Raw genomic sequence first — 42,252 nt, 5'->3', positions numbered from 1 at the left:
TACCACTATTCGGGTTCACTTCAATTTGGATCGGTGTTTTATTTTTAAAAGATATTAAATACAGCGTTTAATTGAAGTAAGCTAATAACAGCTAAGAAGATTAAACTGTATTTCATTGCTGTTTTAAATAGAGCAGATTCTTTACCAACTAGTCCAACTGCGGCACAAGCAACTGCTACAGATTGTGGTGAAACCATTTTTGCCATTGTACCACCTACTACGTTTAAGGCAACGAGTGTAGAAGGAACGATGTTTAACTGGTCTGCTGTTACTGCTTGAAGTGGTGCGAATAAAGAACCACTTGAAACTACTGAACCTGTAATGAATACGCCAATCCATCCTAAGATTGGAGAAAGAACTGGGAATGCATTACCAGTAGAAGAGAATGCAAGTCCAAGTGTAGATGACATACCAGAGTAGTTCTCTACGTAAGCTAAAGCGATAACGCTACAAATTGTATATACTGGAGCTTTTAATTCTTTCATTGTTTCAATCATTAATTCTTTAACCATTTTACCTTTTACGCGGTAAACGATAAGTGAAACGATAATTGCTAGTACAATCGCAGTAGTTGTAGAAGAGAATACATCAAATTTGAAAACAGCTGCGAAAGGTGTATCAGCTTTTGTAATTGGTGTAGTTTTCATAACAGCATTATGAAGACCAGGGAACTGAATGTTAAATACTAAGTTTGCTAAAGCACCATCTGGAGCAAATAAAGCTTTAATCGGTTTTAAGTTAAAGATTGTTACAAATGCAGTTAAGAATACGAATGGAGACCAAGCATATAAAATTTGATTGAATGTATGTGATACTTTAGTTTCTTGTTTTTCTTCTTTAGTAGAAGATTTTGGTTGCCAAACACGTAAGAATAATGCAAGAGCAATCATACTTACAACGGCTGCGAAAATGTTAGTAAGTTCTGCACCTAAGAAGTAAGTTACAAGGAACTGAGTAATTGCGAAAGAAACACCACTTACAAGAATACCTTGCCAAGTTTCTTTAATACCTTTAATTCCATCGACCATTGAAACAAGTAAGAAAGGTAAGATAATACTAATGAAAGGTAAAATAAGAACAGTTTGACGACCAATAGTTAATGCGTCAAGTTCAGTTAATTGTGCTGGTACTGTAACTGGAATACCCATAGCACCCATAGCACCACCAGCAATATTAGCTACTAAACAAATACCTGCTGCTTTTAATGGATTAAAGCCCATACCGACAAGTAGTGCAGCTGTAATAGCAACTGGAACCCCTAGACCAGCTGCGCCTTCTAAGAAAGCACCGAAAGAATAAGCGATTAATAATACTTGTAAACGTTGATCATTTGTAATGCTTGAAATACTATCGCGAATAATATTGAATTGCTCTGTTTTAACAGTTAATTTGTAAAGGAAAATTGCGGCAATAACGATAGTACAAATTGGATAAAATCCAGATAAAACACCGAATCCGGCAGATGCTACAGCTACTGTTGCTGGCATTTTATAAACAAATATTGCAAGGATAATAGCGACAATCACACTATAAAGACCAGCCATGTAGCTTTTCATTTTGAATCCCATTAAACAAATGATGAAACAAAAGATTGGAAGTGCTGCGATTAGTGCAGATAACCAAATATTGTTTAATGGGTCATAAATTTGTGTCCAAGTACTCATAATAATGACAACTCCTATCTATTATATGTGAAGAAATTCACATTATTTGTGAAACTATTCACAATCAACTTACATGCTTAGTATATTCTCCTTCAACACTATTGTCAACGTAAAAAAGTATAATTATTCCATAATAGTGTTAAAAGAAAAGCTTTGTTCATAAAGTAGACAAAAAGCACACTTAAATGAATTTAAGTGTGCTGTATAAATTATTTGCATATTATTTTGCTTATTCAGATGGCATGTTTCCTATAGGTGTATATTAGATGCCGTATTTTATATAGAGTATAAAGTTTGATATATGCCACTTATCTGTCCTGTTTGATCTAGTGAGGGAGGAACGGTGAGTGGATTTAATAGGAAGTCTTTCACAACAATCCAACCGCTTGCAATACGAATAAAAAATAAGAAACAAATTTTTAATACCATATCATCTCTTTTTACTGAAAATTCCTTTTAGCGTAACAAAGAGGTTAAGTATAGTTCAACTACATTACGAAAGGTTATCAATTATAGACGATATTTTACAATACCGTTACTGTGCATTTCAATGAGGTGAAAATATAACAAAAAGCCTGATAAAACAACGTTTGCAAGCAAAGTATTCGTAGGCCATTATTTTGCTTTTTCGTTATATCATATAGTATAATATTCAAAATCAGCAAGGATTTTTTCCTGAATTTTTGCTGATGAAGATGGAAAAATTTTTCGGCTTTATAGGTTGATAAAGTTATGTCGTAACAGGAAATATAAGAACAGATATATAAATAAATAAAAAGAACATAAAAACGCAAATAAAAACGCAAATAAAAACGCAAATAAAAACGAAAATGAGGGGAACTTTATGAGCCAAAATCAATTCGAATGTCGTATTTCAGAAGAAGATGTACAAATGTTAAGAGCGTTAGCTCACCCACTTCGTCTACGTCTAGTAATGGAACTTATGCAAAGAGGAACATGTAATGTAACACAACTACAGGAAGTATTAGAAATTCCGCAATCAACGGTTTCACAACATTTAACGAAGTTAAAGCAAAATAAAGTAGTGCGCTTTGAAAGACGAGGCTTAGAAGTGTATTACCAAATCCATAATGATAAAGTAAGTGCGGTAGTAAAAACATTATTTTCTTAAAATTTGAATATTATGGAAAAAGACGTGTGGAATATACGTCTTTTTTTATTTGTCAGAAAGGTAGCGAGAGAGTAAATATTAGCATGTGAGGAAGAAATGACTATCAATCAACATGCTGCTTTACGGAATATATTCTAAAAGGAAAAGAAAAAATAGAAAGGAGTGTAGTAAGCAAAAGGAGGGATATTAGTATGGATGTGAAACGTGTGAAACAAATCTTATCTTCTTCAAGTAGAATTGACGTTACATATGAGGGCGTACCAGTATGGATTGAGAGCTGTGATGAGCAGAAGGGGAGTGCTCAAGTGTATGATATATCTAATCCTGGTGAGAGCGTTCATGTGGACGTGACAGCTTTAGAGGAGAAATAATAAAAAAGACGCTTCTAATTTTAGAAGCGTCTTTTTGTGTGTTATTCCATCATACTCGCAACTTTTTTAGAGAAGAGAAGGAGTACAAGTCCTAAGACGATAACGATAATACCGATACTTGCAAATACTTCAAGGTATCCTAATGATTGTGTAAAGGAAGCAAGTTTACCTGCTAACCAGTTAGCCATACCCGTACCAGCTAACCATACCCCCATTAGTAATGATGCTAATTTTACAGGAGCGATTGCACTTACCATTGATAGACCGATTGGTGATAAGAATAACTCACCAATTGTATGGAAGAGATAAGTGATAACGATGAATAATAAATTCGCTTTTACAGTTATATCTGCTTCACTACTTCCAGTTTTTAGAACTGCTAATGTTAAAACAAGATAACCTATACCTAGTAAAATCATACCAAATGCCATTTTTGTTGGCACGTTTAAATCACCGCGTTTTGTTTTAGAAAGTTTTAACCATAGCATAGATACAAATGGTGCAAGTAGTACGATGAATGCTGGATTAACGGATTGGAACCAAGATGTTGGAACTTCCCAACCGAAAATTGTACGATCTACAAATTTATTTGTATAAAGTGTTAAAGAACTACCAGCTTGTTCAAATCCTGCCCAGAAGAATACTACGAAACAAGTTAAAATTACAATTGCCCAAGTACGGTTTTTCTCTTGTTTTGTTAAAGGTTTCTTTTCGATTACAGGTTGATCTTTTGATTTTTTACCAACAACTGTTGTTCCTGCTTTACCAAGGTAACGAGGAGCTAATAAGTTGAAAACAATTTGTCCAATAATCATACCGATACAAGCTGCTAAGAATCCGTATTTATATCCCATTACAATAACGCCATTAGCGCTTGTTTTAAAGAAATCTTCTGCTAAAAATCCACAAATAAGTGGAGCAAAGAAAGCACCTACGTTAATACCCATATAGAAGATAGTAAATGCACTGTCACGACGTGAATCATTTTCGCCATACAATTCACCTAACAGTGTAGAAATATTTGGTTTGAAGAATCCATTACCAATAACTAATAGTATTAATCCAAGGAATAGTCCTGTTTTTGTATTCATTGAGAATAGTACAAAATTGCCGATTGCCATAATGATTCCGCCGAGAGTAATGGCATGACGTCTTGTGATATAATGATCCGTTAGCCATCCGCCTATAATTGGCATGAAATATACTGCCGCTGTAAAAGTACCATATAATTGCACTGCGACTGCCTTATCAAATCCTAACCCGCCACTAACAGCAGCAGTTGTTAAATAAAGAACTAAAAGGCCACGCATTCCATAATAACTAAATCTTTCCCACATTTCTGTTAAGAACAACAAGTACAACCCTGGTGGATGTTTTTTTTGTGATTGTTGCTCTCCAGCTTTGTCTAATTTTAAAGCTGCATCCATTTTTGTTTCCCCCTAATCCTGTATAACGGATATTTATGTAATCATTTTAATTTACAAAATATTTAGAAGTCAATAGAATTATATGGAAATAGAAAGAAAATTTCTAAAAAAGTTCTATTTTTCTTCAACCGTTACTGTATTTTGCCCTGAAAACGAGATGATAAGCGTTTTCAAATGTAATAATTGAATTCTAAAATAAAATAAAATAGTGATTAATCAGAAAATTTAGATTAAAACATCTATTCTGATATAGAGAAAATATATTCTATTTACTTTTATAATATAACATATTGGGAATAAAAATACAAAATGAAATAATGTGACACTTCAGTGAAATAGAAAATAGCCAGCACCATAGGAGGGTGCTGGCTAGAGATGTATTATTTAACAAAGCGCTTTTCGATGTCATCTAGTAATAGGTTAGCAGCCATTACACCGCCAGCTGTATTCCAAATAACATCGTCGACTTTGTATGCTTTACCATTTTTTACGGCATTTAAATTTTTAAATAGAGGATCGTTTATATATTCTTTTTCTAGTTCAGATCCTTTTTTCTCATTTCCTTTATCGAATGTGAAGTAGAATAATACGTCACCATCCATAGCAGAAATACGCTCTTTAGATACGTTACGCTCTGCAAAATCATCTTTGTTTTGATCTCCAGGACGTTTAAATCCAAGTTCTTTTAAAATAACACCAGAGAATGTATCGCCATGATAAATACGAACATCACCAGGCATGAAACGAACCATAGAGATTTCTTGATTTACTTTATCGCCAAGTTTGCCTTTTAAATCTTTCATACGTGATTCGTAATCAGCTACAACTTTTTGACCTTCTTTTTCTTTATTTAATGCTTTTGCATAAAATTTGAAGTTATCTTTCCATTCCCCACGTAATGTTTCTGAGAACACAGTAGGTGCAATTGCTTTTAGTTGTTCGTACACTTTTTCGTGACGCATTTTGTTACCGATAATTAAGTCTGGTTTTAAAGAAGCAATTGTTTCAACGTTAACTTGTCCTTCATCACCAACAACTTTTACATCTTTCATTTTATCCTTAATATGTGGATACCATGGGTCACCAGTCCAAGACTTTACAGCACCAACTGGTTTCACACCTAATTCAAGTAAAGCTTCAGTTCCTTCATTTGTTAAGATAACTACACGTTTTGGATTAGCAGGAACTTCTGTTTTACCCATTGCATGTTCTACAGTAACCACTTCTTTTTTATTATCTTCTTTTGTAGATTCTTCTTTGTTATTTGCTTTTCCACAAGCGCTTAAAAGCATTGAAAATGCTAGTAAAAATACAAATACTGTAAACGATTTTTTCCGCATGAAATTCATTATGTACCCCCTACATGTTGAGAATATTTTTCAATAGCAAGCATGATATTAAGCCTTTATCTTTTGATTGTCAATACATATGGTTGAAAATAATTCTCATTTCCGTTGACAATAAGAATTAAGTTGAAATACACTTACAACGTATCATTATACATTGAAGGGGAAACGCTGCATGTTATTAAAAACAAATCAAGCAAAATGGATTGGATTATTTGTTGGAATCATTGCAGTCGTTATTTGTATTTGGGGAAGTATTATTTTCGGATATACAAATACGAGCTGGAAATTAGCGCTAGATGCTTTTTTCCATTTTAATGGTTCTAATGAACATATTATTATTCAAAATGTGCGCCTTCCAAGGGCACTTATAGCAGCAAGTGTTGGTGCTAGTTTAGCCATCGCGGGTTGTCTTATGCAAACTTTAACTAAGAATCCACTTGCTTCTCCAGATTTTATTGGATTAAATTCAGGTGCTGCGTTCTTCATAGTTGTAGCAATTGTAATCTTTTCAGTAACATCATTATCAGCTTTCACATGGATTGCCTTTTTAGGAGCTGCGGTTGCAGCTGTACTTGTATTTGCTTCTAGTTCTTTAGGAAAAGAAGGGACTACTCCTCTTAAGTTAACGTTAGCAGGGGTCGCAATTAGTGCGTTATTTTCATCATTAACACAAGGATTACTTGTGTTAAATGAAAAAGCACTTGAAGAGGTATTATTTTGGCTTGCTGGATCTGTGCAAGGGAGAAAGTTAGAAATTTTACAATCTGTATTCCCATATTTATTAATAGGATGGATTGCATCTCTTATGATGGCAGGGAAAGTAAATACATTGATGATGGGAGAAGACGTCGCGAAAGGACTTGGACAACGAACAATTTTAATGAAATCATTCGTGTTACTTATTATTGTACTGTTGTCTGGTGGTTCAGTTGCGGTTGCTGGTCCAATTGGATTTATTGGAATTATTACTCCGCATTTTGCTAGATTTCTTGTTGGAGTTGACCACAGATGGAGAGTACCTTATAGCGGATTGTTAGGGGCAATACTACTAATATTGGCTGATATAGCAGCAAGATATGTCATTATGCCACAAGAAGTACCAGTAGGAGTTATGACAGCATTTATTGGAGCACCGTTCTTTATTTATATTGCACGTAAGAGAGGGCTTAGCAAATGAAGAAATATATTCCGTTTCGTATAGGAAAAGGCGAGCTCTCGTTTTTAATGTATAAACGAGCTTGTCTCGTCTTGTTAAGTTTACTAGTTGTTTTAATAGGATTATTCTTTGCGAGCGCAGGTATGGGAGACATGAAAATTGCTCCTTATGACGTATGGCAAGCAATTACCGGAAATGGCGATGCAATGTCAAATATGGTTGTAAATAAGTTTCGTATGCCACGTATTTTAATTGCTATCCTCGTAGGAATTGCGCTTGCGGTAGCGGGCTGTATTTTACAAGGGCTCGTTCGAAATCCGCTTGCTTCTCCTGATATCATCGGGATTACGGGCGGGGCAAGTGTCGCAGTTGTATTATTTTTAGCGTTATTTAGTGATAAAAATAATGCACTAACGGTAAGTATTCATTATATGCCGCTCGCAGCTTTTGCAGGAGCAACGATTGTAGCGGTTTTTGTATACTTATTTGCATGGCAAAATGATGGATTATCACCAATTAGTCTCGTTTTAATTGGTGTTGGATTTTGGGCATTAACGAAGGCGGCGACAACATTATTTATGTTGCTAGCACCAATTTATCAAGCGAGCCAAGCGAATGTATGGATTACGGGTACCGTTTACGGCTCTTCTTGGCAAAATGTTATGGTACTTGCGCCTTGGGTTCTCATTTTAACAGTAATATCATTTATCGCAGCTAGGCATTTAAATGCACAAGAGCTAGGGGATGATATAGCGGTAGGACTTGGGGTTCCTTTAACGAAGTCGCGTGTATTTATGTTATTACTTAGTACAGCTTTAATTGGTGGTGCGGTAGCTTTTGCCGGAGGGATTGGATTTGTCGGTTTAATGGCACCTCATATTTCACGAAGATTAGTTGGTTCTTTATACGGTGCATTACTCCCAGTTGCAGCTATTGTCGGTGCAATTCTAGTACTTGCTGCAGATTTAATAGGGCGTACAATTTTCACACCACTTGAAATTCCAGCAGGGGTATTTACATCAGCAATTGGTGCACCTTATTTCATTTATTTACTTTATAAAAGTCGGAATTCATAAAGGGAGATGAATATGCAAAAAGCATTGGAGACGAAACGCTTGACGTTGTCTTATGGTGAAACAATTATTATTGATGAGCTGAACTTAGAAATTCCAAAAGGAGAAATTACAATTTTTATCGGTTCTAACGGTTGCGGGAAATCAACTTTATTACGTTCACTAGCCAGATTATTAAAGCCAACAAATGGTGATATTTTGTTAGATAATCAAGCAATTCAAAGTATGCAAACGAAGCAAATTGCTCGTCAAATGGCGATTTTACCGCAAGGACCACAAGCACCAGAAGGACTTACAGTATTACAACTTGTAAAGCAAGGGCGTTATCCATACCAAACATGGCTGAAGCAATGGTCAGAAAAAGACGAGGAAATGGTACAGAAGGCACTTGCAGCAACAGGTATGACAGAATTTGCTGAGCGTGATGTGCATGCTCTTTCAGGTGGGCAGCGTCAACGTGCTTGGATCGCAATGACACTTGCACAAGATACAGAGATCATTTTACTGGATGAGCCAACTACATACTTAGATATGACTCACCAAATTGAAGTGCTAGATTTATTATTCGAATTAAATGAAACAGAACAAAGAACAATTGTTATGGTATTACATGATCTGAATTTAGCATGCCGCTATGCAGATAACATCGTAGCAATTCAAGATAAACAAATATATGCACAAGGTAAACCTGAAGAAGTGGTAGATGAGAAACTAGTACGTGATGTATTCCGAATGGAGTGTCAAATTAGTACGGATCCGTTGTTTGGAACACCGCTTTGTATCCCGCACGGAAGAGGAAGACGTGTAGTTAAAGAAGTTGCCCAGGCAATGAGATAAAAAAACGATGAGTGATTCATCGTTTTTTTATTTGGTACAAGAAAATAAGAGGAAGAGAGGAATTCGTAAGCGACGTTTATACTCTTCTTCATTTTGAAAATAGGTTGGATTTGGTGTAGCTTCTTTTAATGATGTAATGGTAAATCCAGCTTGCTGTAATAATGTAAAATACTCTTCCGTTGTACGATGATATTTAATAACTTCTTGGTCAATCCATGGTTCAACCCGTTTGCCTAGTTTAAAATAATCATCGACGAGCCAACTCGTTCTTTTACCACTTGTGTGTAAGCTTTCAAATGAAGAAGTAATAACGGGATGTTGAACGCTAAAGGTAAAGGTGCCATTTGTTTTTAAAGTTTGAAACACATTTTGAAAAATGGTATCAAGATGTTCAATATAATGTAAGGCGAGTCTAGAGGTTACTAAATCAAAAGTGGAAGAGGGATAGGTATAATCTTTGAGGTTTAAAAAATGAACAGATCCATTTTTATTTTCTAGTTGTTTTTTAGCTTTTTCATACATAAGCTCGGAGCCTTCAATGCCGGTGTAAGAGTAGCAACCCTTTTCTAATAATTCCACACCAAACTTAGCGTCACCACAGCCTAAATCGAGAATTTGTTTTCCTTTCACATTACCAATGAGTGGAAAGAATACTGGTTTTTCAATGGATTCATTTGGGCTATTTTCTCGGTATCTTCGTTTCATATATTGTTCGAAAAATGCTGTGTTATTGTATACATCAGATTCTGTAAATGCCACGTTTGAAGCCTCCCTAAATATTTTTTTAATTCTATCAAATATGAAAAGTAAATGATAGATTTATTGTAATGAATCATATATAATCTAGAATTGTAAGCGGTTACTTTAAGCTATTTTTCTATAATAAATTCTGAAAACGTGTTAAGCTAGTAGAGGGATTATTAGAACTATTAAGATAATAATCCGCTTACATGAACGATGGGAGGCTTCACAATGTCTAGTAAAACACTTGCGAAATTTTTAGAAGAAAATTTAGAGGATTTAAAATCAAAGGGGCTTTATAACGTAATTGATCCGCTTGAGAGTTCGAATGGACCGATCATTACAATAGGCGGAAAAGAATATATTAACTTATCTTCAAACAACTATCTTGGATTAGCAACAGATAGCCGTTTGCAAGAAGCAGCAATTGGTGCTATTCATAAGTACGGCGTTGGAGCAGGGGCTGTTCGTACAATTAACGGTACTTTAGATTTGCATATTAAGTTAGAAGAAACAATTGCAAAGTTTAAACATACAGAAGCAGCAATTGCTTATCAATCAGGATTTAACTGTAATATGGCAGCGATTTCAGCTGTTATGGATAAAAATGATGCGATTCTTTCAGACGAATTAAATCATGCATCTATTATTGACGGTAGTCGTCTATCAAAAGCAAAAATTATTGTTTATAAACATTCTGATATGGAAGATTTACGCCAAAAAGCAATCGCGGCGAAAGAATCAGGTCTTTACAATAAATTAATGATAATTACAGACGGTGTTTTCTCAATGGATGGAGATGTTGCAAAACTACCAGAAATTGTTGAGATTGCAGAAGAGTTAGATTTAATGACATACGTAGATGATGCACACGGTTCAGGTGTACTTGGAAAAGGTGCAGGGACTGTAAAGCACTTCGGTCTTTCTGATAAAGTTGATTTCCAAATTGGTACATTATCAAAAGCAATTGGGGTAATTGGTGGATATGTAGCAGGGAAACAAAACTTAATTGACTGGTTAAAAGTTCGTTCACGTCCATTCTTATTCTCTACAGCATTAACACCAGCTGATGCGGCAGCTTGCATGAGATCAATTGAAATCTTAATGGAAAGCACAGAGTTACATGATCGTCTATGGGAAAACGGTCGCTATTTAAAACAAGGGTTAAAAGAACTTGGCTTTAACATTGGAGAAAGTGAAACGCCAATTACACCTTGTATTATTGGTGACGAAGTATTAACACAAGAATTTAGTAAACGTCTAAATGAAGAAGGCGTATATGCAAAATCTATCGTGTTCCCAACTGTAGCAAAAGGAACAGGTCGTGTTCGTAATATGCCTACAGCAGCTCATACGAAAGAAATGTTAGATGAAGCAATTCGTAAGTATGAAAAAGTAGGGAAAGAAATGGGCATCATTTAAGTAACGACATCTTTTGAATAGCTTGCAAATGAGGAGTGGGGAAAATGAAAAAAATTCTAGTAACCGGTTCTTTAGGGCAAATTGGTTCTGAACTAGTAATGAAACTTCGTGATGTATACGGCGCATCAAATGTTATTGCAACAGATATTCGTGAAACAGACAGTGAAGTAGTAACGTCTGGTCCATTTGAAACGTTAGATGTAACAGATGGACAAAAACTACATGATATCGCAAAGCGTAATGAAGTAGATACAATTATTCATTTAGCAGCTTTACTTTCAGCAACAGCAGAAAAAAATCCGTTATTTGCATGGAATTTAAATATGGGTGGACTTGTAAATGCTCTAGAAGCAGCTCGTGAATTAAACTGTAAGTTCTTCACGCCAAGTTCTATCGGTGCATTCGGTCCATCGACGCCAAAAGATAATACACCGCAAGATACAATTCAGCGTCCTACTACGATGTATGGGGTAAACAAAGTAGCAGGAGAATTACTATGTGATTATTATTATCAAAAGTTTGGTGTAGATACGCGCGGTGTCCGTTTCCCAGGTTTAATTTCTTATGTAGCTCCTCCAGGAGGCGGAACGACTGATTATGCCGTTGAAATTTACTATGAGGCGATTAAAAAAGGTGTATACACCTCATACATTGCTGAAGGAACGTACATGGACATGATGTATATGCCTGATGCTTTACAAGCGATCATTTCATTAATGGAAGCTGATCCAAGTAAGCTAGTGCATAGAAATGCATTTAACATTACAGCAATGAGCTTCGAGCCAGAGCAAATTGCAGCGTCAATTCGTAAACACATTCCGACGTTTACAATGGATTATGCAGTAGATCCAGCTCGTCAAACAATCGCTGATAGCTGGCCAAACTCTATTGACGCAACAGCAGCAATGAAAGAGTGGGGCTTCAAAGCAGAATACGATTTAGATAAAATGACAACTGACATGCTGGCTAAGTTAAAAAAAAAGCTTGCAGCTGAGTTAGTGATGAATTAATAGGAAGGGTCGATTCTTAGGAATCGACTCTTTTTATTTGTATTTTGGGAATATGCAAATAATTACAAATGTGATAGAATGAGTTAATTTGTGTGTAAAGGGGAGACAAGGAATGGAGAAATGGGAGTTAGCAAAGGAAATTTACAATACGTCACGTTTAACGGGAACATTTAAACTTCGATCAGGACAAGTATCAAATCAATACTTTGATAAGTACTTATTTGAATCTAATCCAGTACTGTTATTAGAAATTACTAAACAGTTGAAAGAGCTCATTCCTCCTGATACAGAAGCACTCGCTGGTTTAGAGATGGGAGGAATTCCAGTAGCAACGGCATTATCTTTACAAACAGGTATACCAGTCGTACTTGTAAGAAAAGAAGCGAAGAAGTACGGCACATGTAAGTTGGCAGAGGGTGTTGATATTGCTGGGAAAAATGTTTGTGTTGTTGAAGATGTCATTACGACAGGCGGTCAAATATTATTAAGCACGAAAGATTTAAGAGAACTAGGTGCGAAAGTTAATCATGTTCTAGGTGTGATTGAACGAACAAAAGAAGGAAGAGATAACTTATTAGAAGATGGATTGCAGTTGCACTCCTTATTTACAATGGATGAGTTAATTGAAGGGGAAATGCAACATGCAAAGAGTTGATGTCGTATATGCACTAATACATGACGAAGAAACAGATAAAATATTAATGGTACATAATGTAGAACAAAACGTTTGGTCATTGCCAGGCGGGGCTGTAGAAAAAGGTGAAATATTAGAGGAAGCACTAATAAGAGAAGTGAAAGAAGAGACAGGTTTAACTGCTACGTTAGGTGGACTTGTTGCGATCAATGAAAAATTCTTTGAAGAATCAGGGAATCATGCGCTATTTTTTACATTCCGAGCGAATGTAGTAAAAGGTGAACTTATTGCGGAAGATGAAGGTGAAATTTCTGCAATAGAGTGGGTGGATCGAACAATTGCGAATGAGCGCTTCCCATACTATGACGGAGGATTTGAATCTTTGTTAGAAGTAGCCATTCCATACAAGTTTCAACCAGAAACAAAGTAATTGAACGAAAAAACAGGAGCCACAAGGCTCCTATTTTCTATTCAATCGTCTTCAGTAATAATTTTTTCAGTAATGGTTTAATCTTCAATCGTAAATCTTCAGCGTGATTTGCAACTAAGAAGTGATGGTTATAAATGTTTTTCATCAATTGATAAGTTGCTTCTTTCGCTTCGCCTTCTTCGATGAAGATACCGATTACTTCCATACCACTTTTACGCGCGAGTTTAACAGCTTCATGCGTATCTAAAATTCCGTCTTGTTGATAGTCTAGCGCAGAAGGCTCACCGTCTGTGAAGACTAGTAAGAATTTGTGTTTCTCAGGTCTTTTGGCAAGCTTTTCAGAAACGATACGAATAATATATCCGTCGCGGTTATCTTCTTCTTCACGAAGTTGCATAATTTCTGGACCAACGTTTGGTAACGTTGAGTTTTTATAATTTACAACTTCATGGATAACGTTCGGCTTATCTTCAGGTTTAGCGCTAGAGGCATCTTCCCAAAATCCGCTAATAGCGTGCGGGATTTTTAAAGATTTTAAAGCTTCATGGAATAGTACAACACTCTTCTTCGTCTCTTCCATTTTGTTATACATAGAACCAGAACAGTCAACTAACAGTTGGAATGCAACATCGAGTTCTTGTGACTCTTGTCCTTTTTTATAAAACATCCGCGGTTGTTTTTCGGTATAAATACGAAGGAATTTCTTACGAAGTCTTCCGTAATATTTATCACTATTCGCATTCGTTTTATTTTCAATCGTTTTTTCGATAATTTTCTTTAATTCTTTTACATCTTTATTGACGACTGATTTGATAGCTTGGTAATCTTTTTTCTCATCGATATTTGCTTTGCGAGCTTCTTTAAATGTATGAGAAGCACCTACATTATACTTACCATATGCACCGTCGTGCTGGCTAGAAGCGTGTGAAGCCCTTGCTTCTTCTGTATCAGCGCCATCAAAGTTGGATTGTGTACTTTTTTGAGAAGTACCTTGTACAGAACCAAGTGCCTGGTCGCCATCTTCTGATTCACGAGCAGTATCGCCCATCATGTTTGTTTTTGTTCCGCTTTCTAATTCAAAGCGTAAAAAGTTTTCGTTTTCGTTATTTTTATTTTCACGATGCCATGTGGAGAAACTTTCATCCATTTTGTTTTTATTTTCATCGTCATCTATGAGCTGCGTATCATCATTTGCTAAATCTTCGACGCGACAGTTCTTTTCGTCTGCAATGACAGATAAGTAAAGTGGAGCATGTCCGAAATAGTTGTTAAGCATATCACTTTCAAGAAGCGCCTCTAAGCGATAGCGAATTTTCTCAACGATATACATAATATCTTCTGTATTACGTGCTTGGAATGTTTCATGTAAAATCGCTTCAATTTGCTCAAAATATTCATTATTAAACATTTCATATTTATCGCTCGTTAATGAAAGATAGCATAGGCAAAATAGACGATCACCGTGATAATTACGAACGCGGTTTATTTCATTTTGAGAGCCGAAATAATTGCGGTACATTTCTTTTCGGCGTTTAAAAACATGTTTCGTGCCAGGACGTAAGTTCTTTACGATTTCCTCAACGCGTAAATCTTCTAATAGAACAAATAATTGTGTTAAAAACTTTTTTAGGGGCGATTCTTGCAATTCAATCGCATAAGAACGAATTAAAGTCATGTCCGAGTAATGTTTATTACCAAGTGCTTTTAAGAACACTTCGCTTTTTAATCCGATTACTGTATCTTCTTCTTTTCGATCATCCCAAAAGTGACTAATGACAACTTTCTTTTCAATTTCGTCGTAGTATGCTTTATAGCCGTATTCAAGATAGGCATCGTCTTCTTTTAGAAGGGCATACATTAAGTTTTCCATTTGTAGAAACAGCGACGCATCAATTTTTTTGTCACTAAAAATTTGTCTCATAAATTATCCCTCAAAGAAATAACTTTCTGCTAATTCACGGACAGTCATTTGTTCTGTTTCATCATTAAGTTTTGCAATTATGCTTCGTTCAATAGCTCGCATAACAGGAATATATACACCTAAATCACATGCATCGATAATACCACGAATACTTGCTGCTTCTTCACTTACACGTCCATCGCGAGCTAAAGGCATAAGGTCGCTTGCAAATGCAACAAACTTTTCAATTGTTGCAACATCATTTAATTTTGACTCTGCTAATAATAGTTCTTTTAATGTGTCACCTTGAATGTAAGGAACTTCAATAATAACGAAACGGTTTTTTAATGCTTCATTTAGTTCACTTGTTCCAACGTAACCTTCGTTAATCGCAGCAATTACACGGTATTCTTCATCACCGTATACAACCTCTTGTGTAAATGGGTTTGTGATCATTTTACGGTAATCTAATGCGCCGTGAAGTAGCGGTAAAGTTTCAGGTTTTGCCATATTGATTTCGTCAATATATAAGAAGTGACCGTTCTTCATTGCTTTCATAAGAGGACCGTTAACGAATGAAACTTCAGATGCACCATCTTTCGTTTGTAGTGTGTTGTATCCTAAAATACCTTCTACATCTAAGTCGACAGAGCAGTTAATGCTATGCATTGGTTTTTGGAATAAAGAAGAAAGTGTTTCCGCTAGTACTGTTTTACCACTACCAGTCGGTCCTTTTAATAGAATGTTCTTGCCAAGAAGAAGTGCTGTAATCGCATCTTCGATAATGCTATTATCAGATGCTTTATATATTTTAGTACCGATTAAATGAGCATTTTCACCAGCTTCTTGTTTATTCTTTTCATGAATCGTAGAAAGCTGTTGTTTTAAATCAGCATGTATATGAAATTGTTCTAACATGTATTTCCCACCTAACATTATTTTCATAAAGTAATACATCTTATGATAACTTGTTTTAATATGGTATGCAAAGAAAAGGAAGGAGGATAAAGGGAAAAGAAAAAGCAATCAAGATGAAGTTGATTGCCTACAGTAAAGGAGAAATGAGCCTCATGAAAGACTCCAATATGCGTTTTTTTATACTTCTTTTTTGGAAAGAGTTCCATTTAATTTCAGTTGAGTGTTTAAAATCTTCTTCAAAATCACGTTTAATATCGTGAACTGTTTTTGATTCATAAAGTACGCTAATAATTTCGTAATTCAATTCAAAGCTACGTACATCCATGTTCGCTGTTCCAATAGTTGCAATTGTATCATCAACGAGTACAATTTTTGCATGCATAAAACCATCTTTATAACTGTAAATAGAAGCACCAGCTTTTAAAAGCGGAGTGAAATAGGATTGAGATGCTTGATCACTAATGATACTATCACTTTTACCTGGATATAAAATCCGTACATCTATTCCGGCAATTGCACTTAAGCGTAATAATGTTAAAGTTTCTTGGTCTGGAATAAAGTAGGGTGTAGCGATCCAAATGGATTTTTTTGCAGAGCCCATAACAGCTAATAATGTATTACGAATACTTTTATCATCAGAGCTTGGTCCGCTTGCTACGATTTGAACAGCACCTTCTGCATTTGAAATCTCTTTACCTGGGAAGTATTGTCTATTCATGAATTGATCCCAGGAATAAGTATTTAAACCACTAGAGGCATAGAGCCAGTCTTCTAGAAAGATTGCTTGTAATTTATATAATGCTTTTCCTTCTATTTTTAAATGACTATCACGCCAAACGGGAAATTTCTTTGAACGGCCAAGATATTCATCACCGACATTGAGTCCTCCGGTAAAACCAATTTCTCCATCTACAATAACGATTTTTCGATGATTACGATAATTGACAGTTTCAAGTAACCAAGCTGAAAAAATAGGGTCAAATTCTACAATTTCAATCCCAGCTTCTTTCATAGGTTGCAAAAATCGTCTTCTTAACGTGTTACTTCCAAGACCATCATAAAGGAAGCGTATAATAACACCATCTTTTGCTTTTTGTATTAAAGCATCTCGAACTTTTGTACCAATTTCATCAGATTTATAAATGTAGTATTGAATATGTATATGATGTTTTGCCTGCTCTATAGCTCGCAAAATTTCTGAAAATGTTTGATCTCCGTTTGTTAAAAGTTTTGTAGTTGTTTTATCTGCGGCAGGACCGCCTCCAAATTTTTGTATGACTTCTGTTAAATGTATGGAACGTTCATTTAGTGGGACTGTGAGTAATAACTCTAGTCTTCTTCCTTCTAATATTTCACGGAATAATTTTCTTTGTTCTTCTGAACGATGGAGATGTTTTTTTCTTCTCCAGCGGCTGCGCCCGAAAATAGCGTATAAAAGCACACCTATAATAGGAAGAAGTGCTAATACTAAAAACCATGCCAATGTGCTTTGTGGAGATCTATTTTCTATAAAGATAACGAATGAAATTCCTACGATTGTGATGGACCATAGAGCACCGACAAATGTATATAACGAAATATACGATGTATTTAATAGGAACAGAACGATAGATACAATTGTAAATATTAATAGTAACTGAACGATAGGCTTCTTCATTTCTATATAATTCCCCTAATCTTTTTTCAATATAGACTTCCTAAATAGAAGATGTAATATGACATCTTTATTATAAGGTGTTTTGCTTTTTTTACAAAATATAGACATTTCACCTATACTTTCCGCATTTGTCCTACATACAGTGTACTATCACATTTTTATCCCACTCTTAATGCATATGAAAATGAAAAAATCGAAAAGGAGCGGAGAAACATGAATTATATAGAAAATAATGGATTGTACTATCGGAATCATCACCATGGAGGACACAATCATGGTGGGCACAATCATAACGGCGGACAGCATCACCATGGAGGACACAATCACTATGATCATCATCATCATCACGGAGGCGGCTGGGGCTGGGGTGGTAGTTCATGGGGAGGCGGATTTTTCCCTGGAAGCTTTGCAGGAGGAGTGTTAGGCGGACTGACAGCTGGTGCATTAACAGGTACAACAAGTGGAGGATATTATCCAGCTCCATATCCAGTAACTTATCCGTCACCATACCCTGTAGCGTATCCAATGCCATACCCAGGTTATCAGCAAATACCCTATTCATATTAAACTAAAAAAGAGGCTATCCTCTTTTTTAGTTTAATATGGTATTTATTTATAAAATACTTCCAAAATTAAGGTGAAAATATGTTAATATTTTGTTATTGTAATTCAAAAACATATACATTAATGTAGGTTTTCATATTATTATTCGTGAATAGTTATTTAGTATGGTCTAATTTCTATTTCGTTATTAAAAAACAAAGAAACCAGACATGAGTGGACTTATTTGGAAATAAGGATTGGATAGAGCCACTTAAAGGGATTGCAGTATAATAAGGCACGAGATAATTAGGGAGATGAGAAGCTACTAGTTATAATTGAAACAGTATAATATTGCTTTTTATTACAAATAATATTATGTTATTTTAATCGGTCTATTTAAAAAGATAATTTATGTAATGGGCTAGTATTAGAAAATGAAATATCTCTATTTCTATGAAGAGAAACAGGTTGTGTTTTAGTCAGATAGGAAGCAAGGAGAGATGCGCATGCTAGAACAGAGAGGTCATGCATTATATGACTCTTCATTGCGAGATTTAAAGTTAGCATTAGATGAGTCTTCAATTGTTGCAATTACAGATCGAAAAGGTCTTATTACATATGTAAATGATAAATTTTGTGAAATCTCTAAATATAAAAGAGAAGAATTAATTGGAAAAGATCACCGTATTTTAAATTCAGGACATCATCCGAAAACCTTTTTTCAAAACTTATGGAAACGTATTTTGAATGGGAAAGTATGGACAGGTGAGATTCGGAATCGAGCAAAAGATGGTACATATTATTGGGTCAAAACAACAATTGTTCCATTTTTAAATGAAAAAGGAGAGCCATACCAGTTTATCGCAATTCGAAATGATATTAGTAGTAGAAAAGAAGCGGAACATAGATTGCGGCTAAGTGAAAGTCGTTATAGGGAACTTGCCTATCATGATGCTTTAACGAGTTTGCCTAACCGTTTACAATTAATAACGACCGTTAATAAATTGATTGCAGATAAAAAAGAATTTGGTATGATTTACTTTGATTTGGACCGTTTTAAATTAGTAAATGATACGTTAGGTCATATGATAGGGGATTTACTTTTAAGCGAAGTTGCTTCACGGTTGCATTATGTACTAGGAGAGAAAGATGTTCTGGCTAGGCTAGGTGGCGACGAATTTGTGCTGTTAACAAAAAATCATAGACAAGATGATATGAGGCAGTTAGCGACATCTGTGTTGTCATGTTTCCAGGCACCATTTATGCTTGAAGGCCATGAAGTATACATTTCAGCTAGTCTAGGACTTTGTTCTTATCCACAAGACGGACAAGATGTGGAAACGTTATTGAAAAACTCTGACTTAGCTATGTATAGTGCAAAAGAACAGGGGAGAAATGCTGCATGTTTCTTTACAGATGAGCTACGCGCGAAAATAAATCGCAGAATGAAAGTTGAGTTTGCTTTGCAAAAGGCAATTCGTGATGAAGAGTTAGATGTAGCATTGCAGCCTATTATTGATTTGAAAACGAAGAGATATTCTGGTATAGAAGCTTTAGTACGATGTATGACAGAAGATGGACCTATTTCACCAAGCGAATTTATCCCCGTAGCTGAAGAGTCTGGACTTATTATAAAGCTAGGAGACTGGGTATTAGAAAAATCATGCCGATTGTTTAAAACATTGCCAAATTATCAAGAAGGACTAAAGTTATCTGTGAATTTATCTATACAACAATTAATGCAGAAACGTTTTATTTTGTCTGTACGTAGCATTTTAAAGAGAACTGGTTTTCCTCCGAACCGTTTAATATTAGAAATAACGGAAAGCATTGCAGTTCGCCATTTTGATTATATTATTGCTACATTACAAGAATTAAGAAATATGGGTGTTTTAATTGCTTTGGATGATTTCGGAACTGGCTATTCTTCCTTATATTATTTAAAACAACTACCACTGGATATTGTGAAAATTGATCGTAATTTTATTCGTGAATTTCATTATGATCACGCACAGCCAGAACGAACGATTGTAAAATCTGTTATTGAAATTGCTCATAGTTTAAATTTAGCAGTAGTTGCTGAAGGGGTAGAAACAGTAGAACAAGAGAGTTTATTACAATCAATGAGCTGTGATTATGTACAGGGATTTTATTATGCGAAACCTTTATCTGTAGGAGAGCTAAAAGAAAAGTTAATTACAGATTTTTAATAAAAAAGAGAAGCCAGCAGCTTCTCTTTCTTTAATTCGTTTTTTGTGAGTCTTTCATTAGTACGGGATAAAGAATAAGACCTAATACGAACAATCCAATTCCTAAGAAGAACGTTTTTAAATCAGCAGTTCCCGTTTTGATAACCCAAATTGAGTATACAAATGCCAATGTAGTAATGATCCCGTCCTTTATTCGAGAACCAGGCATTATATCATACGTTTCTCCTGTAATAACCAGTTTGAATTGGTACAGAGTAGAAACAAGGTATGGAATTAAATAGGCTAATGTTGCTACGACGATAGCGAAACTATACGCTTCTGAAACAGTACCAGAAATCGTTGAAAATAAGAAGATTTGCGTCATTACATTTGTAATCAATAATGATTTTGAAGGACTACCTTTTTTATTTGTTTTCCCGAAAAACTTAGGGAAAAGTCCATTCTTTGCTGCCTGGTAAGGTACTTCTGAACTAACAACAATCCAGCCAACTGTAGATCCAAATAAAGATATAAGAGCGAGTAAAGCCATTATATATGCACCTTTATTTCCAATTGCTAAATTTAATGCGTCTACTAATGGTTTTTGAGACTCTTTTAAAGCATCTTGCGGAAGAGCTCCCATTGTAAGTAAAGTAATTGACATGTAAATAAGAAGAGCGATAATTAATCCGAAAATCGTAGCTTTTTTTACATCGCGCTGTGATTTTGCACGATTAGAAAGCATAACTGCTGATTCAATACCGATAAATGCCCAGAGGGTTGCAATAGCAGCTGAATTGATTTGTCCACCTAACGAGATGGATTGTCCAGCTTCATTCATAAAGGTTTGACCGTCTCCGAAATTAGAGGCATTGAAAATGAATAATGTAATTACAATAAACATTGTAAATCCGATAATTTTTGCAATGGTAGCAAGTAGATTCATATTTCCAGCTCGATCAATATTTTGAGAAAGAATATATTGAATTCCCCACAGCATAAGGCTACATATGAGGAAAGTTAACCCTTTTCCGAGTTCTAGTGAAAATCCGTTTATTGAAAAAAGAATTTGCTTACTTTGTAAAACTGGAAAGAACGTTGATAAATATCCAGCAAAGGAAATAATAACAGATGCTGTTGCAGCCCAGTTAGCAGCCCAATATCCCCATGCCATACTATATCCTGCAACTTTACCAGCTTTTTTTGAAGGAAACATCGCTTGAGCATAGCTTTGTGGTCCAGCTTTTAATTCTGGTTTCCGAATCGCTAAATTTCCAAATACAAGTGCAATCATAAATACGCCAAGGCCTGTAATACTCCATGCGAGTGTAGAACCCATTGGACCTGATACTTGTGCTAAATTTGCTGGAAGCATAAATACGCCGCCGCCAACCATATTCCCGATAACAAATGCTGTTAAAACCCATAATCCCCATTTTTTCGTTTCCATTTTTGTTAACTCCTTTGTAGTAAGTTTTGCTTAAACATCATTTTTTACTAGCCTTTTTGACAATAAAAAAAGAGCCATGTAGATAAAAAATACCTACATGGCTCTTCGCCTGACGTAGGTACAACGGGAATAACCCTTGTACCTACGCGTAATTTTCCGCTAGGTTTCAAGGGTTAAGTATGATGATGATGTTTTTGTGCAAATGTAACTACAATTGTTGTATAAGTAAGCATAGTTCTTTGCTCCCTCTCTCCTCTGATTTTGAAGTTAGTATACTACATGTTTTTTTGAATGAAAAGAAAAATATAAAAATTTTTATAAAAATCCGTTTTAGAGATTAAAAATTCACCTGTATTTTTCCTATACTGGAAAATAAGTGAGAGATTGGCAGAAGAGTGTAGCATGGTATAATACATATAGAATTAGAAGGTGACAAGGGGCTAGTGTAGATGATGAGTAAGTATGAACAAATTTATACAGAAATCAGTAAGTCTATTGATAATAAGCAATTAAAAGAAGGATGCAAAATCCCATCAGAAACAGAATTAATGAAGCAGTATGAGGCAAGCCGAGGTACGGTAAGAAAAGCAGTAGATTTACTGCAAGAGCGTGGATATGTGCAAAAAATTCATGGAAAAGGTGTTTTTGTTTTAAAGCGAAAAAACATTGAGTTTAATTTCGGTGGTATTGTAAGCTTTCAAGAAGAAAATGAACGTTTAGGGCGTGATTGTATTACAGATGTCGTAGAAATGGAGAAAATCGAAGCGACGGAAGACGTAGCAAAGTTATTAAACGTGAAAGAAAAAACAGAGATTGACCATATTAAACGTGTACGAAATATTGATGGAGAAAAAGTAATTTTAGATATAAATCATTTTGTATCTGAGTTTATTCCAGGATTAACGAAAGAAATTGCAACTGCATCGATTTATAAATACATCGAGAAAGAGCTTGGGCTACATATTAGTTATTCGCAGAGGGTAATAGAAGTACAGCCATGTACAGAGGATGACAGAAAGTATTTAGATTTAAATGGAACAGACTATGTTGTCGTTGTGAAAAACTTTACACATTTGTATGATGGAAGTCAGTTTGAATATACAGAATCACGCCACCGTTTAGATATTTTTCACTTTTCGGATGTGGCACGCAGGAAGTAAAGAGGTGGAACAAAATATTGTTTCATCTCTTTTTTTTATAAAAAAAACACAAACTCGTATATACGAGTATTGACTAACTTATATATACGAGTTAATATGTAATTGTAAACGGTATCAAAAAAAGAAAAGAGGGACGGGAATATGGGGAAAGACTATCGTAAAACAGCAGAGGAAGTGTTGCAGTATATTGGTGGGAAAGACAATATTGAACAAGCTGCACATTGTGTGACGAGGCTCCGTATCGCTTTAAAAGATGAAAGTAAAATAGATAATGATAAATTACAGTCTGTTTCATTAGTGAAAGGAGCGTTTCATAACGCTGGTATATTTCAAGTTGTAATTGGTCCAGGGGATGTAGATCGTGTTTACGCTGAATTGATAACGCTTGCAGGTATGAAAGAATCGACTGTAGCTGACGTAAAAGACTCTGGAAATCAGAAGTTAAATCCAGCTCAAAAGTTTGTAAAAATATTTTCGGATGTATTTATGCCGATATTACCAGCGATCGTAACAGCTGGTTTACTAATGGGTATTAACAATCTATTAGGGGCAAAGGACTTATTTTTTGATGGGAAAAATTTATTAGATGTTTATCCGAACTTAGGCGGGCTTTGGGATTTAATTAATATGATGGCCAATACAGCATTCGTATTCTTACCAGCACTTGTCGGGTGGTCAGCAACGAAGCGTTTTGGTGGTAGTCCAATACTAGGGATTGTTATGGGATTAATGCTTGTGCATCCGGCCTTATTAAACGCTTGGGACTATGGAAAAGCAGCGACTGGTTTAGAGGGTCAAAAGATTGAGTACTTCAATATTTTAGGACTGTTCCAAATTGAGAAGGTAGGATATCAAGGACAAATTTTACCTGTTTTAGTAGCTGCATTTGTGTTAAGTAAAGTAGAAATCTTTTTAAAGAAACATGTACCAAATGCAATTCAATTATTAGTTGTACCAATTACAACAATCGTTGTGACAGGTGTGTTAGCATTAGGAATTATCGGTCCGGTTACACGTCATATCGGAGATTTATTAACAGTAGGATTAGTAGGTGTATATGAAACAGTACCAGTAGTTGGAGCAGTATTATTTGGAGCATTATATGCACCGCTCGTAATTACAGGTATGCATCATATGTTTATTGCAATTGATTTACAATTAATTGCACAACATGGTGGTACATTTATTTGGCCGATGATCGCTCTTTCTAACATTGCGCAAGGTAGTGCGGCACTTGCGATGTTCTGGATTTCTAAAAATCAAAATGATAAAAGTATGGCATCGACATCAGCCATTTCAGCATACTTCGGTATTACAGAACCAGCGATGTTTGGTGTGAATTTACGAAATAAGTTCCCGTTTTATGCAGCGATTATAGGGTCTGCTGTGGCAGCGATATTCATTACATTAAATGGTGTATTAGCACCTGCTATCGGAATTGGCGGATTGCCAGCATTTATTTCTATCATTCCGAAATCGATTCCAATTTTTATTGTAGGAATGATTATTGCAGTTGTAATCCCATTTACTTTAACATGGTTATTTGCAAAAAGAGTCAAACAGAAGTAGGAGGAAGTTAAACATGAAGGATTGGCATAAAAGTGTAGTCTATCAAATTTATCCGAAGAGCTTTAATAGTTATTACAATAGAGAAACCGGTGATATAAAAGGGGTTACAGAGAAACTAGATTATTTAAAAGAACTCGGAGTGGATTATATATGGTTAACACCGATATACCAATCACCACAAAATGATAATGGATATGATGTAAGTGATTACTACAGCATTGATCCATCTTACGGAACGATGGAAGAGTTTGAAGAACTTTTAGCAAAAGCGAAAGTACGTAACATTGAGATTATGCTTGATATTGTTGTAAATCATAGTTCGACTGAACATAAGTGGTTTAAAGAAGCGAAGGAAGATAAAAATAGTCCATATCGTAGTTACTATATTTGGCGTGATGAAAAAAATAATTGGCAGTCTAAGTTTGGTGGATCTGCTTGGAAATATGATGAGAAGACGGAGCAATATTATTTACATTTATTTGATGAAACACAAGCTGATTTAAATTGGGAAAATGAAAAACTTCGTGAAGAAGTATATGATATGATGCGTTTTTGGCTGGATAAAGGAGTAACAGGATTCCGATTAGATGTCATTAACTTAATTTCAAAAGACCAATGCTTCTTAAACGATGAAGGTAGTACTGCGACAAGTGATGGGCGCAAGTATTATACAGATGGTCCGCGTGTTCATGAATATTTACAAGAGATGAACCGAAATGTTTTTGAAGGAAAAGATGTAATTACAGTTGGAGAAATGTCATCTACGACAATTGATAATTGTATTAAATATTCTAACCCTGAGCGCAATGAACTAAGCATGACGTTTAGTTTCCATCATTTAAAAGTAGATTATCCGAATGGTGATAAGTGGACGAAAGCAGAGTTTGATTTTATTAAATTAAAAGAGATTATGTCTAACTGGCAAATTGAAATGCAAAAGGGCGAAGGATGGAATGCTTTATTTTGGTGTAATCATGACCAGCCTCGCATCGTGTCACGCTTTGGTGATGATGGAAAGTACCGAAACGAATCTGCAAAAATGTTAGCGACAGCCATGCACATGCTGCAAGGAACGCCTTATATTTATCAAGGGGAAGAAATCGGTATGACGAATCCTAAATTTGAGTCCATCGAGCAATATCGTGATGTGGAATCGTTAAATATATACGATATAAAGCTAAAAGAAGGGCTATCAAAAGAAGAGATTATAGGGATTTTAAAGCAGAAATCTCGTGACAACTCTCGCACTCCGATGCAGTGGAATGAAGAGATAAATAGCGGGTTTACAACAAGTACACCTTGGATTTCGGTCGCTGAAAACTTTAAAGAAATAAACGTAGAGAAGGCATTAGAAGATAATGAGTCTGTATTTTATCATTATCAAAAACTAATTGAACTAAGAAAAACATATGATGTTATTACAGAAGGAGAGTATGCTATTTTAGATGAAAATCATCCTAAGATTTGGGCATATACACGTACTGTAGAGAATGAAGTACTACTTGTTATAAATAACTTTTATGGAGAAGACATCACATATTCCGTACCAGTTCATGTTCAAGTAGATGGTATGAAACAAGAAGTAGTAGTATCAAATTATAAAGATTCAAGTGTGGACATTAATAATTTAAATTTAAGACCATATGAATCAATTGTATATCGATATACGAAATAAAAGGTTGTATGCCGAGGAGGCATACAACCTTTTATTTTAAGACACCACTATACAAAATATTTACTTCTACTTCAGGCTTAAATTTTACTTTTGCATAATCTTTATTCCAATTTTTTTTCTTCCATAAATCAGGATGATAAGCGATAAGGTGTCTGCCGATACCGAAAGCATCACAGTTTGCTTTTTGTAGCTTTTTTGTTATTTGTTTTGCTTCTTTTGTAAGTTGCTTTGATAATTCTTTATTTAGTTTTTTTCTTGCACTCATTTTATAAAGATTATCTCTTGGAGCCTCAAGTGCTATAACTTTTAGTTGGAGCTTAATGTGAGCATAAACATTTCCTTTTTTATCTGTTGTTATTTTTAAGTCTCGTTTTAACTTTCGATTACTTACTTCAATTGTAAGATAGTCAGATGTACTAGATGAATCGTTATTTGTAAGTTTTTGGGTTATGCGAGCGCTTTTCCCCATTTTATCAGTTAGTAATACGAAGAGTACCGATTGGCGTAAAGGTAAAAGTCCAGTTAATTTATCTTTGTTAAATAGAGCTATCCCATTGGTTACAACTTCTTTTCCTTTTAGCTTTATAGATGGGAGGGTGAAATCTTTTCCGGGATCTAACATTTTTGTAGCGGCCGTTTCTAAAGTTTCATCTGGAAATATACTCATGTCTTCTAAGCTCTGTACTTTTTTCTTTAAAAAGTCTCCAATTAATAAATTTCCTACCTTCTTTTGGGCAAGTATTTTATCCGTTTCCCCATCTACTGATATAAGTTTTACTAATGCGGTTGGATTTGTTGGATCTCTAAATCCAACGTCTAAATAAGGGAGTATGCCTTTCTTTTGGATTTTTGTTCCTAATAGTTCTACTCCATATTTGAAATAACGAATATTACCAGTAACGTTTTTTCTTAAAGAATCACTTGTATCACGTATGTTATAGCCAGTTGCTGAATGTACTTCATTTTTAAATGAAGATTGATCCCCACTCGAACTCTTTACGAGTTCAATGGTTTGCTGCAGTTTATTTTCTTCTGTAATATCAAAGCCAATACTATAAGCTAATCTCGCATCTCTTAAAGGTTCTTGATCCCAACAACCAGAAAGAAGTGAGCTAGCGCACAATATGCTACATAATTTAATTGTTTTTTTGTGCATATGGAGCTCCTTTCTTATTTCTGAATAAGGAATAGAGAAGAAATAAAAAAGGTAGAATTACTATAAAAATATAGGTGAATTTATCAGTAAATGTAGCAAGTACTTTAAGCTCCTCAGGTGTATCTATAAATAAGGCTACACTAAAAGCAATAATACCAACGATTGGAACAGCTTTTTTATGATTAGCAAGATTGAATATATGTCCAATTCCTATTGAAGCAGCACAGTAATAACTAGCGATGGAGGCTACAACAGTTATCATCCAAATTGGAATGAAAATTAGGTCTGTTCGGTCTATAATCCCAATATGGAGAGAGCGTAATAAGTAAGCAACTGGTTCTGGAATAAGCTCAACTTGTTTTGGACTAAATACAATAAAGCAAATCCAAACGGTAAAAGTGTAAAAAAGAGTTACAAATCCATTAGCGATAGAAATGGCCTTTAGCCGTGCAACAGGATTCCCATTTACTTTTGGAAAAGCGATCAGAATAATTTCAAAACCATACATAGCTGTAATGGTTTCCTTTGAAGCTTGAATAATATTCCACCATCCGGCTTCTGTAATTGGAAAAATATAAGAAAAATCAGCTCGTGAAAAACCTAGTGCAATTAAAAGAGCCATGGGCAAAATGAGAATAGAAGCCATGACATAAAATCTTACAATTACTTTAAATGTATTATAGGCTACATAGCAGCAAGCTATTGTAAATAGTATGAGAATTGCAGACCAAGGGGTTGCTTGCAAAACCCATACTTTAATGACATTACAAGCATTTAACATAACGGTCATACCGATAAGTGTAAAATAAAGAACATATGAAAATCCTAATAGTTTTCCGAATTTATTCCCAAACATTATAGAAGAAATTTCATACATAGTTGCATCAGGAAATCTTCTTAACAAAAACCACATAAGTAAAATAATAAGTTGAATTGCAAGACCAGCGATGAGAGCAGAAATCCATCCGCCACCTTTCGCTATTGGGTGAAGACGGTTTGGTAAAGAAAGTATACCAACTCCGATTTGGCACTGAATAACGAAAAAGGTAAATTGAACAAGTGAAATTTTACTTTGCGTGTTTGTCACCATTCTCATCCTCTCTCGTTACATGCTGTCGTTGCATTTTTTTCGGCTTTGGATCATGAGGCCGTTCCCAAAACGACCAAATTGGAAGTCTTACAAAAGAATCTTTCATATCTTTGATCCGCATAGGTGCAAGAGGAGAAAGATATGGTGTATGAAACGAATGAAGCTGACATAAGTGAACGAAAGTTATAATTAGACCGAATGATATTCCTACATATCCAAATATGGCAGCAAGAATCATTAATGGAAAACGAAGAATACGAACTGCTGAACTCATATCGTTTGATGGAACGAGAAAAGATGCAATTGCAGTTAAAGCTACAACGATAATCATCGTATAAGAAACGAGTCCAGCTTTTACAATCGCATCACCAATTACTAAACCGCCTACAATACCGATTGTTTGTCCAACTCGGCTTGGCAAGCGAATACCAGCTTCCCGTAATAATTCGAAAATCAATTCCATTAAGAGAGCCTCAAAAATGGGAGGGAGAGGTACTTTTTCTAATGAAGCTTTAATTGTATAAACGAGCTCGAGTGGCAACACATCAGGATGAAAAGCGACGGTTGCGATATATATAGCTGGTAAGAGAAAGGCAATCAAGAAGCTCACTAGGCGAATCATTCGGACGAAAGAACCAACAATCCAGCGATTATTATAGTCATCTGGTGATTGATAGAAAGCGAATAACGTAACAGGAACGATAAGAGCTGTTGGATCTCCATCGGATAAAATAGCAACTCGGCCTTCCATTAAATTAGCGACAGTTCTATCTGGCCGCTCTGTATTTAATTGTTGTGGAAATGGCGAGAAAGAATTATCTTCTATAAATTCTTGTATATAACCTGGTGCCATAAGGGAATCGGTTTTAATAGTTTCTAGCCTTCTTTTTACTTCGGTAACGAGATCATCATTAGCTATATTTTGAATATAAGCAATAGCTACTTTCGTGTGCATTTCTTCACCGAGTGTAAAATATTTAACAACTACATTTGGACTCTTAATGAGTTTACGAATAGAAGCTAAATTCGTTGCTAAATCTTCTACAAAACCAGTATGCGGTCCACGTACAATACCTTCATTATCAGGCTCTGTTATATCTCTTTTTAAAGATAGAGCTGTTTCAAAAATACAAAAGCTTTCGACTTGCTCATGGAAATATAATGATTTACCTTGTAATAAAAGCTGCACACCATAATTTAAATTCGTTTCTTTTGTCATATTCAATGTAGAAAAAGCTTTATCTAAAGCTAAGTCTGACCGTGTCAATAAAGGCTCAAGGGCTAACTGATGAATTAGATTTGGATCTGCTAAAGATTCGATATATAAGATTGTTCCTTTTCCGTTTTGAAAAGGGAGATCTAATTTTTTTATATCATCAGAATGAGAAAGTTTATTTTCAATGTAATTAATGTTCTCCGGAAGTGATGGAAACATATGCTTTTGTTTTTTACTCTCTTGTTGTTCTTTTTTCTCTGTCATAATTTCCACCTCTTTTAAAGTGCAATTGTTTCTGTTAATTTTTGTCGTTTGTGAGAAATTTATGCTTGAATTATTTTTAAAAAAAGAGGATTGAAAGTTACGTTACATTGTCTTTTGTGCACTATTCAATTTCATAGCAGTACTTCTCACATTTGTGTCGAATTAAGAAGATATATAGGAGGGATACATATGGAAATAGCTGTAGAACGTGTTTTTACAAAGGAAATTTTAGCAAGAGCGGCAAGAGAATTTCATGTAACAGTGGAAGAAAAGCCACTTGGAGATTTTGAAAATTATATTTTTAAGGCGAAGGGTGATAATGATGAAGATTACGTATTACGTTTAACGCATTCTTCTCATCGCTCTAAACAAGAGGTAGAGGCGGAACTAGATTTTTTACGATATGTTGCGGAGAATGGGGCAAAGGTAGCAGGACCTCTTTATTCAACGTCTCAGAATCTTGTAGAAGAAATTGTAGCAGAGGATGGAACGTTCTTTTTCGCGTCTTTATTTACATATGCAAAAGGCGAGCAAGTAAAAGGAGAGGAATCGCCTTATTGGGGAAATACTTACTTTGAAGCGTGGGGAAAAGCGATTGGACAACTGCATCGCCTTACAATGGATTATCCTAAAACAGATTACCGTGATACGTGGGAAGAGGACGAGAGTAGCATTGTTAATGAATTAGAAGATGAGAAAGTGAAAGAGATTGCTGCTGTATTAATGGAGGAAATAAAGACTCTTCCAATTGGCAGAGAAACGTTCGGTCTTATGCATGGCGATATTCATCCAGGTAATTTCCATTATGATGGAAAAGAGCTAACAATCTTTGATTTTGATGATGCTGCCTATAATTACTTCATTCATGATTTGGCAATGGTTCTTTATTACTCGGTCCTTTTTGCACCGTGGACAGTGGAGGAGAAGACGACATTCGCTCGTAAACAGTTACAAGTGTTAAGAAAAGGATACGAATATGAGCACAGGCTGGTGGATAGTTGGTATGAATCGTTACCACTATTTTTACGCTTACGTGATATAGGTTTATATGGAACGCTTCAAAAGAAGTTTAAAGGGAAAGATATGCCTGATAATTTCTTGAAATTATCGGAAGAGCTATACGGAAGAATTATCAAAAAAGAAGCAATTGTGAATATATAATACATTTAGTTCAAAACAAAGTATATAAAACAAATATATACTTTGTTTTTTTATACAAAAATATGTTTACTTTATTAAAATAATATTGTCCTAGATTCGCTATACACTTATAATTTTATATATATTCTGAATATTCTTTATAAAAAGAGGAGGGGGAATGTTGGAAGCTATCGTAAGTTGGATCAATAATATTGTTTGGAGTCCAGCACTTGTTTATTTATGTTTAGGAGCAGGTTTATATTTTTCCATTCGAACGAGGTTTTTACAAGTAAGGCATGTAGGAGAAATGGTGAAGCTTACATTTCAAGGAGAAAAATCGGATGCTGGTGTTTCTTCGTTCCAGGCGTTAGCACTTTCTTTATCAGGGCGCGTTGGAACAGGAAATATTGCGGGTGTTGCAACGGCTGTTGCATTTGGTGGTCCAGGAGCTGTCTTTTGGATGTGGGCGGTCGCGTTTCTAGGAGCAGGTTCTGCTTATGTAGAATCGACACTTGCACAAATATATAAGACGAAGCATCAAGGGCAATTCCGTGGTGGTCCAGCTTATTACATTGAAAAAGGGTTAGGGGTTAAATGGTATGCATTAGTATTCGTTGCAGCAACAATTCTTGCAACGGGGATGCTGTTACCGGGTGTTCAGGCAAATAGTATTGCTGTAAGTTTGGAAACAGCTTTCGGTATTAATACTTCTGTATCCGGAGCGGTATTAGTAGCGGCATTAGCGCTTATTATTTTTGGTGGAGTTAAGCGAATTGTTAATGTAGCGCAAGTTGTAGTGCCATTTATGGCGCTTGGTTATATTTTAGTAGCTTGCGTGATTGTTGCTATGAATATTGAAAAATTACCAGATGCTTTCATGTTAATTTTAAAAAGTGCCTTTGCATTAGAAGCAGCTTTTGGTGGAATTATTGGTTTAGCAATCTCTTGGGGAGTAAAACGTGGTATTTATTCCAATGAAGCAGGGCAAGGAACTGGGGCCCATGCGGCGGCAGCTGCTGAAGTATCACATCCAGCTAAACAAGGGTTAGTACAAGCATTTTCCGTTTACATTGATACATTATTTGTTTGTTCAGCAACAGCATTTATGATGATTATTACAGGCATGTATAACGTATTTGATGCAAGCGGAAAAAACTTTATCGTTAATAAATTAAATGGTGCGCAGCCGGGTCCTGGTTATACACAGGCAGCAGTAGAATCTGTTTTCCCTGGATTTGGAAACGGTTTCGTTGCAATTTCTTTACTATTCTTCGCGTTTACAACAATTATGGCGTATTACTACATTGCAGAAACGAATATTGCATACTTAAATCGTGATAAAGACCGTCCTTGGATGTCCATCGTACTAAAATTTGTATTCTTAGGAGTCGTATTCTATGGTTGTGTAAAAACAGCTGCAACGGCTTGGGCTTTAGGTGACATTGGTGTAGGGATTATGGCGTGGGTTAACATTATCGCGATTTTACTACTACAAAAACCAGCATTGATCGCATTAAAAGATTATGAAAAGCAGAAAAAAGAAGGGAAAGATCCAGTATTTGATCCGCAGGAATTAGGAATTAAAAATGCTGATTTTTGGGAGCATGAATACGGGAAAGATAAGAAAGAAGAAGTATCTTAATAGAATAGAAATGAAAAAAGCAAAGGGGAAACCCTTTGCTTTTTTTATGGACAAATTGAAGCTGAAAGTTATTTTTGGGACTATTTTTGAATATAAAAAGAATGTACATGCGTTGTTAGGGGAAGGGGGGAGTATGTTGATAGAATTTTGTAATGTAAATAAATATTATGGTAACTTTCAAGTTTTGAAAAATATTAATGTGCAAGTGAAAAAAGGAGAAGTGGTAGTAGTTGTCGGGCCTTCAGGATCAGGAAAAAGTACATTGCTTCGATGTATAAATCAATTAGAGGCAATTACAGATGGAGAATTAATTGTACAAAATACAGAGGTACACAATAAAAAAACGGACATGAATGAATTGCGGCGAAATATTGGGATGGTCTTTCAACATTTTTATTTATATCCACATAAAACAGTTCTGCAAAATATTACACTAGCACCGATTAAAGTAAATAAAGTTTCCAAAGAAGAAGCAGAGAAAACAGCAATGTTTTATTTAGAGAAAGTAGGAATCCCGGAGAAGGCTAATGTATATCCGCATCAATTATCCGGAGGACAACAGCAAAGGGTAGCAATTGCTAGAGGACTTGCGATGCAGCCGGAAATTATGCTATTCGATGAGCCTACGTCTGCTCTTGATCCGGAGATGATTGGGGAAGTACTTGATGTTATGAAAACGCTAGCTAAAGAAGGGATGACGATGGTCGTCGTCACGCATGAGATGGGATTTGCAAGAGAAGTAGCAGATCGAATTTTATTTATGGATGATGGCCAAATCATTGAGGATACAACACCAGTGCAATTCTTTGCAAGTCCTGAAAAAGAAAGAGCGCGTCTATTTTTAAGAAGAGTGTTAAATCATTAAAGGAGGAATTTCATGCTTAAAATGAAAAAGTTGTTTACGTTAATCGTATTTTCATGTTTATTCGTACTTGTCGTTGCTGGGTGCGGAAGTAAAAAAGATGAGGCGAAAGAAACGAATACGAAGCAAGGCGGGGCTGTTGAACAAATTAAGAAGCGCGGAAAACTAGTAGTTGGAGTGAAGAATGATACGAACTTATTTGGCTTGAAAAATCCTTCAACAGGGCAGGTAGAAGGATTTGATGTTGATATCGCAAAGGCGCTTGCGAAAAAAATCCTTGGAGATGAAAAGAAACTAGAATTAAAAGAAGTAACGTCTAAAACACGTATTCCACTACTGAAAAATGGTGATATTGATGCAATTATCGCAACAATGACAATTACGGAAGAACGTAAAAAAGAAGTTGATTTTTCAGATGTATATTTTAAAGCAGGGCAATCGTTACTTGTGAAAAAAGGAAGCAATATTAAGAGCGTCGATGATATAAAACAAGGCGTTAAAGTATTAGCTGTAAAAGGATCAACATCTACAAATAACATTCGTCAAAAGTCACCAGAAGCGACTGTATTAGAATTTGAAAATTATAGTGAGGCATTTACAGCGTTAAAGGCAGGTAAAGGTGATGTGTTAACGACAGATAATGCGATTCTTTATGGAATGGCAAAACAAGATGCTAATTATGAAGTAGTAGGAAAAATTTTCACAGATGAACCGTACGGAATTGCAGTGCAAAAAGGTGCAGACGATTTAACGAAAGAGATTAATAATTTACTAAAAGATATGAAGGCGAGCGGGGAATACGATAAATTGTATGAAAAATGGATCGGTCAAAAACAAGAGAAGTAAAGTGAAACTTTATTTTTCTTGATAAATAGTAAGAGTGAGAGGATGAGAGTACTCATCCTCTTCTTGTAAAGAAAGAGGGGAGAATATGTGCCTGATTTTTCTATATTAACGAATAACATTGATATGTATTTAGAAGGGTTTAAATATACAGTTATGTCTAGTGTAATTGCATTAATAGGAAGCTTTATTTTAGGAGTAATTTTGGCGGTAATGCGTATTGCACCGATTCGTATTTTAAATTGGGTAGGATCAGCTTTTGTAGAGTTTGTAAGAAATATTCCACTCGTATTAATTGCATTTATATTTTATTTCGCTTTACCTGTAATAGGAATTACTTTAAATGGTTTTGTAGCAGGAACAGTTACGCTTACGGTATATACGGCAGCTTTTATTGCGGAAGTCATTCGCGCTGGTATTCTATCAGTCGCGAAAGGTCAGATGGAAGCAGCAAGGTCTTCAGGGTTAACGTATGTACAGGCGATGTATTATGTTGTCTTACCTCAAGCGATGAAAATCGTAATTCCTCCTCTAGGAAATCAATTTCTCAATTTAGTAAAAAACTCTTCCATACTCGGAATTATCGCTGGTACTGATTTAATGTATCAAGGAGATTTAATTTCAACGAAGACGTTTGTTACGTTTGATGTTTATATATTTGTCGGGATGTTTTATTTAATATTAACAATTCCGCTCAGTATGCTAGTGCGTTATTTAGAAAAACGCTTGGCAAAGGAGGCGGTGTAAATGGATTTTAAGGGAGCAATTACAGGGGATCATATTCTATTTTTATTAAAAGGATTACTTATAACGTTAGAGGTAGCGCTCGTAGCAATTGTACTTAGCTTTATTATCGGTAGTGTAATAGGAATATTGCGCTACACGAAAATACCTGTCGTCTCACAAATATTAGGAATTATCGTTGAAGTGATTCGAAACTTACCACTACTGTTAATTATATTTTTCACGTATTTTGCACTTCCAGAAGCAGGCTTGAAATTAGAAATTATAACAGCTACAATTGTTGCTTTAACAATATTTGAAGCTGCAATGATATCTGAAATTGTTCGAAGTGGTCTATTATCTATCGAAAAAGGGCAAATCGAAGCAGCGAGGTCTTCCGGATTAACGTATGTTCAAGCGCTGTGGCATATTATTTTGCCACAAGCATTAAGAAGAATGGTCCCGCCACTTGTCAGTCAGTTTATTTCATTGCTGAAAGATACAGCGCTAGCAGTCGTTATATCACTACCAGAGCTTATTCATAATGCTCAAATTATTAGCGGGCAAAATGTAAATTATATGATTCCGACGTTTATAGTAGTTGCTTGTATGTATTTTATCGTAAATTATAGTTTATCAATTTTATCGAGAAGGTTAGAACTTCGTTGACTCTTACAATATATGTAAGAGTTTTTCCCTTGTTTATCCTTATTTTCCTCTAAATAGAATCTAAATCTTGCAATAATTAGATTTTTTATATTATTTTATCAGAAAAGTTTTAATTTTATATAGAAAATGTAATCGCTTTCGTGTATATTTTTATTATCAGAAAATTTTAACAAGACATAGGGGTATGGTAGGGGGAGGATTTAGATGCAGCAACCAACGAATGAGAAATTACATCGTACGATGAAGAGTAGACATTTATTTATGATCGCACTTGGTGGTGTAATCGGAACTGGTTTTTTCTTAGGTTCAGGTTACACTATTAATCAGGCTGGACCAGGGGGGGCCATCCTTTCATATTTAGTAGGCGGATTTATTATGTATTTAACAATGCTTTGTCTTGGAGAGTTAACGGTAGCAATGCCAGTTTCAGGTTCTTTCCAAAAGTATGCGACGAAGTTTATTGGACCAGGAACGGGCTTTATGATCGGCTGGCTATACTGGCTTGGCTGGGCAGTAACAGTAGGACTAGAATTAACGTCAATCGGTTTAATGATGAAAAGATGGTTTCCAAATGTTGATGTTTGGGTATGGTGCCTTGTATTCGGCGTTATTCTATATGCGTCAAATGCTATCTCAGCGAAAAGCTACGCTGAATTAGAATTTTGGTTTTCTAGTATTAAAGTAATTACAATCCTTGCATTTGTTGTTCTTGGTGGTAGTGCATTATTAGGATTTATATCATATGACGGAAAAGAAGCAGCACCTCTTTTTTCTAACTTTGTAAGCGATGGTGGACTTTTCCCAAATGGACTAGCTGCCGTATTACTTACAATGATTACAGTTAACTTCTCGTTCCAAGGAACAGAGTTAATCGGAATTGCAGCGGGAGAAAGTGAAAACCCAGAAAAAACAATTCCACGTGCGATCCGTAATACAGTATGGCGTATTATGTTATTCTTCATTTTAACAATGACAATTTTAGTAGGATTAATTTCTTGGAAAGAAGCAGGCGTAATTGAAAGTCCATTCGTAGTTGTATTTGATAAAATCGGTATTCCATATGCAGCTGATATTATGAACTTCGTTATTATTACTGCGTTATTATCTGTAGCGAACTCTGGATTATATGCAGCGACACGTATATTATGGTCACTTGCAAATGAAGGAATGGCACCAACTTCTTTCAAGAAAGTAAATAAACGTGGTATTCCAATTACAGCGCTAGTCGTAACGATTGCGGTAGCTGGATTATCCCTATTCACAAGTTTCCTTGCAGAAGATACAGTATACATGTACTTATTATCGATAGCTGGTTTATCGGCTGTTTCAAGTTGGATCATTATTGCTCTATCGCAACTTCGCTTTAGAAGTCAGTATATAAAAGGCGGAGGAAAGTTAGAGGACTTAAAGTATAGAACACCACTATATCCGATTGTTCCAATTTTAGCTTTAATTACAAATAGCATCGTTGTTATTAGTTTAGCGTTTATTCCTGAACAAAGAATGGCGTTATACTGCGGTATTCCATTTATCATTTTCTGCTATATATATTATTATTATTATATGAGTAAGAAACAGCAGAAACCGATGAAAGTGGAGATGGACAAAACAAATGAAACTAACAATCAAACACGATGATATAAAGGCAGATTTATCGTACGCTCAATTAGCGATTGGAAAAGAAAACGGGTATTCACCGTTACAATTACTCGTTTCTTCTATCGCAGGATGTAGTGCAATTGTCTTTCGAACAATTTTAGAAAAGAAACGTATTACATACGATACGTTTACGATCGAAACTGAAATTGGTAGAAGTGAAGCTTTATCCAAACCAGTTGAAAGTGTTCATTTGCACTATAAAATTAAAGCGGAAAACATTACAGAAGAGCAGTTGGACAAAGCATTGCAGCTTGCAGTGAAAAATTGCACGATTGTTCAATCTGTAAAAGATAGTATAAAAGTTACGGAAACAATTGAACTAATAAAGTGAAACATAAAAGCGTGAGAGTATAGCTCTCACGTTTTTATGTTTTTAACAGAGGAGGAAGTATTATGAAATGTTTAGGTTGTAAATTAGCAAACGAAGAGGAAAAAATATATAAAGTATATGAAGATGATTATGTAACTTGCTTTTTAGATCATGCGCCTTTCTACCCAGGACATACTTTAATTGTGCCAAAGCAGCATGTTGTAGAAGTAGACGAATTAGATGACGTTGTAGCAAGATCAATTATGGATGCTTCTAAGCTGATTTCAAAAGCGATTAAGGCATTATATAAACCAGATGGAATTACAGTTTGTCAAAATGGTGGAGTATTTAACGAGTTAACACATTACCATATGCATGTCGTACCAAGATATAAAGAGCGTTCGTTTGCTGAGTTTTATACGGTGCAATCGGAGGAAAAGAAGAATCATAACTTTGAAGAGACAAAGAATTTGTTAAAAGAAGCGATAGAGCAAATACTGCATATTGAAAAGGTGTAAAAGAATTTTTCTTAGAGATACAGTCAGGAAAATTCTAATATTAAAAAGCCCAATTTCTCAGTTACAATAGAGAAATTGGGCTTTTGCTTATTCTATTATTAAATTTTATATATAAAAAGATTTTGCAGTGTCACAAAGTTACAGTGCTCATTCGTTATATAGAGTGAGAGGAGGAATTATATGAAAGTTACAAACACCGATTATGAAAAGATGGAAGAGCTATACGAGTTGTACGAGCAAAAAATTTATTATGTAGCTTATTCTATTTTAAATAATATTCAACAGGCTGAAGATGCAGTTCAAGAGACGTTTATTACTCTTTATAAGAACTTGGAAAAGCTCCATAGCTTGAATACTGAAGAGCTTAAACGCTACATTTTGAGGATTGCGAAAAATAAGGCGATTGATAGTTATCGAAAAAATAAACGACATGAAACATTTCTAGAAGAATATGAAAGAGAATCAATAGAAGCAGTAGATGAAAATATTGAAGAGTGGGAAAAACGTGTAATGTCCGAGGTTCAAATTGATGCATTGTTAAAAGAGTTAAATGAGTCTAATAGACAGGTGTTTAAGTATAAAGTCTTCTATAACTTAACGTATCAAGAAATTTCAAGTGTCATGGGGATAACGGAGGCTAATGTCCGCAAGCAGTTTGAACGCGCTCGAAAACGAGTCCAAAATATGATAGGAGGTATACAACATGACGAATTCAAAGAACTCCAAAGAAATATATGAACTTGCTGAAAAAATTGCTTTAGATGATTTTGATAAATCCGAAGAACAACATGAATTTTCACATACATATACGCGCAAAAAGAAACTGTTTATGGAGGAAATGAAGCTGAAGGGCGAGCGACCACAGAAAAAGAGTAAAAGACATCGTATGTTAATCGCTGCTGCCTGCTTATTGATTGGTATGCCGACAACCGTTTTTGGTGCAGTAAAAGTCTATAATATGATTGTTCAAAAACAAAATTATGAAGTAAATGTTTCCTTAACAAATAAGGATTCGAAAAAGAGTGATCAGTGGTATAAGTTGAAGGTTGGTAAATTGCCAGAAAATATGGAAGCAATTGATGACACTGCTATGAAATATTCATTTAAAGATAACTATGCAAATGGAGGCTTTTCATTCGTTCTTTGGAGAGTAGGGGGGAATTCAGATTTTCCAACTCTGTACTCGAAAAGTTATGAAGAAAAAGAGATAAATGGTAAGAAGGCAGTAATTGTCCATAGAGAAACTGGTAAAAAAGATTTAATGATGGACAGGGTAGTTTTTCTATTCTTTGAGGAAGAAGGGATCATGCTACAAAGTTATATTGGAAACGATATAAATGAAGAACAAATGGTGGATGTGTTAGGGAACATTTCACTTGAGCCTACGTCAAAAGAAAAGGCATCACATATAACAGATTATGATAAAAAGTATTTTAGCGAAGAAAGTAAGCCTAAAAAAACTAAGGTGATTCCTTTGAAAAAAGATAGTAAACGACTATTTCATATAGGACAAAAGGTTCCAGTAACGATTATCATGGATAACAGCAAAATTGAATATGTGATAGAAAAGGTTGAAGTTTTTGATTCAATCAAAGATTTTAAACAAGAAAACTTTAATGAACTTGGCTTAGGAATACTAAGGGAGAATCAAGCTTTGGATCAAGCTGGACAATTGATACCATATAGACGAGATGAATATAAAGTTGGAAATGGTAAAGATTCAATTGATCAATTAGTAGAATCAAAATTAATTCATCCTAAATTTGTCTACCTGACAACAACAGTGAAAAATATAGGTAAACTGGCGACAGAAGAAATCTATATGCATCCATCCATACAAGTGCTTAAAAGTAAGGGGAATGTATGGAATTACGCTGAAAGAGATGGAATTGCAGAAAAAAATATTATGACAGGCGAAGTTGATTATTTAGAGCCTCACGGAGATGGAAAAAGCTTTTACAATATTGGCAGTATCCGACCAGGACAAACGGTGAAGGTTAACTTAGGTTATTTGGTAGATGAGGATAAGCTAGATTCAATCTTCCTTGATGCTTTCCGTTACAGTGGGTTTAGTGGCAATGAGAATATGAATGAGAAAAATCGTTGGTGGTTCGATATTCGTCAACAATCAAAATAATAGAAACAAATCGACGAAAAAGCTGCTTACATCTAGCAGCTTTTTTCGTCTTCATACATATGTAAAATTTCTTTCGCATGTATACGTAAACCATCTATCAATTCTGTCGGTTCTAAAACTTTTGCATCTTTTCCGAGTCTATAAAATAAAGGGGTAATAAAATTGATTTCTCCTTTATCAATTGTTGAATTTATATATCCTGTCCCATCCTCGTTTATTATAACGAATTCCTCAAGATAAGGGACGCTTTTACATTGGCGTACGCCTTCTGTTGTCAGTAAAACATGTAACTGAGTAGGGATGTGTACTACGTTAGAGTTAGATGCAAACCACTCTTCTAAATTCATGAATGTATCCTCATTTTCTTCCGTTGATAATATGGAAAGAATACGATCGATGCGATACAGTAATACTTTTTTCCTGCCATAGTCATAGGACGGTAAGTACCATAGCCCGTCATGAGCATATACACCGATAGGATGAACATGTTTTGTTTTTATCCCCGATTTAGATTCGTATTGAAAGTGTAAATTTTTATTTTCAATAGCCGCTGTTAACACTTCGTTTAAAAGTGGGGTCTCAATTGTTCTCTTCGGATTCCAAAAGGCGATATAAGAACGTATTTTATCAACTTTCACTTTCGCCTCATGTTGTAGAGAGCTATATAGTTTATGAGTGACAGAATTGATTTCTGTATTAAAAGGCAAGTCTCTGTAGTAGCTTAAAGATTGAAAGGCAAAAAAGATGGAGACCGCTTCTTCTTCCGTAAATAAGATAGGTGGAATGACCCTAGTTGTTAATACTTTATATCCTCCATTACGACCTTGTTCAGCATAAATGGGTAATCCCATATCACTTAAATCTAAAATGTATCTATGAACCGTACGAACGGAAATATTAAATTCATCAGCTATTTCTTGAGCTGTAAATGTTTTTTTCGCAGAAGCAAATATAAGAATATCTAATAAGCGTTTAGCTTTTGACAAATGTATCACCTTTTCTTTTTAACGTGACATAAATTGTCATGTTTTATTGTTAGTATATTGTTTACATCATATGTTATCAAGATGAGATGCAAGGAGGAAAAGATATGTCACGTGAAATAGTTTTATTTATTGCAGCTAGTTTGGATGGATATATTGCGAAAGAAGATGATGATTTAGAGTGGTTAATGGAAACAGAAGGAGAGGGAGATAACGGTTATACAGAAATGTACGAAACGATTGATACAATAATAATGGGAAAGAGAACGTACGATTATGTAGTAGAGCATACGGAAACATTCCCGTACTTAGATAAAGCATGTTATGTTTTTTCTCGTTCAGAAAAAGGTTCAGACGGAAACGTGGAATTTGTAAATGAAGATGTAGTGGAGTTTACAAAAAGGTTAAAATCGCAAGAAGGATCTAAAATATGGATGGTCGGTGGAGGGAGTCTACTGAGAGAATTCTTTAAGAATAATCTAATTGATGAATATGTTGTCACGATTACCCCTCACATATTAGGCTCAGGTGTCCCATTATTTAAAGAAAAGAATCCAGAAATTAATTTAACTTTAACGGATACGAAACGTTTTGGGCAATTTGTAAATTTATATTATAAAGTAAAATGATAAAGTGAAACTTTAATCAGTGGGGGTTTTGTTCATCTCCCACTGATTATTAGTTGAACCAATCGGGCTTTAACGGGCAGTTGATCCCCCACCTAACTTCTTTG

General features: G+C 35.2%; 38 protein-coding genes. 26 read left to right on the top strand and 12 right to left on the bottom strand.

Annotated features, from left to right (window positions below; all coding sequences use genetic code 11):
- Positions 1 to 44: 44 nt before the first annotated feature.
- Positions 45 to 1,664, bottom strand: coding sequence for a lactate permease LctP family transporter (locus RT27_RS14530; protein ID WP_016083562.1), 1,620 nt, complete (start codon positions 1,662 to 1,664; stop codon positions 45 to 47).
- 844 nt (positions 1,665 to 2,508) lie between these two features.
- On the opposite strand from RT27_RS14530, the gene RT27_RS14525 reads away from it, so the two are divergent.
- Positions 2,509 to 2,796: a metalloregulator ArsR/SmtB family transcription factor gene (locus tag RT27_RS14525; RefSeq protein ID WP_000081428.1), complete on the top strand. Its 288-nt coding sequence runs from the start codon at positions 2,509 to 2,511 to the stop codon at positions 2,794 to 2,796.
- Positions 2,797 to 2,987: 191 nt separating this feature from the next.
- Positions 2,988 to 3,167 carry an acid-soluble spore protein H gene (locus RT27_RS14520; RefSeq protein ID WP_043936520.1) on the top strand — a complete coding sequence of 60 codons (180 nt, stop codon included), beginning with the start codon at positions 2,988 to 2,990 and terminating at the stop codon, positions 3,165 to 3,167.
- 41 nt (positions 3,168 to 3,208) lie between these two features.
- On the opposite strand, the gene RT27_RS14515 is transcribed toward RT27_RS14520, so the two are convergent.
- Both RT27_RS14515 and RT27_RS14510 read right to left on the bottom strand, forming a co-directional pair.
- Complete coding sequence (locus RT27_RS14515; protein ID WP_043936519.1) at positions 3,209 to 4,594, bottom strand: peptide MFS transporter; 1,386 nt, start codon at positions 4,592 to 4,594, stop codon at positions 3,209 to 3,211.
- Between the two features lie 380 nt (positions 4,595 to 4,974).
- Positions 4,975 to 5,943, bottom strand: coding sequence for an iron-siderophore ABC transporter substrate-binding protein (locus RT27_RS14510; protein WP_043936518.1), 969 nt, complete (start codon positions 5,941 to 5,943; stop codon positions 4,975 to 4,977).
- Between the two features lie 172 nt (positions 5,944 to 6,115).
- Here RT27_RS14510 and RT27_RS14505 point away from each other — a divergent pair, with 172 nt between their 5' ends.
- From RT27_RS14505 to RT27_RS14495, 3 genes are read left to right on the top strand one after another with little or no spacing between them, the layout of a single operon-like run.
- On the top strand, positions 6,116 to 7,120 hold the full coding sequence (locus RT27_RS14505) for an iron ABC transporter permease (protein WP_000925211.1): 1,005 nt from the start codon (positions 6,116 to 6,118) through the stop codon (positions 7,118 to 7,120).
- A complete protein-coding gene (locus tag RT27_RS14500) occupies positions 7,117 to 8,175 on the top strand; it encodes an iron ABC transporter permease (protein ID WP_000760059.1) in 1,059 nt (352 codons plus the stop codon). The genes RT27_RS14505 and RT27_RS14500 overlap by 4 nt, the downstream gene beginning before the upstream one ends.
- A gap of 12 nt (positions 8,176 to 8,187) precedes the next feature.
- Entirely contained in the window at positions 8,188 to 9,009 is an 822-nt protein-coding gene (locus RT27_RS14495; protein ID WP_043936517.1) for an ABC transporter ATP-binding protein, read from the top strand.
- Positions 9,010 to 9,036: 27 nt separating this feature from the next.
- Here the strand turns inward: RT27_RS14495 and RT27_RS14490 are convergent, their stop codons facing one another.
- A complete protein-coding gene (locus tag RT27_RS14490) occupies positions 9,037 to 9,768 on the bottom strand; it encodes a class I SAM-dependent methyltransferase (protein ID WP_043936516.1) in 732 nt (243 codons plus the stop codon).
- Between the two features lie 213 nt (positions 9,769 to 9,981).
- On the opposite strand from RT27_RS14490, the gene RT27_RS14485 reads away from it, so the two are divergent.
- From RT27_RS14485 to RT27_RS14470, 4 genes are all read left to right on the top strand, one after another.
- Positions 9,982 to 11,172, top strand: a complete 1,191-nt coding sequence (locus RT27_RS14485; protein WP_043936515.1) for a glycine C-acetyltransferase — start codon at positions 9,982 to 9,984, stop codon at positions 11,170 to 11,172.
- A 44-nt stretch (positions 11,173 to 11,216) separates the two neighbouring features.
- The gene (locus RT27_RS14480; RefSeq protein ID WP_029441548.1) at positions 11,217 to 12,182 is read left to right on the top strand and encodes an L-threonine 3-dehydrogenase; all 966 of its coding nucleotides are present in this window, start codon (positions 11,217 to 11,219) and stop codon (positions 12,180 to 12,182) included.
- Positions 12,183 to 12,294: 112 nt separating this feature from the next.
- Positions 12,295 to 12,837, top strand: a complete 543-nt coding sequence (gene pyrE, locus RT27_RS14475; RefSeq protein WP_043936514.1) for an orotate phosphoribosyltransferase — start codon at positions 12,295 to 12,297, stop codon at positions 12,835 to 12,837.
- The gene (locus tag RT27_RS14470; RefSeq protein WP_043936513.1) at positions 12,824 to 13,246 is read left to right on the top strand and encodes an NUDIX hydrolase; all 423 of its coding nucleotides are present in this window, start codon (positions 12,824 to 12,826) and stop codon (positions 13,244 to 13,246) included. Before pyrE ends, RT27_RS14470 begins: the two co-directional genes overlap by 14 nt.
- A gap of 37 nt (positions 13,247 to 13,283) precedes the next feature.
- Here the strand turns inward: RT27_RS14470 and RT27_RS14465 are convergent, their stop codons facing one another.
- From RT27_RS14465 to RT27_RS14455, 3 genes are all read right to left on the bottom strand, one after another.
- Positions 13,284 to 15,167 (bottom strand): VWA domain-containing protein, encoded by a 1,884-nt coding sequence (locus tag RT27_RS14465; RefSeq protein WP_043936512.1) that lies wholly within the window; start codon positions 15,165 to 15,167, stop codon positions 13,284 to 13,286.
- 3 nt (positions 15,168 to 15,170) lie between these two features.
- Positions 15,171 to 16,064, bottom strand: coding sequence for a MoxR family ATPase (locus RT27_RS14460; protein ID WP_000892974.1), 894 nt, complete (start codon positions 16,062 to 16,064; stop codon positions 15,171 to 15,173).
- A gap of 127 nt (positions 16,065 to 16,191) precedes the next feature.
- Positions 16,192 to 17,721 (bottom strand): cardiolipin synthase, encoded by a 1,530-nt coding sequence (locus tag RT27_RS14455; protein ID WP_043936511.1) that lies wholly within the window; start codon positions 17,719 to 17,721, stop codon positions 16,192 to 16,194.
- A gap of 213 nt (positions 17,722 to 17,934) precedes the next feature.
- Here RT27_RS14455 and RT27_RS14450 point away from each other — a divergent pair, with 213 nt between their 5' ends.
- Both RT27_RS14450 and RT27_RS14445 read left to right on the top strand, forming a co-directional pair.
- Positions 17,935 to 18,288, top strand: coding sequence for a hypothetical protein (locus RT27_RS14450; protein WP_043936510.1), 354 nt, complete (start codon positions 17,935 to 17,937; stop codon positions 18,286 to 18,288).
- 482 nt (positions 18,289 to 18,770) lie between these two features.
- Positions 18,771 to 20,474: an EAL domain-containing protein gene (locus tag RT27_RS14445; RefSeq protein ID WP_029441552.1), complete on the top strand. Its 1,704-nt coding sequence runs from the start codon at positions 18,771 to 18,773 to the stop codon at positions 20,472 to 20,474.
- A gap of 31 nt (positions 20,475 to 20,505) precedes the next feature.
- Here the strand turns inward: RT27_RS14445 and RT27_RS14440 are convergent, their stop codons facing one another.
- Positions 20,506 to 21,903 carry an amino acid permease gene (locus RT27_RS14440; protein ID WP_043936509.1) on the bottom strand — a complete coding sequence of 466 codons (1,398 nt, stop codon included), beginning with the start codon at positions 21,901 to 21,903 and terminating at the stop codon, positions 20,506 to 20,508.
- 449 nt (positions 21,904 to 22,352) lie between these two features.
- On the opposite strand from RT27_RS14440, the gene treR reads away from it, so the two are divergent.
- The 3 genes from treR (at position 22,353) to treC (ending at position 26,307) form a co-directional block, all read left to right on the top strand.
- A complete protein-coding gene (gene treR, locus RT27_RS14435) occupies positions 22,353 to 23,063 on the top strand; it encodes a trehalose operon repressor (protein WP_043936508.1) in 711 nt (236 codons plus the stop codon).
- A 141-nt stretch (positions 23,064 to 23,204) separates the two neighbouring features.
- Positions 23,205 to 24,632, top strand: a complete 1,428-nt coding sequence (gene treP, locus RT27_RS14430; protein WP_043936507.1) for a PTS system trehalose-specific EIIBC component — start codon at positions 23,205 to 23,207, stop codon at positions 24,630 to 24,632.
- A 13-nt stretch (positions 24,633 to 24,645) separates the two neighbouring features.
- Positions 24,646 to 26,307 carry an alpha,alpha-phosphotrehalase gene (treC, locus tag RT27_RS14425; protein WP_043936506.1) on the top strand — a complete coding sequence of 554 codons (1,662 nt, stop codon included), beginning with the start codon at positions 24,646 to 24,648 and terminating at the stop codon, positions 26,305 to 26,307.
- Between the two features lie 31 nt (positions 26,308 to 26,338).
- Here treC and RT27_RS14420 read toward each other — a convergent pair whose 3' ends face one another.
- The 3 genes from RT27_RS14420 to gerKA are packed head-to-tail and all read right to left on the bottom strand — an operon-like array spanning position 26,339 to position 30,033.
- Positions 26,339 to 27,463, bottom strand: a complete 1,125-nt coding sequence (locus RT27_RS14420) for a Ger(x)C family spore germination protein (protein WP_043936505.1) — start codon at positions 27,461 to 27,463, stop codon at positions 26,339 to 26,341.
- Positions 27,444 to 28,550: a GerAB/ArcD/ProY family transporter gene (locus RT27_RS14415; protein ID WP_029441556.1), complete on the bottom strand. Its 1,107-nt coding sequence runs from the start codon at positions 28,548 to 28,550 to the stop codon at positions 27,444 to 27,446. The genes RT27_RS14420 and RT27_RS14415 overlap by 20 nt, the downstream gene beginning before the upstream one ends.
- Positions 28,531 to 30,033, bottom strand: a complete 1,503-nt coding sequence (gene gerKA, locus RT27_RS14410; protein WP_043936504.1) for a spore germination protein GerKA — start codon at positions 30,031 to 30,033, stop codon at positions 28,531 to 28,533. The genes RT27_RS14415 and gerKA overlap by 20 nt, the downstream gene beginning before the upstream one ends.
- Before the next feature lie 189 nt (positions 30,034 to 30,222).
- Between gerKA and RT27_RS14405 the strand changes: the two genes are divergently transcribed.
- From RT27_RS14405 to RT27_RS14355, 11 genes are all read left to right on the top strand, one after another.
- Positions 30,223 to 31,194 carry a phosphotransferase gene (locus RT27_RS14405; RefSeq protein WP_043936503.1) on the top strand — a complete coding sequence of 324 codons (972 nt, stop codon included), beginning with the start codon at positions 30,223 to 30,225 and terminating at the stop codon, positions 31,192 to 31,194.
- A 160-nt stretch (positions 31,195 to 31,354) separates the two neighbouring features.
- The gene (locus RT27_RS14400; RefSeq protein WP_000387486.1) at positions 31,355 to 32,815 is read left to right on the top strand and encodes an alanine/glycine:cation symporter family protein; all 1,461 of its coding nucleotides are present in this window, start codon (positions 31,355 to 31,357) and stop codon (positions 32,813 to 32,815) included.
- Positions 32,760 to 33,680 carry an amino acid ABC transporter ATP-binding protein gene (locus tag RT27_RS14395; protein ID WP_043936502.1) on the top strand — a complete coding sequence of 307 codons (921 nt, stop codon included), beginning with the start codon at positions 32,760 to 32,762 and terminating at the stop codon, positions 33,678 to 33,680. The genes RT27_RS14400 and RT27_RS14395 overlap by 56 nt, the downstream gene beginning before the upstream one ends.
- A gap of 12 nt (positions 33,681 to 33,692) precedes the next feature.
- Positions 33,693 to 34,523, top strand: a complete 831-nt coding sequence (gene glnH, locus RT27_RS14390) for a glutamine ABC transporter substrate-binding protein GlnH (RefSeq protein WP_043936501.1) — start codon at positions 33,693 to 33,695, stop codon at positions 34,521 to 34,523.
- Between the two features lie 87 nt (positions 34,524 to 34,610).
- Positions 34,611 to 35,267 carry an amino acid ABC transporter permease gene (locus RT27_RS14385; protein ID WP_001112682.1) on the top strand — a complete coding sequence of 219 codons (657 nt, stop codon included), beginning with the start codon at positions 34,611 to 34,613 and terminating at the stop codon, positions 35,265 to 35,267.
- Positions 35,268 to 35,912 carry an amino acid ABC transporter permease gene (locus RT27_RS14380; protein WP_000345978.1) on the top strand — a complete coding sequence of 215 codons (645 nt, stop codon included), beginning with the start codon at positions 35,268 to 35,270 and terminating at the stop codon, positions 35,910 to 35,912. It begins immediately after the preceding gene.
- Positions 35,913 to 36,116: 204 nt separating this feature from the next.
- Positions 36,117 to 37,550: an amino acid permease gene (locus RT27_RS14375; RefSeq protein WP_017762786.1), complete on the top strand. Its 1,434-nt coding sequence runs from the start codon at positions 36,117 to 36,119 to the stop codon at positions 37,548 to 37,550.
- On the top strand, positions 37,525 to 37,902 hold the full coding sequence (locus RT27_RS14370; RefSeq protein WP_000778853.1) for an OsmC family protein: 378 nt from the start codon (positions 37,525 to 37,527) through the stop codon (positions 37,900 to 37,902). Before RT27_RS14375 ends, RT27_RS14370 begins: the two co-directional genes overlap by 26 nt.
- Positions 37,903 to 37,964: 62 nt before the next feature.
- Positions 37,965 to 38,399, top strand: coding sequence for an HIT family protein (locus RT27_RS14365; RefSeq protein ID WP_043936500.1), 435 nt, complete (start codon positions 37,965 to 37,967; stop codon positions 38,397 to 38,399).
- 180 nt (positions 38,400 to 38,579) lie between these two features.
- Positions 38,580 to 39,137, top strand: coding sequence for an RNA polymerase sigma factor (locus tag RT27_RS14360; protein ID WP_043936499.1), 558 nt, complete (start codon positions 38,580 to 38,582; stop codon positions 39,135 to 39,137).
- On the top strand, positions 39,103 to 40,536 hold the full coding sequence (locus tag RT27_RS14355; RefSeq protein ID WP_043936498.1) for an ECF-type sigma factor negative effector: 1,434 nt from the start codon (positions 39,103 to 39,105) through the stop codon (positions 40,534 to 40,536). Before RT27_RS14360 ends, RT27_RS14355 begins: the two co-directional genes overlap by 35 nt.
- Before the next feature lie 32 nt (positions 40,537 to 40,568).
- Here the strand turns inward: RT27_RS14355 and RT27_RS14350 are convergent, their stop codons facing one another.
- The gene (locus RT27_RS14350) at positions 40,569 to 41,531 is read right to left on the bottom strand and encodes a YafY family protein (RefSeq protein ID WP_242307956.1); all 963 of its coding nucleotides are present in this window, start codon (positions 41,529 to 41,531) and stop codon (positions 40,569 to 40,571) included.
- A 95-nt stretch (positions 41,532 to 41,626) separates the two neighbouring features.
- On the opposite strand from RT27_RS14350, the gene RT27_RS14345 reads away from it, so the two are divergent.
- Entirely contained in the window at positions 41,627 to 42,148 is a 522-nt protein-coding gene (locus tag RT27_RS14345; RefSeq protein ID WP_043936496.1) for a dihydrofolate reductase family protein, read from the top strand.
- Positions 42,149 to 42,252: the final 104 nt, after the last annotated feature.

Origin of the sequence: Bacillus sp. L_1B0_5 (genome assembly GCF_000836715.1) — a bacterium.
Taxonomy (GTDB): Bacteria; Bacillota; Bacilli; order Bacillales; family Bacillaceae_G; genus Bacillus_A; species Bacillus_A thuringiensis_S.
The sequence above is the reverse complement of the archived record's forward strand: the minus strand, read 5'-3'. Positions and strand labels throughout refer to the sequence as shown.

Excerpts from the sequence above, each read along its gene's own strand:
- RT27_RS14515 (WP_043936519.1), bottom strand. The coding sequence starts at position 4,594 with ATGGATGCAGCTTTAAAATTAGACAAAGCTGGAGAGCAACAATCACAA.
- RT27_RS14470 (WP_043936513.1), top strand. The coding sequence starts at position 12,824 with ATGCAAAGAGTTGATGTCGTATATGCACTAATACATGACGAAGAAACA.
- RT27_RS14345 (WP_043936496.1), top strand. The coding sequence starts at position 41,627 with ATGTCACGTGAAATAGTTTTATTTATTGCAGCTAGTTTGGATGGATAT.
- gerKA (WP_043936504.1), bottom strand. The coding sequence starts at position 30,033 with ATGACAGAGAAAAAAGAACAACAAGAGAGTAAAAAACAAAAGCATATG.
- pyrE (WP_043936514.1), top strand. The coding sequence starts at position 12,295 with ATGGAGAAATGGGAGTTAGCAAAGGAAATTTACAATACGTCACGTTTA.
- RT27_RS14510 (WP_043936518.1), bottom strand. The coding sequence starts at position 5,943 with ATGAATTTCATGCGGAAAAAATCGTTTACAGTATTTGTATTTTTACTA.
- RT27_RS14520 (WP_043936520.1), top strand. The coding sequence starts at position 2,988 with ATGGATGTGAAACGTGTGAAACAAATCTTATCTTCTTCAAGTAGAATT.
- RT27_RS14405 (WP_043936503.1), top strand. The coding sequence starts at position 30,223 with ATGGAAATAGCTGTAGAACGTGTTTTTACAAAGGAAATTTTAGCAAGA.
- RT27_RS14380 (WP_000345978.1), top strand. The coding sequence starts at position 35,268 with ATGGATTTTAAGGGAGCAATTACAGGGGATCATATTCTATTTTTATTA.
- RT27_RS14370 (WP_000778853.1), top strand. The coding sequence starts at position 37,525 with ATGAAACTAACAATCAAACACGATGATATAAAGGCAGATTTATCGTAC.
- RT27_RS14495 (WP_043936517.1), top strand. The coding sequence starts at position 8,188 with ATGCAAAAAGCATTGGAGACGAAACGCTTGACGTTGTCTTATGGTGAA.
- RT27_RS14445 (WP_029441552.1), top strand. The coding sequence starts at position 18,771 with ATGCTAGAACAGAGAGGTCATGCATTATATGACTCTTCATTGCGAGAT.
- treR (WP_043936508.1), top strand. The coding sequence starts at position 22,353 with ATGATGAGTAAGTATGAACAAATTTATACAGAAATCAGTAAGTCTATT.
- glnH (WP_043936501.1), top strand. The coding sequence starts at position 33,693 with ATGCTTAAAATGAAAAAGTTGTTTACGTTAATCGTATTTTCATGTTTA.
- RT27_RS14505 (WP_000925211.1), top strand. The coding sequence starts at position 6,116 with ATGTTATTAAAAACAAATCAAGCAAAATGGATTGGATTATTTGTTGGA.
- RT27_RS14525 (WP_000081428.1), top strand. The coding sequence starts at position 2,509 with ATGAGCCAAAATCAATTCGAATGTCGTATTTCAGAAGAAGATGTACAA.
- treP (WP_043936507.1), top strand. The coding sequence starts at position 23,205 with ATGGGGAAAGACTATCGTAAAACAGCAGAGGAAGTGTTGCAGTATATT.
- RT27_RS14375 (WP_017762786.1), top strand. The coding sequence starts at position 36,117 with ATGCAGCAACCAACGAATGAGAAATTACATCGTACGATGAAGAGTAGA.
- RT27_RS14355 (WP_043936498.1), top strand. The coding sequence starts at position 39,103 with ATGACGAATTCAAAGAACTCCAAAGAAATATATGAACTTGCTGAAAAA.
- RT27_RS14450 (WP_043936510.1), top strand. The coding sequence starts at position 17,935 with ATGAATTATATAGAAAATAATGGATTGTACTATCGGAATCATCACCAT.
- RT27_RS14395 (WP_043936502.1), top strand. The coding sequence starts at position 32,760 with ATGCTGATTTTTGGGAGCATGAATACGGGAAAGATAAGAAAGAAGAAG.
- RT27_RS14460 (WP_000892974.1), bottom strand. The coding sequence starts at position 16,064 with ATGTTAGAACAATTTCATATACATGCTGATTTAAAACAACAGCTTTCT.
- RT27_RS14480 (WP_029441548.1), top strand. The coding sequence starts at position 11,217 with ATGAAAAAAATTCTAGTAACCGGTTCTTTAGGGCAAATTGGTTCTGAA.
- RT27_RS14465 (WP_043936512.1), bottom strand. The coding sequence starts at position 15,167 with ATGAGACAAATTTTTAGTGACAAAAAAATTGATGCGTCGCTGTTTCTA.
- RT27_RS14420 (WP_043936505.1), bottom strand. The coding sequence starts at position 27,463 with ATGCACAAAAAAACAATTAAATTATGTAGCATATTGTGCGCTAGCTCA.
- RT27_RS14500 (WP_000760059.1), top strand. The coding sequence starts at position 7,117 with ATGAAGAAATATATTCCGTTTCGTATAGGAAAAGGCGAGCTCTCGTTT.
- RT27_RS14530 (WP_016083562.1), bottom strand. The coding sequence starts at position 1,664 with ATGAGTACTTGGACACAAATTTATGACCCATTAAACAATATTTGGTTA.
- RT27_RS14440 (WP_043936509.1), bottom strand. The coding sequence starts at position 21,903 with ATGGAAACGAAAAAATGGGGATTATGGGTTTTAACAGCATTTGTTATC.
- RT27_RS14485 (WP_043936515.1), top strand. The coding sequence starts at position 9,982 with ATGTCTAGTAAAACACTTGCGAAATTTTTAGAAGAAAATTTAGAGGAT.
- RT27_RS14365 (WP_043936500.1), top strand. The coding sequence starts at position 37,965 with ATGAAATGTTTAGGTTGTAAATTAGCAAACGAAGAGGAAAAAATATAT.
- RT27_RS14360 (WP_043936499.1), top strand. The coding sequence starts at position 38,580 with ATGAAAGTTACAAACACCGATTATGAAAAGATGGAAGAGCTATACGAG.
- treC (WP_043936506.1), top strand. The coding sequence starts at position 24,646 with ATGAAGGATTGGCATAAAAGTGTAGTCTATCAAATTTATCCGAAGAGC.
- RT27_RS14455 (WP_043936511.1), bottom strand. The coding sequence starts at position 17,721 with ATGAAGAAGCCTATCGTTCAGTTACTATTAATATTTACAATTGTATCT.